Origin of the sequence: Geomonas ferrireducens (genome assembly GCF_004917065.1) — a bacterium.
GTDB lineage: Bacteria > Desulfobacterota > Desulfuromonadia > Geobacterales > Geobacteraceae > Geomonas > Geomonas ferrireducens.
This window is the reverse complement of record NZ_SSYA01000001.1, coordinates 1,217,690-1,275,360: the sequence shown is the minus strand read 5'-3', so window position 1 is coordinate 1,275,360 and position 57,671 is coordinate 1,217,690. Positions and strand designations below refer to the sequence as shown.

Below are 57,671 nucleotides of genomic sequence, written 5' to 3'. Positions count from 1 at the left end.
ATGGCGACGGCAGCCTTCTTCGCCTTCTCCGGAAAGCGCGAGTCGGGCTCCTCGCCGAGGAAGGGACGCCCCCCTTGGGCGAGTTTCGTCCATTCCGCATCGGCGGGTAGCGTCTTCATAGCTTTTTCGAAGGGGGCGGAGAGCCCGAGGGAGGCGCGCATCTTCAGCCGCTCACCACCCTCGAAGAGATGGATGCAGGAAAAGTCCATCTGCAGCATGTTGTGCAGTTGGAAGAGGAGGTCGCCCATCACCTTCTCCACCCCTTTGGTGTACTGCAGGCGGAAGGCTACCGCGTATAAGGTGAGGAGTTCGCGGTCGCTGGTCCGCTTCTCTTCCTCCACTTCGCGCCTTTTGGTGATGTCTTTTATGATGTGCACGAAGCCTGCGCGGTCGTTCCCCTCGATACGCATCGGGTAGCTCGCCACGTTGTACCAGCCGCTCAGGTTGGGGAAGCGGATGTCCTCTTCGGTTTCGCCCTGCATGTGCAGGAAGCGGAAGACCTTTCCCTCGGGAAGCTCAGATCCGAAGAAGACCTCGTCGATGCGCTTGCCGAGGATGGCCCCGTATCCGCCGGGGAAGTAGGAGAAGACCCGGCCGTTGCAGCGAGAGATGACCCCTTCGTTGTCGGTGATGATGATGAGGTCGGAGACCGCGTCGAAGACCGATTCCCACTCCGCCTTGCCGCGGCTCACCTTTTCCTGGGTGAGCCGGTGCGCCTTGCGCTCCTCCGCCTCGCGCAGCTCGCGCTCCACGACCGGCACAAGGCGCGCCAGGTTCCCTTTCATCAGGTAATCGTTCGCCCCCGACTTCATGGCGGCTACCGCGAGGTCTTCGCCGATCTTGCCGGAGACGATGATGAAGGGGATGTCCTCTCCGCTTTCGTGCAGGATATGCAGGGCGCCGAGCGCGTCGAAGGCCGGCATCCGGTAATCGGATATCACCACGTCCCACTTGTTGTCCTGCAACGCCCGGCGCATCCCCTCCGCGGTCTCGACGCGCCGGTGCTCCAGCCGATAGCCGCCGCGTACCAGCTCGCGGACCAGGAGCAGGCTGTCTTCCAGGGAATCCTCGACAAGCAGAACCTTCAAGGGAATTGACGATTGAAGATTGACGATTGACAACGCACTACCTCCAGCAACTGACAGCTGATAATGGACCATTGACGATGACAGCCCCACCGACCTCCACTGTCAATTCCCCATCACCATGACTCCATCCCCGCCTTAGTACCGCCAATAAAAGCTGTTCGCTTCAGTGCCGGGCTTTACATTGTCAATTGTCAATCGTCAATTGTCAATCCGCCGCGTCACTGTTAGTACCCGTCGTCAATTGCCTCTAGAAGTCAGGGTGAAGAAGATGGTGGTTCCCTTGCCGGGTGCGCTCTCCGCCCAGATCCTGCCGCCGTGGCGCGTCACGATGCGGTGCGCAATCGCCAGCCCGACGCCGCTTCCCTCGAACTCGTCGGTGCGGTGCAGCCTGTTGAACAGGGTGAAGAGCTTGCCGGCGTACGCCATGTCGAAGCCTGCGCCGTTGTCGGCAACGAAGTAGACCCTCTCTCCTTCCTCTTCCTTGACCCCCAGCCGGATGCGCGCCTCACCCACCTTGGAGCTGAACTTCCAGGCGTTGCCGATCAACACCTCGAGGAGTTGCCTGGCAAGTTTCGGGTCCGCCTCCCCCTTGATCCCCTCCGGGATGTCGAATTCCGCCTGCCGCGCCGGATCGTTGTGCCTGAGCTCGAGGGAGATCACCTGGGCTTTCACGCTCAGGTCGATGGGCTGTCGGGTCAGCTCGCACCTGCCCACCCGGACAAACTGCAGGATGGCGTCGATGAGTTGCGCCATCTTTCCCGTGGCCTGGCAGATGCGGGTCAGGTACTCCCGCCCCTGGTCTCCAAGCGCAGCGCCGAAGTCGTCCAGCACGGCGCGGCTGAAGCCGTCTATGTGCCTTAGCGGTGCCCTCAAGTCGTGCGATATGGAATAGCTGAAGGCCTCCATCTCGCGCTGAGCCGCCTCCAGTTGCACGAGCCTCTCCTCCAACTGCCGACGCAGCGACTCCTCGCCGGTGGAAACGGAGGGATTTATGCGCGCAAGCACCAGGTGCGCCGGTTCCCCTTGAAACCACAAGGGGCGCCAGGTGAGCTTCAGCTCCAACTCGCTCCCGTCCCGGTGACGCTGCCGGCAGGTGCGCTCCAGGTCATCCTCGCCGGCCGGGGCCGAACAGGGATCTACCGACAGCCCCGACAGCCCCAGGGCAAGGAACTCGCTGCGCGCGTAGCCGTACAGCCGAAGCGCCGCCTCGTTCACCGCAAGGATCCGGCCGTCCTCCCGACGGCATACCCACATCGGCTCGGGATTTTCCTCGAACAACTCGCGGTAACCCGCGTCGCTTTCTCGCAGCGCCACTTGCCCCCCTATCCTCCCAGGATCATCTGCATAGTGCCGGTTTTCCCATGAGAAGGTACCCCTCTCGAACGAAGACATACTTTACTACAAATCACAAAACAAAAAATAGAATAATTAAAAGTACCTTCGAAAAGCCCTATGGGGCTTTGGGGGATGCGTGGCTAATTAAACCTATTCCTCAGGCTCCTCGGGAAGCGCCGGAAGAAGGATGGTGAAGACACTTCCCCTTCCGGGTTCACTTTCGGCCCAGATGTAGCCACCGTGGGCGTCCACCGCCTTGCGGCAGAAGGCGAGGCCGAGGCCGGTGCCGCGGGTCTTTCCCTGGCGCCGGTTTCTTGCCTGCACGAAACGGTCGAAGATGGAGCCGATGGACTCCTGTGGTATGCCGACGCCGCTGTCGCGCACGCGGATCCTGACGAAGTCCCCCTCTTTCGGGAGCTGATCGTCCGCGTAGATCTCCTCGGGAATCGTTCCGGTGATGGAGGAGGGGTCCCTCACGAGATCGGCGGAGACCTCGATTTCCCCCTCTTCGGGGGTGAACTTCACCGCGTTGGAGAGGAGGTTTCCTATGATGCGGTTGAAGGAGGAGCGGTCCGCCGAAACCGCCGGAAGATCCGGGACGATGGTGGTGAAGAGCCGGATGCCGCCACGCTCGGCGACGGTCTGTAACTTGCTGACGCTGCGGCCGACCAGGGCGCCGGGCTCCTCCTCCCTGAAGGCGAGCTTCATCTTGCCCGCTTCGAACTTGTGGATGCCGAGCAGGGTGTCGATCATCTCCACCATCTCTTCGCAGCTCTCGATGGCGGCGTTAAGGTACTCGCGCTGGTCCGGGGTCACCGTGCCGAGCTTTCCTTCCCGCACGAGGTCGATGGAGCCGACCACCGCGGTGATCGGCGACTTGAGGTCGTGAGAGAGCATGCTGACGAAATCTTCCTTCTCCTGCTCCAGTTCCTTCAGCTTGGAGATGTCCCTGATGATCTCGACGCTTCCCACCAGATCTCCCTCGGCATTTCTAAGCGGCGCCGCCGAGGAAAGTACCGGAACGGCCCGGCCGCCGACGTGCAACGTGTAGGAGACGTCGAGGCACGACTCATCGGTTCTCAGTACCGTCCGCGCAGGCAACTCGCCGCCCGGGACCTCCGCCTTCAGTACCTCCTCAATGGGCCTCCCGCCGATGGTCCCCTCCGCACTCAGGACGCGTTCCGCCTCCCGGCTTGCGGTGATGATGCGCCCTTCGAGGTCGACCGCCAGCAGGAGGTCGGCCATCCCCTGCAGCACCGCCGCCATCTTCAGGCGCTCCTCGTCCAGTTGGCGCTGCAGCCTCGCGTTCTCCTTGCGGGTCCTGTCGATGCTTATGGCCCGCTCCACCTTTTGCAGCATGTCGTCGGCGGAAAAGGGCTTGGAGATGTAGTCGAGGGCGCCGTTCTTCATCGCCTCCACAGCGATGTCCTCGCTGCCGTGGGCGGTCATCATCACCACCGGCGTCTCGTCGGTCCGTATCCGGCTCAGCACCTCGAGGCCGTCCATGCGCGGCATCTTGATGTCGAGCATGATCAGGGCGAACCGCTCCGCGGCGACCGCCTCCAGGGCCTCGACGCCGTCGCGGGCGCGGACCGTCTCGAACCCGGCATCCTCCAGCTGCAGCTTGAGGATGAGGGCGATGTCCGCCTCGTCGTCGACGATCAGTATCTTATTTTTTTCCATCGGTCTCCCCTATGATTGGAACGGTGAAGCTGAAGGTGTTGCCGCGCTCCTGCGCCGCGGTGTAGAAGATCCTGCCGTGGTGGCGCTCGACGATCTCCTTGCAGATGGCGAGCCCCAGCCCGGTCCCCCCCACCTTGCCGCGCTCCTGGCACTCTATCTGTTGGAATTTCTTGAAAAGTTTGTCGCGATCCGACCACTGGATGACGCGCCCCTTGTCCGCGACCGAGACCACCACGTAGTTTCCTTCCTGCTCGGCGCTGATCATGACCACCTTCCCCTCCGGCGAGAACTTCACCGCGTTGGAGAGGAGGTTCGTGAGCACCTGGATCAGCCGGTCGCTGTCGCCGTACACCATGGGGAGGTGCTCCCCCACCGTGTTGACGATGGTGATGTCGCGCCCCATGGCGTAGGACTTGATCTCCTCGACGGCGTAAACGGCGAGTTCGCCGATCGACACCGGCTTGAACTTGAAAACCATGCCGCCGGACTCGATGCCGGAGATATCGAGGATCTCTCCGATGAGCCGGATCAGGCGCTGTGTGTTGCGGAAGCAGACGGTGAGGAGCTGCCTCTCGGTGTCGGTGAGCCATTTGCTCCGGGTCAAAAGGAGCTGCAGCGATCCCTTTATCGAGGTGAGAGGCGTCTTCAGCTCGTGGGACACCGTGGAGATGAACTCGGTCTTCATCTTGTCCACCTGCTGTTCCACGGTGACGTCGCGAATGGAGAAGACGATGCCTGCGAAGCTCCCCTTCTCGTCGGTGAGCGAGGAGAGGTATATGTGGAGCCTTTTCCCCTTTACGGTCAGCTCTTCCCTGCACCCTCCGGCTCCCGCCTGGGTGAACTCCCTGATACGCGCAAGAAGGGGGGTGAAACCTACCAGTTCGCAGACCTGCTCGATCGGCTTTCCGACCACCCTGTGCGGCACCATCTCGAAGAGCTGCTGGGCCGCCGGGTTGAAGAGGACGACCTTGTTGTCGAGGTCCGTCACCACAACCCCTTCGGCAAGACTCGTGAGCACCGCCTCGAGCCGCCCCATCTCCATGGCGAGGGCGGAGGTTCTCTCGTCGACCATACGCTCCAGTTGCTCGTTCAGCTCCTGGAGGTCGGAGGTCTTCCTGTTGATGATGGCATCGCGCTCCTTGAGGGCCTGCACCATCTGGTTGAATGAGGAGGCCAGCATGCCGACCTCGTCGTCCTGGTCCCCTTCGACCCGCTGGTCGAGATCCCCTTCCTCAATCCTGCTCGCGCTGGAGGCTAGCTCCCTGAGCGGGCGGGTCAGATGACGGGAGGCGAGGAAGGCAAGGCCGAAGGAGCAGAGTATCCCGACCGCTGCGGCGGCGAGGATGTTCTCAAGGTTCTGCCTCCTGTTATGCTTGAACCTTTCCGTGGCGACCGCAACGGAGAGCGAACCGACGAACTCGCCGCGGCTGTTCAGGATGGGATCGATGACGGTTTCGAACGATCTGGAGCCGATCATCGCCTCGCCGCGGTACACCTCGCCGCGTTCCAGTACGTCGATGACCTCCGGCGGCAGCGTGGAGGAATCGCGCAAGGTGCTCGGGAGGCTGCTGGCAATGCGCAGGTCGCGCTGGGTGACGGTGATTTCGACGTCGCGGCCCGACACTTCCTGTAGCTCGTCGGGTAGGGTAGGGCGGTCGTTCAGCACCTCCCCGGCAACGATGCATCCAAGTACCCGGCCGTCCTCGGCAAGGATCGGAACCGCCACCGTCGTGACGAGCGCCTCGCTCTCGCCGTCCCGTGCGCAGTAGCGCTCCACCCCCGTTCTGCACAAGAGCGCCCCCGACAGTATCTCGGTGGAGATGACAACGCGCTTTCCCACCAGCGCCTGTTCCACTACCCCCGGCACTTCCAGCCTCTCGCCTGGGTGGTCGTCCTTGAGGCTCGCCATCACCCGCTTGTCCGCGTCGAGCAGCACGAGAAACTCGAGGTAGGGGAGCACCTTGTGTATCCCCCGCAACCGGTCCTCCAGCCAGCCCCTGTCCCCGGCATTCATGTGTTCGTGAACGATCCTGGAAGTAGCCGGCTGCAGCAGTGAGTACTTGACGATCTTGGCGCGGTCGGCAAACTGGCTTCGGGCGTAGGTGAGGTAGGTCTCGAGATTACGGTCGACTTCCGAGTGCAGCGAGGCACTCATGGTCTTCATGGTGGAGTAAATCAGGGTGGAATACGAGATGAGCAAAATGGCGAGGATGGACAGGAGCAGTTTGGATCTTATGCCAAAGCGTGGTTGCATCACCCATCCTTGAAAGGCGGATTAAGACCTGGATCGAGGTTGGTGAACCGTCCCGATCCAGGTCTTGATCTTGATCTGTGGCTAAGCTCCTTCGGCCTTCAGGTTCCTGGTCATGAGCTCAAGAACCGCTTCGCGGGCCGACTTGTCCTGGTAGAGCATCTGGTACATCTGCTCGATGATCGGCATCTCTACCCCGAGCTTCTTCGCCAGGTTGTAGGCCGATTCCGTGGTCTTCACCCCTTCGGCCACCATGCGCATCTCGCCTAGGATCTCCTCGAGGCGGCGCCCCTGGCCGATCTGGATGCCGACGCTGCGGTTTCGGGAGAGATCGCCGGTGCAGGTGAGCACGAGGTCGCCCATGCCGGCAAGCCCCGCGAAGGTGGCGGGCTGCGCCCCCATGGCGAGGCCCAGGCGCGTCATTTCGGCAAGGCCGCGGGTGATCAGGGCGGCGCGGGTGTTGCTGCCGAAGCCCAGACCGTCGGAGATACCTGCGGCAATGGCGATGACGTTCTTGATCGCCCCGCCAAGCTCTACCCCGACCACGTCGCTGTTGCGATAGACCCGGAAGAAGTTGGTGGTGAAGGCCTCCTGCACACGGCGCGCTATCTCCTCGGATGCCGCGGCAGCGGTCACCGCGGTCGGCATCTCCTGCGCGACCTCGCGGGCGAAGCTCGGACCGGAGAGCGCCGCGAACCTTTCGTACATCGCTTCGGGAAGGATGTCCCGGTAGATCTCGGAAACGGTGGCGAGGGTGTCCACCTCGATCCCCTTGGATGCGGAGACGATCACCGCATCGCTCGGGATAAAGGGAACGGACCGCCCCATCACCCGTCGCACCAGCTGCGACGGCACCACGCTCAGCACCATGGTGCAGTCGCGGTAGGCCTCCACGAGGTCGTTGGTGTAGGCGAGCTTTTCATGGAGCGTGATGCCGGGGAGAAAAAGGTTGTTCTCCCGGGTGTCGCGCATGGTCTGCACCAGCTCCGGCTCGTACGCCCACAGGGTTACCTGGTGTCCCTTCTTGGCCAAGAGGTCGGCAAGGGTGGTGCCCCAGCTTCCCGCTCCTATGACGGCGATTTTTTCCAGCATGTCTTCAAGCCCTCTCGTTGTATCCGCAGCCCTTCATGAGGACTTTTACCGTAGCACATATAATGAAAATTCCCCCTCCCGTCAAGGAGGGGGAAGCGATTTTGGGTGAAGTTACCGTGCTTAGCGGCGCTCCGGTCTCTACTCGACCGCTCTGAGCGGCAACTCGTCGCCCCGCTCGAGGGACTCGCGCGCGATCTCCATGCTTTCGAGGGCGAAGCGGCGCAGGAAAGGATGCAGGTACGCCGGCAGTGGGTTATCGACCATACTGTCCGCGAGTCCCACTACTTTGGCAACCTCAACTACGTCCCTGCCGCAATGGAGCATGAGGTCCGCGCTGATAAGGAGTCGTTCCCGGATGAGCTCCAGCTCCGGCGTGATCAGTTCCGCGCAGAAGCGCTCCAGGACTTGCTCAGAGTCCTTCCCCTTTCGGTAATCCTCGGCGAAGTCGTAGACCCGCTGGGCCGCCATGTACCATCCCGAAAAGAAGGGATCCTCGAACAGGCGCTGGGCCAGCCGCTCTCCCTCCTGAAAGCTCAGGGCACGCGGCGCGGGAAGACCGGTCAGCCGCTCGGCCAGCGGGGCAGGGGAGAGGTCGACGCCGGCGAAGATGCCGCGCCTCATGTAGAAGTCGGCGGGAAGGTAGCAGAGATCGCGGCTCCAGTGCAGGGCATCGCGGATCAGGTCGATGAGGTATTCGGGGGCGACCTCGATCAGGTCGTCCTGAAGGCGGAAACCCTCCACCTCGGCGAGAAAATTCTCGACCGTCAGTTCCCCGGCACCCCAGGCCGCCAATACCCCGCGCCGCTCGTGTACCTGCATGTAAAGGACGCTCACCGTGTCGGCGCCCGCCCAGCGTGACAGGAGCAGAGAGCGGTAGCCGTCGCCGTCCGGAGGAGTGGCGTAACCGGCATGGAAGGGGAGGTGTTCGCGAGGAGGCGGTACGGCGACGCCCAGGAAACGCAGGCGGCGCAGCGCCTTGTCGGCAACGGAAAGGAGGTCCCGGTCGCACTGTGCGAGGAAGTCCTGCAGCACCCCGGCGGCCTGCGGGTCCCTGATCCGGCCGAGCGCCTGCAGTGCGGCGTGCACCACTTCACGCTCCGGGTGCCAGAGCATCGCCTGGAGCATGAGCGGGGCGTGGCGGTCCCCGGAGCGGTACAGCTCGCGAATGACGATCTGCTGCACCTCGGGAGGGTGCGAGAGGAAATCGTCAAGGAAGGTAACCATCCCCTCCTCGCCGAGTTGCATGGCTCCCTGCACCTGCTGGCCCAGCGAGCTTGTGCCGGAACCGGACTTATCCTGGCTGAAGGGCGCCGAACTGACATCCACGCCGTACCCTTCCAGGGCGATCATGAGGGCAGCCTTGCCGTCCGCGGCGAGGTCCTGGCGTTTCAGTGCGATCTGGATCAGCTGGTCCAGCCAGTGCTCCGAGTCGAAGAAGTCCAGTATATAGGCGTACTTCGCGATCAGTTCGCCGGAATTTTCGCGCCAGAGTTCGCGCACGAGCGGGCGCAACGCCCTCTTCCCGGCCTCCTGGAACCTGCGTCCGATCTGTTCCATCTCCTCGATGGAGATGCCTTCCCCTTTGAGCCGCCCCAGAAGATCCAGAATGTCGCGGCGCTCCTTCAGGGAGTTATCCACCTTCTCGCTCTGTTGCATGAGCCTACCTTTTGTCACTGCATGGCACCCCTCCAAAGGAGGGCAAAAATTGCATGTTAGGCTGCTGCTGATTGCTGCTGATTACTGCCTGTGGTTCTGTCGGACAGTCGGACCGGTCCGACTGTCGGACTGGTCCGACTGGTCGGACAGCTTGTTGAGGGGAGGCGCTTACTCTTCGCCCTCGCCACCCTCCGACTCCAGTTCCACTATCTCATCAAGCTCGGAGTCGTCATCGTTCTCGTCCTGGTCCTCTTTCTCGGCGAGGCGCGCCACGGCTACCACGCGCTCGTTTTCTTCCTTCACCATCAGGCGCACACCCTGGGTGTTCCTGCCGATGATGGAGAAGCCCGCCACCGACACGCGCAGGATCTTGCCCTGATCGGTGATCAGCATCAGGTCGTTGTCGTCCACCACCTGCTTGATGTCCACCACCTGGCCGTTTCTCTCGGTGGTCTTGATGGTGATGACACCCTTGCCGCCGCGGGTCTGGGTCCGGTACTCGCTGATCTCGGTACGCTTGCCGTAGCCGTTCTCAGTGACGGTGAAGATGGTGGAGTCGGTGAAGTTCTCGTTCAGGATCTCCATGCCTATCACCACGTCGTCATCCTCAAGGGTCATGCCGCGCACGCCGCGGGAGACGCGACCCACGGTGCGGACGTCGTCCTCCTTGAAGCGGATCGCCTTGCCGGTGGCGGTGGCTAAGAGCACGTCCTGCTTGCCGTCGGTGAGCGCCACGGAGATGAGCTTGTCCCCCTCGTCCAGGTTCACGGCGATGATGCCGCCGACCCTCGGGTGCGAGTACTCCATCAGGTTCGTCTTCTTCACGACGCCGTTTCTGGTCGCCATCATGATGAACTTGTCGTCCACGAACTCCTTCACCGGGAGGATGGTGGTGATCTTCTCGTTGTTGGCGAGGTTCAGGAGGTTCACGATCGCCTTGCCGCGCGCAGCGCGACCCGCCTCCGGGATCTCGTACACCTTGAGCCAGTACACCTTGCCGGCATCGGTGAAGAACATGAGGTAGTCCTTGGTGGAGGCGATGAACAGCTGCTCCACGAAATCCTCCTCTTTGGTCTTCATCCCGGTCTTCCCTTTGCCGCCGCGGCGCTGCGCGCGGTAGAGGGTGACGGCATTACGCTTGATGTAGCCGGTGTGGGAGATGGTGACCACCATGTCTTCCTCGACGATGGTGTCCTCAAGCGAGATGTCGGCGGTCTGCATGACGATCTCGGAACGGCGCTTGTCGCCGAACTTGTCCTTCAGCTCCAGCAGTTCGCCCACGATGATCTTCAGGATCTCGGCCTCGGAGGCGAGGATTTCCTTCAGGCGGGCGATGTACTTCAGGATCTCGCGCAGTTCCTCGAGGATCTTCTCGCGCTCGAGACCGGTCAGGCGGTGCAGCCTCATGTCGAGGATGGCCTGGGCCTGCAGGTCGGAAAGGCCGAACTTCTCCATGAGGCCGACCTTCGCCTCGGCGGGCGACGCGCTCGCCTTGATGAGGGCGATAACCTCGTCCAGGTTGTCGAGGGCGATCTTCAGGCCTTCCAGGATGTGGGCCCTCGCCTCGGCCTTCTTCAGATCGAAGATGGTACGGCGGGTGACGATTTCTTTTCTGTGCTCGATGAAGAAGTCGATGGTCTCCCTGAGCGTCAGGACGCGCGGCCGGTTGTGCACGATGGCCAGCATGATGATGCCGAAGGAGGACTGCATCTGGGTCTGCTTGTACAGGTGGTTCAGGATGATGGTCGGGTTCTCGTCCTTCTTGAGCTCGATGACGACGCGCATACCCTCGCGGTCGCTCTCGTCCCTGAGATCGGATATCCCCTCGATCTTCTTCTCCTTGACCAGCTCGGCGATCTTCTCGACCAGCCTAGCCTTGTTCACCTGGTACGGGATCTCGGTGACCACGATGGACTGGCGCTCGGTCTTCTTCTGGGTCTCGATCTGCACCTTGGCGCGCATCTGGATGATGCCGCGCCCGGTCGAGTAGGCCTTCATGATCCCTTCTCGGCCGTAGATGAAACCGCCGGTCGGGAAGTCCGGGCCCGGTATCAGTTCCACCAGCTCCTCGAAGGTGAGCTGCGGGTTATCGATGATGGCGACGATGCCGTCGATCACCTCGGAGAGGTTGTGCGGCGGGATGTTGGTCGCCATGCCGACCGCGATGCCGGCGGAGCCGTTAACGAGCAGGTTCGGGAACTTGGAAGGAAGGACGAGCGGCTCCTTCAAGGAGTCGTCGTAGTTCGGTCCGAAGGGGACCGTTTCCTTGTCCAGGTCGTTCAGGAGCTCGTGGGCTAGCTGCTCCATCCTGATCTCGGTGTAACGCATAGCAGCCGGGGAGTCGCCGTCGATGGAGCCGAAGTTCCCCTGGCCGTCGACCAGCGGGTACCTGAGCGAGAAGTCCTGGGCCATCCTGACCAGGGTGTCGTAGACGGCGGTGTCGCCGTGGGGGTGGTACTTACCGATGACGTCGCCGACGACGCGGGCCGATTTCTTGTACGGCTTGTTCCAGTCGTTGGACATGTCGTACATGGCGTAGAGGCAGCGCCTGTGCACCGGCTTGAGTCCGTCGCGTACGTCCGGAAGCGCGCGGCCGACGATGACCGACATGGCGTAATCCATGTAGGAGCGCTTCATCTCGTCTTCGATGTTTACCGATACCTTGTTCAGTTGATTCAGCATTTAAGAAACCCTTTCCGGTCAAAAGGCGGCACATTCGGGTGAAATGCCCCGAAATATGCCCTCACAATTGATTTGCAGAGAATATATGCAAAACGCTATCCCTCCCGAAGGGAGGTGAAATTTTTTTTCTTTAAACGTCGAGGTTGGAGACGTTGAGCGCGTTCTGCTCGATGAAGTCGCGGCGCGGCTCGACCTGGTCCCCCATGAGCACGGTGAATATCTCCTCGGCGGCGACCGCGTCCTCGATCTTCACCTGCAGGAGCACCCTGTTCTCCTGGTGCATGGTGGTTTCCCAGAGCTGCTCCGGGTTCATTTCGCCCAGACCTTTGTAGCGCTGGATGTAGAGCCCTTTCTTCGCGCTCTCCATGAACCAGGCAAGGATCTCGCCCTGGCTCTCGCTCTCGAAGATGACCTTGTCTTCCGGTCCCATGATGACGGCGGAGCCCGCTCCCATGAGGGAGCGTACCCTCTTGTAGTTCTCCAGCAGCATGCCGTACTCGTAGGAGTCGAGCACCTCGAAAATCTGCTGGTCGATCTTCACGCGCAGGTTCCCGAAGGCGAACAGCATGCTGTCCGTGTACACCTGGGCGTCGGTCTCGGGGCAGGCCTCCTTCATCTTCGGCAGCAGTGCCGCGAGGTCCGCCATTTCCTCCAGCCCCTGCTTCACGCCGGATTTGAGGAACACGCGCAAGAGCTGGTCGTTGATCCCCTTCTTGACCACCTTGTCCAACAGGTCGTTGAAGTCGATGAGCTGGGTCAGGATTGGGATGATCTGCTTGCCGCGGTAGACGCGCTCGTCGGTCCCCGAGCCGAGCTTCAGAGTCATATCCTCGGTCCCTTCCTCGAGGAGGTAGGCCTGGAGCGCGGCCTCGTTCTTCAGGTACTGCTCCTTCCTGCCGCGCTTGATCTTGTACAGAGGCGGCTGGGCGATGTAGAGGTAGCCGCGCTCGATCAGTTCCATCATCTGGCGGAAGAAGAAGGTGAGCAGAAGGGTAAGGATGTGCGAGCCATCGACGTCCGCATCGGTCATGACGATGATGCGGTGGTAGCGAAGCTTCGCGATGTCGAAGTCTTCCTTGCCGATCGAGGTGCCAAGGGCCGAGATCAGCGTCCTGATCTCCTGGGAGGCGAGCATCTTGTCGAAACGCGCCTTCTCGACGTTGAGGATCTTACCCTTGAGGGGGAGGATCGCCTGGTACTTTCGGTCGCGCCCCTGCTTCGCAGAGCCACCTGCGGAGTCACCCTCGACGAGGAAGAGTTCGCAAAGCGCCGGGTCCTTCTCCTGGCAGTCGGCGAGCTTGCCCGGAAGCGTCCCCACCTCGAGCGCCCCCTTCCTGCGGGTCAGCTCACGCGCCTTCCTGGCCGCCTCGCGGGCACGCGCCGCGTCGATGGATTTTTCCAGGATCTTTCTCGCCATCGCCGGGTTCTCTTCCAGGTACATCGCGAGCTTCTCGTTCATCAGGGTCTCGACGTACCCTTTCACCTCGGAGTTGCCGAGCTTGGTCTTCGTCTGCCCCTCGAACTGCGGCTGGGAGATCTTCACCGAGATGACCGCGGTGAGCCCCTCCCTCAGGTCGTCACCGGAGATGGCAACCTTCACGTTCTTCAAGAGGTTGTTCGCCGTGGCGTAGTTGTTCATGGTACGGGTGAGCGACGCCTTGAAGCCGATCAGGTGCGTCCCCCCCTCGTGGGTGTTGATGTTGTTGGCGAAGGAGAAGACCTTCTCGTCGTACGAGTCGTTGTACTGCATGGCGATCTCGATATCGACGCCGCTTTTCTCACCCTTGATGTAGATCGGCTCCGGGTTGACCAGGTTCTTGTTCTTGTTCAGATACTCGACGAAGCTCCTGATGCCCCCCTCGTAGAAGAAGTCGTGGTCCTTCTCGGTCCGCTCGTCGTGGATCTTGATGCGCACGCCTGCGTTCAGGAAGGCGAGCTCCCTGAGCCTCTTCGAGAGGATGTCGAAGGAGAACTCGGTGGTCTCGAAGATATCACCGTCGGGGAGGAAGGTGATCTTGGTGCCGCGCTTCTTGGTCTCGCCGGTGATGGCGAGCGGCGCCTGGGGCACGCCCTTGCGGTAGCTCTGGGTGTAGATGTTCCCGTTTCTCCGGATCTCCAGCTCGAGCTTGGTGGAAAGCGCGTTGACGACCGAGCTACCCACGCCGTGCAGGCCGCCGGAAACCTTGTAGGAGGAGTTGTCGAACTTGCCGCCCGCGTGCAGCACGGTGAGGACGACCTCAGCAGCGCTTCTTCCCTCGGTCGGGTGCATGTCGGTCGGGATACCGCGGCCGTTGTCCTCGACGGTAACCGACCCGTCCAGGTGGATGGTGACCTGTACGGCATCGCAGTAACCTGCCAGCGCCTCGTCGATGGCGTTGTCCACCAGTTCGTAAACCAGGTGGTGCAGACCCTGAGCAGCGGTGGAACCGATGTACATGGCCGGACGCTTTCTTACCGCTTCCAGTCCTTCGAGAATCTGGATCTTATCCGCCCCGTAATCGCTTTGTTCTTCTGAGCTCATCGTTACCTCTTTCAAGAAATTTCAGTTAACCAATTCCCTCCCTCGCCTGCGGACCGAAGCCCTATGGTGGGCGTAGGCCCGGAGTGGGAGGGCAGGGAGGGGGATGCTTTTTAGACAGCTACTGCAAAATGCTTCCTTCCTTGATCCGGAAGGTCCTGTTCTCTTCCATCTCCTCGATCGCCACGTTGGCAAGCGAGGTCGTGGTGATGAAGACCTGCATTTCCCTTTTCTTCAGGAAATCCATGAGGTTCCTGTTGCGCTCCCGGTCGAGCTCGCTCGTCATGTCATCAAGAAGGAGCACCGGAGGCGCCTCGAAACATCTCGTTATGTACTCGATCTCTGCCATCTTGAGGGCCAGTACGAAGGAGCGCTGCTGTCCCTGCGAGGCGAAGTGACGTGCCGAGCGGCCGTTCAAACCGAAGTAGAGGTCGTCACGGTGCGGTCCGATGGCGGTGGACATGCGCCTCCTTTCCTCGGCCGCGTGTGCCTTCAGGGCATCGGCGAGTGCTGCCGCGGGATCGCGAAGGAAGGCTTCCTCGTTCACACCGTGCAGCCGGTACTCTATCTGCACCGTCTCGTCGTTGCCGGAGATCTCGCTGTAGAACCCCTGCAACAGCTTTCCTATCTCGCTGAGGTACGCCTTTCTTCTCTCGATCACGAGCTGCGCGGCCTGGATCAACTGCTCGGTCCAGACCTCGATCCCGGAACCTTCGCCGATCTTCAGGAGGGCGTTCCGGTTCTTAAGGATCTTCGAATAATCGTGAAACGCCGACAGGTAACTGAGATCGCAGGTGAATACCGCACGGTCCAGATACCTGCGCCGCAAATCGGGTCCCCCGCGCACCATGGAGATCTCCTCCGGCGTGAAGAGGACCACGTTCAGGTTGCCGAAGAAATCGTCCAGGCGCGTCGCGAGCTTGCTGTCTATCTTCGCCTTCTTGCCCTGCTTCTCCAAAAGGACCGCGATTTCGCGTGTGACGCGGTCCCGCTCGACCGATCCCTTCACCAGGGCAAACTCCGAGCCGAACGTGATCAGCTCGACGTTTTTCGCCTGCTTGAATGACTTCATCGTCGCAAGGAGGTAAATCGATTCCAGCAGGTTGGTCTTGCCCTGGCCGTTGTTGCCGTAGAAAACGTTGAACTTCTTGCCAGGAGCAAGTTCCAAGTTTTGCAGGTTACGGAAGGAAGCAAGTTTGAGTTTTATCAGTTTCATCAGGGCCTTAACACAGCCTGTCTAGTTCCCACTCCTCCATCATCACAACATTAACGCGCACTTGCAGCGGTGGGGGAGGTACTACAGCCGCATCGGCATGATGACCGCCAGGAATTCCTCGCTCTCCACCGCTTTCATGATCACCGGGGAAAGCTCGTCCTTGAGCTTCAGCTCAACCTCGCGCTGCTCCATGACGGAGAGGACGTCGATCAGGTACTTGGCGTTGAAGCGTGCAGAGATGTTGTTGCCGTCGTAATCGATCTCGATCTCCTCGCGCGCCTCGCCGAGCTCCGGGTTGCTGGAGGAGATGATGACCTGCTCGGGGCTCACGTCGATCTTCACCCCTTTGAACTTCTCGCTGGAGAGGATCGACATCCTCTTCAGGGAATGGAGGAACTTATCCCGGCTGATCTGCACGATGCGGTCGTTGCTCATCGGGATGACCTTTGTGTAGTCCGGGAACTCGCCGTCGATGAGTCGCATCACCACTACGGTGTTCCCCTTTTTGATCACCGCGCTGTTGTCCATGAAGCCGAGCATGATCTCGCCGTCTTCCTCTTCGACCATCTTCTTCAACTCGAAGATACCCTTCTTCGGGAAAATGACCCCCTTGGAGAGCTCTGCGGTGATGTTGCCGTTGATCGCCTTCTGGGAAACGGAAAGACGGTGGCCGTCCGTGGCGACCATCTTGAGGACGTTGGCGCCGTTCTCCTCGAACGCCTTGATGAAGACACCGTTCAGGTTGTACTTGGTCTCGTCATAGCAGATGGCGTAGGACGTCTTCTCGATCATGTTTGCGAGGATCTCGTTCTTGAAGATCAGGAAGTTCTCCTCCTTCACCTTGGGGAAGTAGGGGAATTCCTCGGAGGAGAGACCGACGATGTTGAAGCGGGCCTTGCCGCAGGTGATCTCCACCCAGTCGTTGTCCTTGGTGGTGAAGAGGATCTCTTCGTCCGGCATCTCCTTGACGATCTCGTAAAGCTTCTTGGCGGAGACGGTGATCTTCCCTTCGCGGATTACCTTGGTCGGGTAGGAGCTCTTCATGCCGACTTCGAGGTCAGTGGCTGTGATGAAGAGCTGGTCGTTTTGGACTTCGAGCAGGGCATTGGAGAGAATGGGCATGGTGTTGCGCTTTTCTACGATACCCTGGATTCTCTGGAGGGCTTTCATAAAAATCTCTTTGCTGATTCTGAATTCCATGTCTTCTCTCCGGTTCTGTTTTTATTATTATGTTTATAAATAATGATCGTAGTAGTAGATAGTGTCCTGTTGATACTGTGGACAACCCTGCTTACCCTTTGAAAGTGCTGCGTTTTCGCCTCTGGAAATCGTGCGGGAAAACTTCAGTCGTTTTTCCAGTTTCTGCACAGCTTTTTTTGACAGGGCTTTATCCCGCCGGGTTATGCACAGTTTTCCCCGCTAAGTGAACAGCTTTTTCTTGATATCTTCCACAGTCGCTTTCAGGTCCGCGTCGGCCGCCAACTGCTTCTCGATCTTCTTCACCGAGTGGATGATGGTCGAGTGATCCTTCCCCCCGAACTTCTCACCGATCTCCGGATAGGACGCCTTGGTGAGCTCCCGGCATATATATATGGCGATCTGGCGCGGCACCACGAGCGTCTTGACGCGTTTGTCCGATTTGAGCTCCGAGAGCTTGATGCGGAAGTGTTCCGCCACCGTCTTCTGGATCATCTCAACGGATATGTCGCGGGTCTTCTCGACGATGATGTCCTTCATCACCTCTTTGGCCATGCCGAGGGTGATCTCCTGGCCGGTGAGGCTCGCGAAGGCCTCCAGGCGGATCAGCATCCCCTCAAGCTCGCGGATGTTGCTAGTCGCCCCTTCGGCGAGGAAGAGCGCCACGTCGTCCGGAAGGTTTACCGCGTGCATGTCCGACTTCTTCTTGAGAATGGCGACCTTGGTTTCCACGCCCGGCGGCTGGATGTCCGCGATGAGACCCCACTCGAAGCGCGATCTCAGGCGCTCTTCCAGACCGGGGATGTCCTTCGGGAACTTGTCCGAGGTCACCACGATCTGCTTGTGCGACTCGTAGAGCGCGTTGAAGGTGTGGAAGAACTCTTCCTGGGTCGCTTCTTTTCCCGCCATGAACTGGATGTCGTCGATGAGCAGCAGGTCCATTTTCCTGAACTTGTTGCGGAACTCGTCCATCTTCTTGTAACGCAGCGAGTTGATCATCTCGTTCATGAACTTCTCGGACGAGTAGTAGCAGATCTTCGCCTTAGGGTTCTTGGCCAGGATCTGGTTCCCGATCGCGTTCACGAGGTGCGTCTTGCCCAGACCCACGCCGCCGTAGATGAACAGAGGGTTGTAGTTCGTGGCCGGCTTGTTCGCCACCGCCTGTGAAGCGGCATAGGCGAACTGGTTGCTCGGCCCCGAGACGAAGGACTCGAAGGTGTACTTGGAGTTGAGGTTAGGGACGAGATCGTTCTTCTTGTCCTTCACCGGCTCTTTATCCTTTTCCCTTTCTTTGTCCTGCTCCTTCTCTTTATCCTTTTCCTTCCCCTTTGCCTTCGGTTCCTTTTCCACCTTAGGTTCGGCGGACTCCGGCTGGGGGTCGGCGACGTGGAACTCTATGTGGTAGTTCTTCGAGGTGATCGCGGAGAGAACTTCCTTGATCATGGAGAGGTACTTCTCGGTAACCCATTTCTGAAAGAAGACGCTCGGTACTTCGATGACTACGGTGTCGGCTGTGGCGCCGAGAAACTTCAACGGCTCGATCCAGGTCGTGTAAGTCTGTTCCGTTAATACTTGTTTCAGATTTGCCTGGGCTTCCAGCCAAATGTTTTCCATGGAGAGAGGCCTTTTTTTTCACTGTTTTTAAACAGCTTTATCAACAACTGTTGATAAGAAATAAGATAGGTAATTTCAGAGGCTTATCGAATTTTAAACAGTCTAAGCCTATGTTAATTTTTTTAGCGTGTCAAAATAACATGCCGTCCCCTTTGTTGGCAAGGCAAAACTTGACGCAGGGATTGGCTCTGGAAAAAGCCCTTGACAAGAATTGGCGTTTATGTTTAAGTTCGACACTTGCCTTTAAAAGCATTGTTACCTCAAGACTTAAGGAGTAGATAAAGATGAAAAGAACCTACCAGCCGAGCAATACCTCCAGGAAGAGGACCCACGGCTTCCTCGTTCGCATGTCCACCAAGAACGGCCGTCTCGTCATCAAGAGGAGAAGGGCTAAAGGGCGCAAGCGCCTTTCCGTAGGCATCGCTACCAAGTAATCTACTTTTTGTCCTGCTCGGATTTTCCCAAAGCTGAACGCCTGCGCAGACGCCCTGAGTTCCTGCAGTTCAATGACGGCGCATCGAAGATGCATACGCCGCATTTTTTGCTGTTATGGAAAGTGAAGGATGGTGGCGTCACGAGGGTTGGGTTTACCGCTAGCAAGAAGGTGGGTAACGCCGTAGCCAGAAACTTCATCAAGCGAAGGCTGCGGGAGTTTTACAGGCAGAACAAGTCTCTTTTCATCTTGGCTGACTTCAACATCGTTGCCAAGAAAGGGGCGGACTTGCTTGACTTTCACCAGATCTCAACCGAGCTCGCAGCCGCCTTCGGGCGGCTGCGTAAAAAACATGGTCACTAGCACACTCAAAGGCCTTGTCGTTCTTTATCAGAGATTCATATCTCCGCTCAAGGCCCCATCCTGCCGTTTTTACCCCACCTGTTCGCATTACTCCTTACAAGCATTGGAAAAATACGGCCCTATGAAAGGGTTGTGGCTGACGGCAGTGCGCATTCTGAAATGCCACCCGTTTCACCCGGGCGGTTACGATCCGGTAAAATAGTCTAGTCTCTCCAGGAGCATATAATGGAAAAACGTCTTATCGTAGCGATACTGCTCTCCATCGGGGTCCTGTACGCTTATACCTTTGTCTTTCCTCCCGCGAAGCCTGCACCCACCGGTAACGTAGCCAAGCAGGGGACTGTCAGTTCCGCTACGGTAGCCACCGCAGCTACTGCCGCGGCACCGCAAGCTGCACCGACTGCTCCCATCGCAGTTCCCTCGCAGCCTGCTTCCACCGCGCGTGACATCACCGTCGACACCGACCTCTACAGCGCGGTCTTCTCCACCCAAGGTGCCGGTCTGAAAAAGTTCGTCCTTAAGAAGTACAAGGACGTTGCCGGGGCAAAGGGTAAGGGGATCGTTCTCGTTGACGAGATAGCCGCCAACCGCTTCAGCCTCCTGAGCGACTCCCGCGAGCTCGGTTTGAATCCGAACTCTATGTATGCCGTAGCAGGCAATGATCTCCAGTTGACCAACGGCAACAAGGGGACCCTAGAATTCAGTACGACGACTCCGCAAGGCGTCGTGTTCAAGAAGACCTACACCTTCTCCGGCGATTCCTACCGGATCGACCTGGTGGAGCAGGTTCAGAATGCCGGTGCCGCTCAGGTATCCGGTGCACTGCACCTGCTGCAGAACGCACGTGTCGTTGACCAGAAGGCCGGCGGGGGGCGCTACGAGGTCTACGGCCCCTCCACGCTCACCGACAATGCTGTCAAGAGCGAGAAGCTCGACAACCTGCTCAAGGCCCCGGTGCAATTCGACAAGGGTGTTCTCTGGTCCGCCTTCGCCGACAAGTACTTCATGGACAGCGTCATCGCTGAGAAGGGGAGCATCGCGCAGGTGCGTCTCTCCCGTCCCGGCAGCGACTCCATGCTGAGGGATATCGTATCTCCTGCCGTCAGCGTCGCCCCCGGGCAGAGTGCTTCCGTCAGCTACGCGCTCTACTACGGCCCGAAGGATCTCGACATCCTGAAGGCGCAGGGGAGCAGGCTCGAAGAGGTGATCGATTACGGCTGGTTCGCAGCCATCGCGAAGCCGCTCGTGGTCTTCCTCAAGTTCCTTTACAAGTACACCGGCAACTACGGCATCGCCATCATCATCATCACCTGCATCCTGAAGGCGCTGTTCTTCCCGCTCACGCACAAGAGCTACAAGTCCATGAAGGACATGCAGAAGATCCAGCCCAAGATGAACGAGCTGAAAGAGAAGCACAAGAACGATCGCGACGCGATGAACCGCGCCGTGATGGAACTGTACAAGACCCACAAGGTCAACCCGCTGGGTGGCTGCCTCCCGATGGTGGTTCAGATCCCGGTGTTCTTCGGCCTGTACCGTGCGCTCATGTACTCCATCGAGCTCAGGCACGCGCCGTTCTACCTCTGGATCACCGACCTTTCCGCTAAGGACCCGTACTACGTGACCCCGCTCATCATGGGCGCCACCATGTTCATCCAGCAGAAGATGACACCGACCAACATGGATCCGGTCCAGGCGAAGATGATGCTGATGCTTCCCGTGGTCTTCACCTTCATGTTCCTGAATTTCCCGTCCGGCCTCGTTATCTACTGGCTGGTGAACAACGTGCTTACCATCGCGCAGCAGATGTACATCAACAAGACGGTAACGGACTAGCACTAAACGGATACGACAATGTATGTACGCGACACAATCGCAGCAATCAGCACAGCGGTAGGTGAGGGGGGTATCGGGATCGTAAGGATCAGCGGCCCTGCCTCCCTGCCGATCGCCGAGAGCATCTTCAAAGCTAAGTCGAACGGTGGCCTAAAAAGCCACCGTTTTTCTTATGGCGCTGTGGTAACTCCGCAAACTGGCGACCTGGTCGACGAGGCCATGGTCGTCTATATGAAGACGCCCAATTCCTATACAAGGGAAGACGTGGTCGAGATACAGTGCCACGGTGGCACTCTCGTCGTTTCCAGGATCCTCAATCTCGTGATCAGTGAAGGGGCACGTCTGGCGGAACCCGGCGAATTCACCAAGCGCGCTTTCCTGAATGGGCGGATCGATCTGGTACAGGCGGAAGCCGTAATGGACGTCATATCCAGCCGGACCGATGCCTCCCTGGCACTTGCTCAACACCAGCGCGAAGGGCTCTTGTCCAAACGGATCGCTACGGTGAAGGACGGGATTGTCTATGCCTTGGCCTACGTAGAGGCACTTATCGACTTTCCGGAAGACGACGTCGATGTTGCCGTTGAGACCGATGTTCTCGGCAAAGTAACGCCGGCACTGGCTGAATTGGACTCATTGATAGAGGGGTTTGACGAGGGGAGGGTGCTGCGCGACGGGGTTTCGGTCGTCATCGCAGGCAAGCCGAACGTAGGGAAGTCCAGTCTCCTCAATACCCTCTTGAAGGAAAAACGGGCCATCGTCACTTCGGTACCGGGCACTACCAGGGACCTGATAGAAGAGGTGGTCAACATAAACGGCTTGCCCGTCAAACTGCTCGATACTGCCGGCATCCGCGAGTCGGATGATCAGGTTGAGCAGGAAGGCGTACGGCTGTCTCTGGACCGCATACCGAGGGCCGACTTGGTTCTTTTCGTCATCGACGGCTCCGCACCATTTGATGAAGACGATGCGACCATTCTTCGTGCCATCGGTGCTAAGAGTTGTATCGTGGTAGAGAACAAGTCTGATCTGCCATCGGTGGCTGTGCTCCCGTCAGATTTCTCCGCGCCCGTGGTGACCATCTCCACGCATACCGGGTCCGGTGTTCCTTCCTTGCGCGATGCGATCACCAATGCTTTCATGCATGGTCACGCGATAGACAGCCGCGAGTATGTTGCAGTCTCCAAGGCGCGGCACCGGGATTCGCTGCTTAAGGCCCGTACCTCGTTGCGCTCCTTCGTCAGCAATCTTGAAGCTTGTATGAATCTGGAGGTTCTCCCTATAGACTTGCGCGATGCGCTCGACGCAGTAGGCGAGGTGACCGGGGAGACTACTGCGGACGACATTCTCGATAGGATCTTCTCGAGCTTCTGTATTGGGAAGTAGGGGCACAGATCTTCGCTGATGTTTCACGTGAAACAGTTTTGCTTTTCAACGAAACTATAATGGCTTACGCTGGTTCTGACTGTTTACGTAGGTGCGGTGGTATCCTTGCTCTCGTGGGAAGAGCCTGGACTGCGGCACCTGGTTCTCCCGCTAGTTCACCGAGGTGACGAGTCGCCGGTCGGGTTGGACGAGTTATTGGTCGCGCAGGATGAGTCATTGGTTGCGCCGGACGAGTCGTTGAACGCACCGGATGAGTCGTTGGACGTACCGGACGACTCGTTGAACGCACCGGACGACTCGTTGAACGCACCGGACGACTCGTTGAACGCACCGGACGAGTCGTTGGACTCACCTGACGAGTCGTTGGACGCATCCGACGAGTCGTTGGACGCATCCGACGAGTCGTTGGACGCATCCGACGAGTCGTTGATCGCACTGGATGAGTCGTTGATCGCACCGGATGAGTCGTTGATCGCACCGGATGAGTCGTAGATCGCACCGGATGAGTCGTAGATCGCACCGGATGAGTCGTTGGACGCACCGGATGAGTCGTTGGACGCACCGGATGAGTCGTTGGATGCACCGGATGAGTCGTTGGATGCACCGGATGAGTCGTTGGACGCACCGGATGAGTCGTTGGACGCATCCGACGAGTCGTTGACTGTTCCGTATAAGTCGTTAGTCGGTATATGAGGCTGTTGTTTTTGGTAATGTTGGGCAACACCCTGAGTATACAGGTATTTTTAGTATTGTTTCACGTGGAACATGCATCGGGATCAGTAGCATCCCTGTTGAGGGGACCCTGCCGCTTCGTAATGCGTTCCTAAGGCTCAAACTGCGAATGGAGTAAGGTTTTGATAGTTTACGACAAGAAATATGACGTGATTGTGGTCGGCGCGGGACACGCCGGGTGCGAGGCTGCGCTCGCTGCTGCCAGGATGGGGCAGTCTACCCTTATGCTCACCATCAACCTGGACGCCATCGCCCTCATGTCCTGCAACCCGGCCATCGGCGGTTTGGCGAAAGGTCACCTGGTCAAGGAAATCGACGCCCTTGGTGGTGAGATGGGGCGCAACATCGACGCGACCGGTATCCAGTTCCGCGTGCTGAACACGAAGAAAGGACCTGCCGTCCGCGCTTCGCGTGCCCAGGCCGACAAGCAGATGTACCGTCTGCGTATGAAGCACGTCATGGAGCAGCAGGATGACCTCGATCTCAAACAGGTCGAGGTGACCGGACTGGTAATAGAGGACGGCGCGGTGGTCGGCGTGGATACCAAGGGCGGCGTCCGCTTCATGGGCAATACGGTCGTTCTCACCACCGGTACCTTCATGCGCGGCCTCATTCATATCGGCTTGATCCATTACCCGGGCGGCAGGGCAGGGGACCTACCCTCCATCGGCCTGTCCGACGGACTGAAAGATTATGGTTTCGACGTGGGCCGTCTGAAAACCGGTACCCCTGCGCGCCTCGACGGCAGAACCATCGACTTCGATAGGCTCGAGAAGCAGTACGGCGACGAGAACCCGGTGCCGTTCTCGTTCTCGACCGAGAGAATCGAACAGAGCCAGGTTCCCTGCCACATCGCTTATACCAACGAGCGCTCCCACGAGATCATCCGTAGCGGTCTCGACCGCTCCCCGCTCTATGCCGGTATCATCGAGGGGATCGGGCCGCGCTACTGCCCATCCATCGAGGATAAGGTCGTGCGCTTCCCGGACAAGGACCGTCACCAAACCTTCATTGAGCCGGAGGGGCGTGAGACCGTCGAAGTTTACCCCAGCGGTATGTCCACCTCGCTTCCAATCGACATACAATGGGCTTTCTATCGGAGCATAGAAGGCCTCGAGCGCGTCGAGATCATGCGCCCGGCCTACGCGATCGAGTACGACTACGTCAACCCGATCCAGCTGCACGCCTCGCTGGAAACGAAGCTGGTACACAACCTCTACCATGCCGGTCAGATCAACGGGACGTCCGGTTACGAGGAGGCGGCTGCCCAGGGACTCATGGCCGGCATCAACGCCGCCCTTCGGGTCCAGGGAAAAGAGCCGCTGGTTCTGGGCCGCAGCGAAGCCTATATCGGTGTGATGATCGACGATCTGGTCACCCTCGGCACGAAAGAGCCGTATCGTATGTTCACCTCCCGTGCGGAATACCGCCTGCTGCTGCGCGAGGACAACGCGGATTTGCGCCTGAGGGAGAAGGGGCACGAGATCGGTTTGGTGCCTGAGTTCCTCTACAACTCTTTCCTGGCAAAGAAAGAGCTGATCGATACCGAACTTGCGCGCCTATCCAGGGAAAGGCTGGCGCCGTCCGCTGCGGGTGAGGAATTGCTTGAGGAATGGGGGCTGGTCGGCATGCAGAATGCCATCAGCTATGAGCAGTTGCTGCGCCGTCCCGAGTTCACCTGTCAGGACCTCTCGCGCATCTACCCGGAGATCATGGAGCTGCCAGAACAGGTACGCGAGCAGATCGAAATCCAGATCAAGTATCAGGGCTATATTCAGCGCCAGCTCGAGCAGGTGGAGCGCTCCGCCAAACTGGAGACGACAAAGATCCCTGCCGACATGGATTACGGCAGTGTCTCCGGCCTATCCACCGAGGTGCGGGAGAAGCTGGTGAAGTTCCGTCCGGACACCCTGGGCCAGGCTTCCCGCATCCCCGGCATCACTCCTGCGGGCATCACCATCCTTTCCATTGCGCTTAAGGCGAGGTACGGCCGATGAACGAGCGCGCCAGGGATTTCCTGAAAAAAGGGGCCGCGGAACTGGGTATCGAGCTCACTGCTGCGCAGTTGAAGAGCCTGGACCTTTTCGCGGAGGAGCTGAAAAAGTGGAATCGCAAGATCAATCTGACCGCGATAACCGATGACGAAGGGATTGCGGTGAAGCACCTTGTAGACTCGCTCAGCCTTTTGAAGGTGGTGCGCGGACCGGCACGTATGCTTGATATCGGTTCCGGCGGAGGATTTCCTGGTATCCCGGTGAAGGTGGTGCACCCCGATCTGGCCATCGTGTCAGTTGATGCAGTGGTGAAAAAGATCAGCTTTCAGAAACAGGCGGTGCGTCTGCTGGGTTTCCAATCTTTCGATGCGCTTCATGTCCGGGCGGAAACGCTCGCCGCCGACTACCCCGACTATTTCGACTGGGTCGTCTCCCGCGCCTTTTCGGATATACCTTCCTTCGTTGCCATGGCGCTGCCGGTCCTGAAGCCGGAAGGACGCATCGTCGCCATGAAGGGAAAGAACGCAGCCGAAGAGGTGTCGGCCGCTGAAGAGGAACTGCAGAAACTCGGAGCCAGGGTCGAGTCGGTGCTCGATTTCAATCTCCCTTGCTCTGGAGACGCCAGATCGCTGGTAATGATTGTTAAGAAATAGTTAATTTTTACCGATTTCTTTGTAAGCGAGCAAAAAGGGGTTTTTTAGGGGTTGTGCTTGCAGGGAAAGGTCAGTGTTTGTCTTGTGGCGAGATCGCCTGTTTTTGGTGCCAAATTTAAAGCCTAAATTTTGTGCAAATTGATCGGAACCGGCGACATCCGAGGTGCCGATTGCGAATCTTCACCTCGAGCCCGTCCGGGTCTGCAGACCGTAATCGCACAATTAGGATAAACTCACATAGGGGTGGTGAGTGTTGTGAGAAGAGGAACACAAGAGTAGGGAGTGAGGAACCGGAGAGGGAATGGTGAGAGAGTCCTTTTGAAGAAGGTATGATCTCGTCGAACCAATGTCCGCTCGACGAAACCGACAAAAAGACCCACTGACAACAAGGGAATACGGCAAAGCATTATTTTGACTTTTTGACGGTTTATATGTTAGAAATAAAAACTTTTTTTGTTTACGACGGCAACTTCACCTCAACAGAAGGGGGATGACTTATGCATCACTTTCAGTACAAAGGTGACGAGCTCTTCGCAGAAGAGGTCGCGATCAAAGATATCGTTGCTGAAGTAGGAAGCCCTGTTTACGTCTACTCCAGGGCAACTCTGGAGCGTCATTTCAAGGCGATGGACGACGCCTTTGCCGGTGCGCCTCACACGATCTGCTACTCGGTGAAGGCCAACTCCAACCTTGCCGTCCTCAAGACCTTCGTAAATCTCGGCGGTGGTGTGGACATCGTCTCGGGCGGGGAACTGTACCGGGCGCTGGCCGTCGGCGTCGATCCTAAAAAAGTGGTTTATTCCGGCGTGGGGAAAAGAGACGACGAGATCGCCTACGCCTTGAAAACCGGCATCCTGATGTTCAACGTGGAGTCGGAGCAGGAACTCGACCGGATCAACGAGGTGGCGGGGCGCCTGAACAAAAAGGCCGGCATCGCCATCCGCGTCAATCCGGACGTCGACCCGGAAACCCATCCCTATATCACCACGGGACTGAAGAAGGCCAAGTTCGGTATCAACATCGAGCGCGCCCTTGGGCAGTACCAGCGCGCCAAGAGCATGAATAACCTGGAGATCCTGGGCATCGACTGTCACATCGGCAGCCAGCTCACCAAGGTTTCTCCTTTTGTCGACGCCATCAAGAAACTGAAGCGCCTTTTAGAAGGCGTCAGGGACATGGGCATCGACGTGAAGTACCTTGACCTGGGTGGCGGCCTCGGCATCCAGTACAACGATGAAGCGCCGCCGCTTCCCGCAGACTACGGTTCCTCGATAATCGAGGAGACCAAAGACCTCGGGTTGCATCTGCTCTTCGAGCCAGGGAGGAACCTAGTAGGCAACGCCGGCATTCTTGTCGGCAGATGCCTCTACACTAAACAGGGCGAGGAAAAGAACTTCGTCATCGTCGACGCGGGGATGAATGATCTGGCCCGGCCTGCGCTGTACGGTTCCTTCCACGGCGTCCGTCCGGTGGTGAGAAACCAAAGCGGGGTCATCGAAGGTGACATCGTCGGTCCGATCTGCGAATCCGGCGACTTCCTGGTCAAGGACCGGGAGATCCCGAATTTCCAGCCCGGTGACCTGATCGCGTTCATGTCTGCCGGCGCTTACGGCTTCACCATGAGCAGCAACTACAACAGCCGCCCGCGGGTGGCCGAAGTGATGGTCGACGGAAAGAGATTCGAAGTGGTGCGAGAGCGAGAGACCCTGGCTGATCTGGTCAAGGGCGAGAGCGTCCCCACTTTCCTTTAAATTCCTAAATCTATCGGATAGTTACCATAAGGAGGTAGCCCATGTTTCACGGAAGTATCGTAGCGATCGTAACACCGTTCAACAACCACGCGGTGGACGAAGAAAAACTGAGGGAACTGGTCGAGTTCCAGATTGCCAACGGAACCGACGCCATCGTGCCGTGCGGCACCACCGGCGAGTCCTCCACCCTGAGCTATGAAGAGCACGACAGGGTCATCCAGATCGTCGTGGAGCAGGTGAACAAGAGGGTCCCGGTCATCGCCGGCACCGGTTCCAATTCCACCCACGAAGCCATCGAGATCACCAAGCACGCCAAGGACCTGGGCGCCGATGGCGCGCTGCTGGTAACCCCTTACTACAATAAGCCTTCCCAGGAAGGTCTCTACCGCCACTACAAGGCGGTGGCCGACGCCGTGGCGTTGCCGCAGATCCTCTACAACGTACCGGGACGTACCGGCGTGAACCTCCTCCCTGAGACCGTTGCGCGCCTTGCCGAGCACTCCAACATCGTCGCCATCAAGGAGGCAACCGGCTCGCTGCAGCAGGCCTCCGAGGTGCTCGCACTTTGCGGCGACAAGCTCGACGTGCTCTCCGGTGACGACTTCATCACTCTTCCCATGATGGCCGCAGGCGCCAAGGGGGTCATCTCGGTGACCGCCAACATCATGCCGAAGGAAGTCTCCGCGCTGGTCGATGCCTTCAACGCCGGGAACATGGAAGAGGCGAGGAGGCTGCACCTGTACCTGCTGAAGATCTCAAATGCGATGTTCATCGAGAGCAACCCGGTGCCGGTAAAGACCGCGGTTTCCCTGATGGGCAAGTGCAGCGACGAAGTACGCCTGCCGCTCGCCCCGCTCATGGAGGCCAACAAGGCGAAGCTCATTTCCATCATGAAGGAATACAAGCTGATCTAACTGACGGATCGGCATTGCCCCTGAGGATCACTCCACGCTCCTCCCCCCGGAGGGGGGAGGTCGGGAGGGGGGATTCTTGCCTGAACGAGCCGCTACGCGCCCCCTCCCTGACCCTCCCCCTCCGGGGGCGGGAAGTTGGAAGGGAGACGTGCATGTCGGGGGAAGGCGCAGGCCCCCCGGCATACATCAACAAAATGGAGAAACCAATGGTTAAAATAGCTGTTTGCGGGGCTGCCGGCCGCATGGGCGGCCGCATCATCGCCGCCATCAAGGAATCGGAAGGAGTGGAGCTCTCCGGCGCTCTGGAGCGGCCCGGGCACCCGATGGTCGGGCAGGATGCCGGTTACAACGCGGGGCTCGGCGCCATCGGCGTCACCATCAACGACGACCTGAACGCCGTAGTGCAGGGTTGCGACGTGCTGATCGACTTCACCGCACCGAAGGTGTCCCTGAAAAACCTCGAAGTCTGCGCCCTCTATAAGAAATCCATCGTCATCGGCTCGACCGGCTTCACCCCTGAAGAACGCGCCCTCGCCGCGGAACTCGCACGCGAGATCCCGGTGATCATCGCTCCGAACATGTCCGTCGGCGTGAACGTATGCTTCAAGGTACTGGCCGATGTCGCCAAGATCCTCGGCGACGACTTCGACGTCGAAATCGTCGAGGCGCATCACCGCCTGAAGAAGGACTCCCCCTCCGGGACCGCAGTGAGAATGGGCGAGGTCGTGGCCAACGCCCTCGGGCGCGACTACAACAAGGTCGCCAACTACCACCGCGAGGGGATCTGCGGCGAGCGTACCCACGATGAGATCGGCATGCAGACCGTGCGCGGCGGCGATATCGTCGGCGAGCACACCGTGTACTTCATCGGCATGGGCGAGCGCATCGAGCTTACCCACCGCGCCCACACCCGCGACATGTTCTCCCGCGGCTCCGTGCGTGCCGCCAAGTGGGTGGTGACCGCGAAGCCCGGCGTCTGGGACATGCAGGACGTGCTAGGGCTAAGATAAAGATTCAGGCGACCCACCGGCCGCCGTAGAGTTTATTTCTGGAGGAAATACGTGGCAAAGATAAATGATAACTACCTGAAACTGAAAGCGGGTTACCTTTTCCCTGAGATCGGGCGCCGCGTGCGCGCTTTCGCCGCCGCCAACCCGGAGGCGAAGGTGATCCGTCTCGGGATCGGCGACGTGACCCGTCCCCTGGCGCCGGCCGTCATCAAGGCGTTCCACGAGGCGGTGGACGACCTCGCGACCGTCGAGAACTTCGCAGGCTACGGCCCCGAGCAGGGGTATGACTGGCTCATCAACGCCATCATCGAGAAGTCCTACAAGCCGCTCGGCGTCGACCTGAAGACCGAGGAGATGTTCGTCTCCGACGGCTCCAAGTGCGACTGCGCCAACATCCTCGACATCTTCGCCCTCGATAACGTCGTCGCCATCGGCGACCCCGTCTACCCGGTCTACAACGACACCAACGTCATGATCGGGCGCACCGGCGAGGCGGACGAGAAGGGTTACTACAAGGGGATCGTCTACCTTCCCTGCACCGAGGAAAACGGGTTCATCCCGTCCCTCCCGACCGGGAAAGTCGACATCATCTACCTCTGCTTCCCGAACAACCCGACCGGTACCGTGGCAAGCAAGGCCGAGCTGAAGAAGTGGGTCGATTACGCCCTCGCCAACGACGCCGTGATCTTCTACGACGCGGCTTACGAGGCCTTCATCACCGATCCGTCCATCCCGCACTCCATCTACGAGGTGGAAGGTGCTAAAAAGTGCGCCATCGAGTTCCGCTCCTTCTCCAAGACCGCCGGCTTCACCGGCGTGCGCTGCGGCCTCGTCGTCGTGCCGGAAGAGGTGATGGGGACCACGGCAACCGGCGAGAAGTACTCCTTCAACAAGCTCTGGCTGCGCCGCACCACCACCAAGTTCAACGGCGCCTCCTACCCGGTGCAGAAGGCCGCTGCCGCGGTCTACTCCGAGGAGGGGTGGAAGCAGAACAAGGAAATCATCGACTACTATATGGAGAACGCCCGCATCATCCGTGAAGGTCTCGCGGAGGCCGGTCTCACCGTGTACGGCGGCGTGAACGCCCCCTACATCTGGCTCAAAACCCCGGCCGGGCTCTCCTCCTGGGACTTCTTCGACAAGCTTCTCACCGAGTGCAACGTGGTAGGCACCCCGGGCAGCGGCTTCGGTCCCTCCGGCGAAGGGTACTTCCGTCTCTCCGCCTTCGGCAACCGCGACAACGTCATTGAAGCGGTGGAGCGGATCAAGCAGAACCTCAAGTAACAGCAGCATAAAGCATCGACAAAAAAGGCGGCCCCCGATCGGAGGCCGCCTTTTCTTTTGCGTTTTTGAAGGACTTCTATCCCTGCGCTTTCAGCATCCTGGTGAGCTCGCGGCAAAAGGCGGGGAGATCGTCGGGCTTTCTGGAGGTGATCAGGTTACCGTCCACCAGTACCTCGATGTCCTCGTAAGACGCGCCGGCGTCGCGTAGTTCAGGGGCCACCGACTCGTAGCAGGTGGCCTTGCGCCCCTTGAGAAGCCCTGCGGAAATGAGGATCTGGGGGCCGTGGCAGATGGCGGCGACCGGCTTGTTGGACGACATGAAGGCGCGGACGATCTCCTGGACCTCGGGGGTGTTTCTGATGGCGGCAGGGGCCTTACCGCCCGGTAGCACGAGCACCGCGTAGTCGGCTGGGTTCAGGTCGGTGAAGACCCGGTCCACCGGTACCTCGTAGCCGTGTTTGCCGTGGATGGAGCCGCTTTTCTCCGAGGCGACTACGACGGAGTAGCCGACCTCACGCAAGCGATACAGGGGGACGAGCAGTTCGCTATCTTCGAAGTTGTCTGCGCTAAGGATCAATGCTTTCATGATTCCTCCCATCACGATGATTAATAAGGCGTTGCATCGCCGAGTCTGTAGGTTGTAAACCTCTGTGAAATCGACGCACTCCAGTTTACCATGCCTTTTATACGGCGCATGTGGACGAAAAGAAAAAACTAATAATAAAATGGCGGCGGGATGTTTATGAGACGGGAGGTGAAATCAGGAAGGGGGCACGGCAATTACTTGAGGACGGTGTATCCGCTCCTGGCGTCCCAGCGGTACCCTTTTCCGCTCCAGATCGCCTCGATGGTCTTCCAGTCCAGGCCCAGCCCTTTCATCTCTTCGCAGATGTAGTAGGCGGGCATGATCTCGTCGTCGTCGATGCGTCCGTCGCCGTTGCTGTCGGCCCAGTGGTAGGCGCCGATGTGGACCGAGGTGCTGCCGCCGACGCTTTCGGTGCGGTTGGATGCCTCGCCGCCGTGGACCACGAGTTCCCCATTGAAAGCGGCGTCCTTGCCGGACGGGAAGTTGGAGGGGACCTTCAGGGAATAGGAGACGGTGGTAGGTGTGCCGCCGGTAGGAACGAGCCATTTCCCCTCGGACTCGGTCGAAGAGGTGACGGGAAGGGCGGAGACGAGACGCGCCCCCGCGGGAAGCCGTTCTCTGAGGATAAAGCCGAAAGGAGAGGCAGGCTGGCGGGCAACCTTTACCTGGACGGGAATCACCTCACCCGGGGCGGCAAAGCGTGGGGCCCAGCGTATGGCGCGCGGTGCTGGAGCGGTTTGGCGCAGCATAAAATAGAGCAGGGTGCCGAGGAGCAGCAGCGCGAGGACGGAAAGCGGCAAGAGCACCCTCTTGCGGGAAGGGCCCTGTGAGGGGAGCGCCTGCGTGTCCGGTTCTTCCGGGTCCTCCGCGCGCAGGATCTCCTCGAGGGCGACTTCGAGTGCGTCGGCGAGTTTCTGGGCGTTGTCCCTCTTTATGGAGGGGTAGCGGTTGTTCTCCCAGCGCGAAATGGTGTCGGTGGTGACCCCGACCACGTTTGCGACGTAGAGCTGGGTCAGCTTCTTCGCCTCTCGGATGTTCCTCGCCCTGGTGCCGTCGATGGCGACGCTGGCAAGGGCGATCTTCTCCGTTTTGTCGGTGCTGTCCACCATCTCCAGTAATCTCCGAGGGGTAAAAAAGGGCGATCGGGGCCCGACATGGGCAAAAAAGGACCCGACATCGGGTCGCATCGCTATAGATGTCGGTTACGGAACCGCCGGACAGGTGCTATTTTTACCACAGTTCCGCAGCAAAAAACCAAGAAGAAAAGGAGCAGATCCATGAAAAAGGTAATCGTCGCAGCAGCCCTCGTCGTCTTCAGCGCAGGAGCGGTACTGGCCGCCGATGTCATCACCCTCCAGGCCAAGAACGGCAACGTGACCTTCAACCACAAGAAGCACCAGGAGACCCTGAAGGACTGTAAAGTGTGCCATGAAAAGGGCCCCGGCAAGATCGAAGGGTTCGGCAAGGACTGGGCGCACAAGACCTGCAAGGGATGCCACGGGGACAAGGGTGCCGGCCCGACCAAGTGTGCCGACTGCCACAAGAAGTAGGGAAGCAGAAGACGCGCCGTTCCGAAGCATGGAACGCACAGGCGGCTCTCCAGAAGGAGGCCGCCTTTTTATTTCATCCAAACTTTACTGTGCGAAGAGCTCGTCCACCGCATCGAAATCGAGGCGCTGCTCGGCCAGGGAACGGATCAGGGTCAGCTTTTCCGTGTCCTTCGCGGTGATCTTCGACACGTCTTCAGTGATCATTTTGTAGAGAGCTGTGGTGGTTTGCTCGGTGCGCAGGTACGGAATCCTGCTCCGATCGATGATGCGCTGGGTGATGCTGCTGACGGGGGCGACCCCGGAGATGACCAACCCGGCGATGAGCGGGTGAAACTCGGGCATTTGGTACAGGTTGGCGATGGTAACCAGCAGTTCATCTCGGCTGCTCGTCACCAGCAGGAGCGAGGAATCGCGCAGCATCTCGGTGACCCTCTGCGTGGAAGCGGCGCCGATCTGCACGTGATGGATGATTCTCTTCACCTCGCGGCGGTTGCCGTTCAGGGGAAGATCGAGCAGGCGCGCCACGCGTCCCAGGGAAGGGTTGGCCAGCACGGGCTTGTAATCGAAGCCGCCGAGGATGGAAAACGGCTGGCCGGCGAAGGCACGGGAGAGGTAGTCGAGGGTGACGTCACGTTTTTCGGCAAAGAGCTTGTTCACCAGAACGCCGCGCACGTCGGCCTTCTCGAGCTTGAACAGCGCAGTGTTCATGGCGAGCGTATCGATGACGTTTCCGATGCCGCCGCCGCTCAGCATCAACACCGGCGCGTCGAGCATCTTGGCGATATGGGCGTTTGAGAGGTTCAAGACGGTGCCGACGCCGGGGTGCCCGGACCCCTCGATCACGATGAAGTCGCAGTGCTTTTCGAGCTCGGCGAAGCTGGTCCGTATGCGTTCCCCCAGTTCGGGAAGGTCGATCTTTCCGTCGATCGCCTGTTTCGTCGTGTCCGGATACACCACCACCGGGGACATGTAACGCAGGTCCTTGGTGAGCCCGAAGACCTGGGCGATCAGGGCGGCGTCCTTGTCAACCGGAATCCCGCGCAGGACCGTCGGCTTGGGCCCCAAAGGTTTCATGAAACCCACCCGGCCGTACTTCTTCTGCGCCAGGTGCAGCAATGAAACGCTGATGGTGGTCTTTCCTATGTTCTGCCCCGATGCGGCTACAAAGATTTTTCTTGCCAAGGGTGTCCTCCGCTGAGACATGCATGACAATGTTGTATACGAGGTCCTCATGATCGTATCGAAGTGGCGGCTTGTCAAGCCGAAAGGGAGGGGAGGGGCACGTTGCAGGGCAGGTGGTGGGGGTGTATCTTAAGCAGGTGTTTCAGCCAAGCGGAGCGATAACGATGGATGATGACGACCTGCAACAGCGACTGTTCCACTATACCGAGGCGGAAGAGCTGGCGAACCGCTGGACCCATGCTCCGGGCATCCTGCTGAGCGCGGCGGGAGCGTTCGCACTGGTGAACCTTGCCGTGCGGATGGGGGACACCTCGCGCATCGTCTCGGCATCGATCTACACCGCCACCCTGGTCATCTTCTACTGCATCTCGACCATATACCACACGGTCCGCAGGCCGCGCCTGCGCTACCTCTTCCGCATCCTCGACCATGCCTGCGTATATTTCGTCATCGCCGGAAGTTACACCCCCTTCGCCATGGTGACGCTGAAGGGAGCATGGGGGTACTGGCTGCTGGTCACGGTGTGGGGGCTCGGGATGGTCGGCGCCTTCATGAAGCTCTTCACGACGCACCGCCTCCCTTACCTCGGTCCGCTGCTCTACCTGGGGCTCGGGTGGCTGGTGGTCATAGTCATAAAACCTCTCGCCGCGGGACTGGCCCTGAACGGACTGGTGCTCCTCTTTGCCGGCGGGGCCGCCTACACCCTCGGGGTCGTCTTCTACCTCTGGGACCGCCTACCTTACAACCACGCCATCTGGCATCTCTTCGTGCTGGCGGGCAGCGCCTGCCACTACGCCGCAATCTTCTATTACGTAACCGCATGTAATTCCTGAAAGAAGAAGCCTTGCTCCAGCGGTCGCCTTCCTTAGACCGGAGCGTGGACCTTTTCCAAGTGCCAGGGACACTTGTTCAGCATCCTCGTCAGGGCGTAGAAATACACCTTGGCGCGTCCCTGCATGCTTCGGCAGTATTCGGGGTGGGGTCGTCTCGGATGGCCGGTCATGTCGTAGTGGGTGGCGTAGCAGCCGCCGGCGCAGTCGTAGCGCAGCCAGCAGGCCTGGCACTGGTGCTGGCCGTCCACTTCGAACCCTTCGAGGCTTTGGTGCAGGTTCAAGCGCTGCGTGTCATCGACCTGCCCCATGGCGAAATCCTCGCGTTCGACGAAGGCGATACAGGGGAAGACCTTGCCGTGGCTGTTGATGGCAAGCGTGTTGGCGCCGGCACCGCAGGGCTTGGTAAAACGGCTGCCGCGCCGGATCCGGGTGATGTTGTCCAGTACGTTGGAGACGAAGGGGATATCCCAGGTGTCGTTGTACTCGCTGATGTAATCGACGTAGTAGTCGACGAACTCGCGCAATTCGGCGAGCTGCCGCTCGGGGGGGACGATCAGCTTCTCATAGATGGGGTTTTGGTGGTAGCCCGGTTCATGGCAGTACTCGAGCTGGATCCTCTTGATGCCAAGTGTGGTGAGGTGACGGAAGGTTTCCAGGTAGCTGTCGGAAAAGGTGGTGAGGGTGGCGCGGATCCCCAAGAGCTTCTGGTTCGGGAAGGCCTTGATGTTGTTGGCGATTAGTTGCCAGGTCTCCTCGCCGTACTTCCCGGGTCGCTGCAGGTCATGGATTCTCTGGCTGCCGTCGAGGCTCACGCCGACCTGCGTGAAGTAGCGTGCAAGGAATTGGGCGGCGGGCCCGTCGAGCAAGGTGCCGTTCGTGTCCAGGGTGAGGTAGAAATTTTTCTCAAGCCGTGCCTCGTGTTGCAATAGTTCCTGGGTGACCTGCTGCAGCACCGGGAAATCGAGCAGCGGCTCACCCCCGTAAAAGTTTATGAAGACCTTGTCGGCGCTGGAGCGCTCGACAAGGGAGAGGATCAGGCGGGTGGCGCGCTGTGCCGTGTCCCATCCCATGAGATGTCCCGGTTTTCCGAAGGTACCACCGCGGTTCCAGCAGTAGCAGCAGGCCATGTTGCAGGTCTGGGCGAGGTAGATGGAGAAGGTCTGGTAGCTGTTGCCCTGAAGGATGGCATGCCGTGGCTGCGGGAGGGGAACAGGTGCCCTTAGCTCCCGGCTGACGAGATCGCGCAGCTCACCGTAAAGGGAGCGCTCTTCTGCAGGAAGCGGGCGAGGCGGGTCGGGCGGGAAGGCGTCAGGATCACAAGTCGGCGGGAAGAACTCCGCGAGCATCCCGAAGGCAAGCCGGCTGATCTGGTAGAGCCTCGCGGAGCGGGTGAAGAAGAGGTAGTGTTCACCGGCCTGCTCGAAGGTGTGATAGTCGGTCATGACTGGATCCCTGGCAAGGACTCTGCCTACAGCCTTTCGCTGTAGACGAGGAGCCCGGTCGGTACCATGCGGACGGAGTACTTCCTGTCCAGATCGATGATGAACCAGACGCGTCCGGAATGCTGGACGGTCAGGCGCGCCGCCATGGAGAGCGCTGCCCCCTGCGCTTCGAATTCCCGGTGAACTGCGGGCGGGATCACCCCCCGGTCCAGTTCCCCTGCGTGTTCAAGGGGGAGCGAGAATACGTACATGTCGTTGGTGGGGAGGGTCATGCAGACGTTGTTGTAGGCCCTGAAGTTCTCCATCTGCTGTGGCGTTATGCAGCTCGCCACGATCTGGTCGGGAGACCAGCACTGAGCCCGCTGCGCCTCCGCCTCTCCACCCCCTTCAGAGACGAGTTTCACGTGCATGCTGCCATTGTCTTCCCCCTCCATTTTCTTTTCGGCCATTGCGCTCTCCTTTCAGGAAATGTCATCAGCACGGGACACGCGGCAAACGCGGGTCCGGTCCGGTAACAAGGTGAGTTCGCATAACAGGTTCAACATGTTTCGCAAAAGACGGCGATACGCGCCGCGACCCTCCTGACCGCATAGCAATTCTGTCCGTCCTGGATGTGCCAAAACTTTCCGGCTTCGGAGACGGTGAGGCTAACCGCTGGACCGAGTTCGACCCCGACCAGCTGCAGCCGCTGGCGCAAGAGGCCGGGCAATGATTCCCGGTCCAGTTCCGTGGAGTGCTCGGCTGGAATGGAACAAAGGGCGTTTCCGGGAGCGACGGTGCTGCTGGTGGGGTGATACACCGCGTGCTGGGCCTCCGTGGCGCATGGGTGGGTGGCCTGAAGTGAATCGATGCAGACCATCTCGGGGCTGCGGGCCTGCGTCCCACCTCCCTCGGAGATCAGTCTTATGTGCGAGGTGCTTCCCGTCTCGTGGTGGTGCAGGTCGTGGAAAGGGTCCCTCATGTGTGAATCTCCTTGCCCCGGTCCTTTAATTTGAGGAGGAGAGAAGGGCTCTCCGCCTTTTACTGATCTGCTAACACATTGTGGATGCGGGGACTTCGAGCCGTGCGAAAGATAAGCGGGGGCGAGACGCCGACTTCATTGTTGCTGGAAATTAAAAAAAGTCAATCTTATGCTTTGGGCTTTAATTGGATTGGCTGGGGTCATGAGGGGTGGTGAAAGAGGCGGAGGCGGCTGCCTCCGCCGGCAGGTGAGGTGCGGCGGTCGCTACTTCTTGTGGCACTCGTTGCATTTGGCGGGGCCTTTACCCTTCTCCGTGTGGCACCCTTTGCAGGTCTTGTGCGCCCAGTCCTTGCCGAGGTCGGCGATCTTCCCGCCCTTGTCCGTTTCGTGGCAGTTGGTGCACTTCATCTCCGGCATGTCTTTGTGTTGTTTGTGCGGGAAGGTGACGTTGCCGTTCTTTGCCGGGAGAACAACCACGGCCTCATCGGCGGCATAGGCGAAACCGGCACAGAAAAGGGACAGTACCGCGGCAGCTACGACTCTTCTCATGTTCTCTTCTCCTTTAGGCATGTAATGAAAAACACAGACAAGAGGATACCGGTTATGCGAGGCATTGCAACGCGATAGGGATTCTTAGCTTGACAAAGAAGAAGCAGTCATTAGAAAGTGGCGGAGAATCAACGGACTAAGGCCACATGAAACCTGCAAACGACATCATCAGCGTACCGGTCGGCTACTTTGCCCTCCCGGTACCGCGCTCAGGGCACATCGAGCCACGCTCGGGCTATGACCGTTCCACCGCCGACGGCCGGGAGATCCACCAGCGCGTGCAGAAAAGGCGTGCCGAAGTGGATCCGTCTTATCGCGCCGAGGTGCCTGTGGGGCGCCTGCTCGAACGGGGAGGCTTCCTCTTCCAGATCAACGGGCGCATGGACGGCATTTCCGGCGGCGACTACGCCTGCATCGAGGAGATCAAGAGCTGCTTCGCCCTGGGCGAGCTGAAGCGCCGCCTGGCGGGCGACCCCTTCCTGGAGCCTTACTGCCTGCAGCTTCTCACCTACGGTTACTTCCACTGGCTTGAGCACGCTCGGGTGCCGCGCCTCACCTTCCACTTGGTTTCATCCCGAAACGGCCACTCAGCGGACCTTGAGATCAGCCTCGACGTGGAACGCTACGAGAGCTGGCTCGAGGCGAGGCTGGAAGAACTGGTGGCGGAGGCGAGCCGCGCCAAAAAGCGCGCCGTGCGCAGGCGTGCGATGGCGGCGGATTTTCCCTTCCCCTTCACCAAGCCGCGCAGCGGGCAGGTGGAGCTGATGGCGGAGATCGAGCAGGGGATGGCCCTTGGCTGGCGCATGCTGATCCAGGCGCCGACCGGGCTTGGCAAGACGGTGGGGGTGCTGCATCCGGTGCTGAAAGAGGGGCTGTCGCGGGGGCAGACGGTGTGCTACGTGACCCCGAAGAACAGCCAGCACGAGGTGGCCGAGGATGCCGTGGCGAGGTTTCGCGAGGCGGGGGCGAAGCTTCGTTCCCTCACCGTCACCGCTAAAGGGAAGATCTGCTTTCAGAACGAGCCGATCTGCACGCCGGAGTACTGCGACTACGCGAAGGACTACTACGGCAAGCTCGCCCGTCATGGCGTCGTGGAGCTTCTGGAGAGGAAGAAGACGCTGAAGGCGAGGACCTTCCGCGAATTCGGGGAAAAGTACCAAGTCTGCCCCTTCGAGCTGCAGATCGAGTGCGCGACGCTCGCCGATGTCGTCATCTGCGACTACAACTACGTCTTCGCGCCCCGCTCGGCGCTGGGACGGGCGGCGGGGCTCGCCGTGGAGCAAAGCGGCAAGCCGAACCTCGTGATCGATGAGGCCCACAACCTCCCCTCGCGCGCCATGGACTACTACTCGCCGAGCCTCTCGAGCCATGTGCTGGAGGGGATGCGGGAGGAGCTCGCGAACGTGCCGCATCTATTCAGGCGCGAGGCCGCCTCGCTTCTGGACGACTGCGTGGCGGCGGTCCTTTCCTGCCGCGCGGGGAAGGGGGAGAGCGCCGCGCGGATCGAGCCTCCGATGGACGCTTTCCTGGAGTTGGACGGCCGGCTGCGTTCCCTTTTGTCGCGTTACCTTGAGGCGGACGTCGAAATCCGGCAGGAAGACCCGGTGCTGCGTCTTTGCTACTACTGGACGGGTTTCACGGAGATGCTGGAGCTGGCGGTGCGCTCGCAGCGGCAGGAATTCTTCACCTTGTACCAGCCGCTGGGGAGCGGTGGGAGCATCAAGGTCACCTGCTGCGACGCCTCCGACCTAATCGCTGAGCGGTACGCGGAGTACCAGCAGGTGGTCGGGTTCTCGGCGACGCTGAAACCGTTCGAGTACTACGCCCGGCTTTCCGGCCTCGACCCGCAGGAGGTGCACACCGCGGAGTTCCAGAGCCCCTTCCCGCAAGAGCGGCGCAAACTCCTCATCATCCCGCAGGTATCAACCCGGTATTCCAAGCGCGAGCGGAACTACGCGAGGATAGCCGATGCGCTCGCCCGCATCGTGGCCCTGCGACGTGGCAACTACCTGGCCTTCTTCCCGAGCTTCGTCTTTTTGGAGCGGGTGGCCGAACTCTTCAGGGCGCCGGAGGGATTTGAGGTGCTGCAGCAGGAGCGCAACATGAAGGGAGCGCGCACCGCGGAAATGCTGGAACACCTCCGCGAGGGGGGGGCGCCGACCGTGGTCTTCGCGGTGCAGGGGGGATCGCTTTCCGAAGGGGTCGACTACGCGGGGGAGATGGTGATCGGTGCCTTCGTTATCGGTCCACCGCTGCCGAACTTCGATCTCGAGCGTGAGGAGATGCGGGCCTACTACCAGCGTCACTACGGCAAGGGGTTCGAGTACGCCTACACCATACCGGCCATGGCGAAGGCGATCCAGTCGGCGGGAAGGGTGATTCGCTCGGAAACCGACCGCGGCGTCATCGTCCTGATGGACGATCGCTTCCTGGAGAACGAGTACAGCGCCGCCATGCCTGCCGACTGGTTCGAAGCGCAGGCGAGGGAGCTCGTTTCAGGAGCCATATTGAAGGATATCGGCGCATTCTGGGAACAGCCGCAGCAGAGTGAGTAAAAACAGGAAAACTCCCCCTTTGCGAAGGGGAGGGGATTTAGCCAAGCGGGAAAAACATCCAGTAGAGCCAGCTGGAAAATAAAAAAGCCGCTTCTCCCCGTATCGAGAGAAGCGGCTTCGTGATTCACCATCCTCTTGTTTATTTCCCCTGCACCACCAGGGCCTGGTATGGCCAGCCCTGCATGCCGTCCTCCAGGATGTGCATGCGAGCCTCCGCGATCCCCTTGCTCTTCAGGTGATCGTAGGTGTTCTTGGCACCGCCGCCACCGCGCGGGCAGATGATGACGATCTCCTCGCGGGTTGCCGTCAGTTGCGGAAGCACCCGGTCCAGCTTCGACTTCTCCTCGGCGGATTTCACCGGGAAAGCGTTCGTCTGCAGCGCACCCTTGAAATGGTGCTGCTGGAACTCGGCCGGCACCTGGATGTCGACGATCTGCACCTTCTTGCCCGCCTCAAGCCACTTCTTGAAATCCTCGGGAGCCACATACTGGTAGTTGCCGCCGAAAAAGGGGGCGGCCAAGGCCGCCGACGCGGCGAGCATGGTCACCAGTGCAAGGACCAGGGCGATTATTCTCGTCATCTTCATGCTTTGCTTCTCCTGTATCGGAATATTCGGCTCATGCCAACCGCTTCGCCTGCACAGTCCGCCTGAAAAGGCAGCTATGCATGGCTCATACTTCGCTTTTGTATATGTGCAGACAGGAGATAAGTCAAACCGATAGTTTGAATAAGGTTTGGCGATACTATCGCCAAAAACGATGACACATTGTCATGGAGGATAAGGGGGGGGGCGCTTTCAACGGCAGCATTGGACGGGTAGTGGTAGCGGGAGCCTCTTCGCCGCAACTCGCGTGAAAAAAAAAGCCCCCGGAGTGCGGGGGCAAGAGACTTGCGGAGAGGTTGATGCGGGATTAGCGTGCGGCCTGACGGGTGGAGAGCGACGCCTTCTTAAGCGCCATGTCGACGACCGGCAGCGGTGGGACGGCCTTCAGGCCGTAAATCTTTTCGAGGTCGATGTCTTTGGGGACCGCCTTCAGCAGCGCCTCGGCGACTTTCTGGTCCGCCTGCCGGTAGCGCAGCTTCACCTCGACGTTCAACTTCTTCACCCCCTTCAGGGCGGGGACGCCGTAGTACACGTCCTTGTACCCCCGGGGCGGGATGGTGTCGTGCCGCGAGAACGAGGTAACGACCCATGGGTCGATGGCGAAATGGAAGTTGTCGCCCATGCCGTCCGAGTTGAAGAGCCGTGCATCGGCGGGTAGGGAGCCCTCCGGGCCGACTTGGCCGCTGGTGAGTACGGTCTTGCCCGCCTCGTCCTTTGCCACGATCTCCAGCCACATCTGACGCACGTTGGTGAGCGAGGTGGGGAGGTTGTGCCCGGCGCGCACGTTTTTTACCCGGACCTGCAGCTCTTTCAGCTCCCCCTTCTGATAGCTCGGGGTGATTTCGATTTCGGCGGCGGACTTGAGCCGATCGACGGCCATCTGGTACTGCTTCATGAAAAGATCGGCCTGCTCCTGGTTGCCCGCCTTCTTCGCGGCACCGGCGGCGAGGTAGCTTAGCAGGTAGTTAGCGCCGTTGAAGTAATGCCGGTACTCCTTGCGGTCGGGCTTTATGAACTGGTCCGCCGCCTTCTTGAACGAGGCGGTGTCGACCATGTGGCAGTCCTGGCAGAGGACGTTTTTCTGGGCGTACGGGCCGTGCTTCCACTCGAGGTAGGTCGCTTCGAGGGGGAAGTGCGCGTCGTAGTGGTAGACCTGGTGACAGGAGGCACAGAGGTCGGCCTGCAGGTGCAGCGAGCTCTCGGCGCAGTCGTGGAAGCCACCACCGCACTCCTCGCTCGGCTTGAAGGGGCCGCGCTTGACGAACCGGGGGCCGTCCTTGGTCTCCACGCCGGGGGTGAGGATGAAGGAGCCGTTTTCCGGCTCGTGGGACGGCGTCTGCCAGTGCGTCACCCCGCTCACCGAGTGGCAGATGTCGCAGGAGACTCCGGCTAGCGCCATCTCGCTCAGCCCCGCGTTGCCGGGACCCTTTATCTCGCCGGTGACCACGCCCGCGGGGGAATGGCACCCTTCGCACTGGCGCGAGATCTCGTGACCCACAGCTTTCACCGCCTTGTTCAGCTCCCCCTGGTAGACAGGGTCCTGAAAGGCGAGCTGGTGCACGGAAGCGCTCCACTCTTTGTACTGTTTTTCATGGCACCCCTGGCAGACGCTCGGCGGGGTGAAATCGAGGGCGGACTTGTTCCATTTGATGAGCGAGGGGTAGTAGGGGTAGAACTCGCGGTCGACGTCGAAGACCGGTGACCCGGCTATGGCGGTGCCTGCCAGCGTGGCGAACGCAAGCGCTGCGGCGAGGATAAACGCGGCTTTCCCTTTGATCGGCACGATGCCCTCCATGTGAACTACAATCGGTGGTGTTGCATCACTCTTCTTTGTCGTCCGCCGGCCCATTCTGACAGTGCTGCTTCTTAAGCATGCACTGCTTCACCTTCCTGACCGCTTCCTGGTCGTCGGGGTAAAGCTCGAAAGGAACGTTTTCCCCGCCGCTTTCCTTGTAGATCCGGTATCTGTTGCAGCTTTGATAGTCTCCAAAGCAGAGCTTGCTCTGGATGTACTCCGCCGCCTTTGGAAGGTCCTTCATATTATCCTTGAAGAACTGACAGCACTCGACGAGTTCACACGCCATGACTCACCTCAACGATCAAATATCATCAAATTGCAGGGAAAACAGTATAAATAGCCCGCCCGCCGTACGGCGACGAGGAGGGGCTGGTCAACCTTTGCCGCGCACCCGGTCGAGCGTCGCCTGGATGGTGGCGGCGCTCACTGCGTCACCGAAGCATCCCGCCCCGGCGTAATTGTCGAATGCCTCGGTTTGCTCCAACAGGAGCTCGATCAGCTTCACGTCACATCCCGGCGGCGGACTGCTCGCAATCTCCAGGATCTCCTTGAGAAGCGACGCGGGGAGGTCGGCCTCATCGTGCTGCCGCCGTGCCGCCTCAGCCAGTTTCTCCACCAATTCCATGCAAGCTCCTCTAAGAAAGGTCTCCGCAGGGGAGGGGGGCGAACTCTGCCGGGGCGCCGGCGATGGCGAGTGCCTTCTGGTGTACCAGCGCTTCGGCCACCTTGGCGCGGGCGGAGGCTAGCAGACGTTGCACCGTGCCGCGCGATATCCCCATGCACTCTCCGGCCTCTTCCTGGGTCTTGCCCTGCCCGTCGCACAGATGGAGGGCGTCCAGTTCGTCGTGGGCGAGCCGCAACATTTCAAGCTCCTTGAGCGGCGTGCCGGCAGGCTTGAAGACCGCGGCGAAACCTGCGCGGTGCGGGCAGATACAGGTTCTCGGCTTGCGGGGACGCGGCATGATCAGTGGGAGCAGCCGTGGCTGTGACCGTGCCCGCCGCAGGTGTGGCCTGGAAGGTACTCCGGCAGTTCGTTTGCCTTGAAAAGGGCCATGTTTTCGGCAACCGTTCCAGGGCGCGCCTGGAATACGCGCATGCCTGCCGCGTTCAGTTTGTAGAGTGCGCCGCCGCCGATCCCTCCTACGACGATCGCATCTACCTCATGCCCGCCAAGTCCGGCCACCGGGTTGCAGGCCCCGTGTTGATGCACGCGATCACCGTTGTTGATGGCGGTGCACTCGTCGGTGTTGCTGTCTACCACGAGAAACCCGGGAGCTGAGCCGAAATGGCCGAAAACTGCACTGGAAAGACCTTCGTTGCATTCAACAGGGAAACAGATCTTCATCCTTACCTCCGGGTGATATTGTGTATATGCACACGGCACAACTAACATTCAGAAAACAATATGTCAACAGGTTTTAAAGGAAAGATGCCATTTTCTCGCACAACCAATGTGGGAATATAGCCGGGAAACGGCCGGAGAGGGCGCGCATGACGGGGGGGGAAGGATGTTTTGCTTTGACGCGGGCTTGCCGCAGGTGCTATAAGTGCCGCGAACTCCCTCACTCCCTGTGCTCCTTCCTGACAATACACCGGCATGTTGTGTTTAGGAGCCTCCACCATGCTTACCAGATTCCTTTTGCTGTTGCTTGCCCTGAGCCTGACCGCATCGGAGGTAAACGCCGAACCGGTAACGGGCCGCGACCTGAGCGTCATCGTCGTGGGCGGTAACAGCAACTACCCTCCATACCAGTTCCTGGACAAAAACGGCCAGCCGGCCGGCTACATCGTCGATCTCACCAGGGCCATCGCCCGCGTTATGGGGATGAAGGTCGAGATCAAGCTGGACGATTTCGGGAAGATCCTCAAGGGACTGGACAGCGGCGACATCGACATCCTGGAAGGGCTCTCCTATTCCGAGGCAAGAGCCCGCGAGTACGAGTTTTCAACACCGCACTCCATCATCGTGCAGGCCATTTTCGCCCGGAAAGGAACGCCTGCGGTCAAGAGCCTGGAACAGCTCAGGGGGAAAAAGGTGCTGGTGCACCGCGGCGGCGGCATGCACAGCTACCTGCAGGAAAAGCATTACGATGCGGACCTAGTGCTGACCGACAGTCCCCGTGAGACCCTCCAAGAGCTGGCAGCCGGGCGCTGCGATTACGCCGTCGTGGCCCTGCTACCCGCGATGTACATCATCCGGGAAGAGAAGCTTGCGAACCTGGTGCCGGTAGCCACCAACGTCGCCCCGCAGCGCTACTACTGCTACGCGGCCAAAAAGGGGAACGCCGAACTGGTGGCCCAGATGAACGAGGGGCTTTCCATCCTCAAGAAGACAGGGGAGTTCAACCAGATCTACAACAGGTGGATCGGCGTCCTCGAACCGCAACGCACCTCATGGCTTGTCGTGGCCAAATACGCGGCACTGGTCGTCATCCCGCTTTCCCTCGTCCTGCTCGGCACCGTGCTCTGGTCCTACTCGCTGCGCAGGCAGGTGGCTCAGCGCACCGAATCGCTCTCGAACGCACTGGCGGAGTTGCAGAGAAACCAGCAGCAACTGGTACAGGCCGACAAGATGGCCGCGCTCGGCATCCTGGTTTCCGGGGTGGCCCATGAGATCAACAACCCCACCGGCATCATCCTGATGAACATGCCCACCTTGAAAAAGATATTCCGGGACGCGGAGCGGATCCTGGACCGTTACCAGGAGGAAGAAGGCGACTTCACCCTTGGAGGAATCCGGTACCAGAGGGTTCGGCAGGAGGTGCCGCTCATCCTGGACGAGATACAGGATGGCGCCCAGCGCATCAAGAAAACGGTGGAGGACCTGAAGAATTTCGCGAGGAAAGACGACGAGGCCCACAAGGAGATGCTGGATTTCAACAATGTGGTGCGGACGGCGGTACGCCTCGTGGACGTGGCGACCCGCAAATTCACCAACGATTTCACCGCCTCCTATGCGGACGGGCTCCCCCCGGTATTGGGCAACGAGCAGCGCCTCGAGCAGGTGGTGGTGAACCTCGTCATGAATGCGGGGCAGGCCCTGCCCGATCCCAGCAAAGCAATTGCCTTGCGGACCTGGCATGACGCCGCGACCGGCAGGGTGATGCTCTCCGTGCATGACGAGGGGAGCGGGATCTCGCCGGAGCATCTGAAGCACCTGACGGACCCATTCTTCACCACCAAGCGCGAGAACGGGGGGACCGGACTCGGGCTCTCCATTTCCGCCAACATCATCAAGGACCACGGCGGCGAAATAGCCTTCGAGTCCGGCCTGGGAGAGGGGACCACGGTCACCCTCGCTTTGCCGGCCGCCGTGGCAGGGAGAAAAAATGGACAGTGAGCTCTACCCGTCTTTCAGGGTCCTCCTGGTGGACGACGAACCGGCTTGGCTGCGCTCGCTGTCGCTGGCCCTCGAGAGCAGCTGCGGCATCACCAACGTGGCGCTTTGCAGCGACAGCCGCAAGGTGCTGGATATCATGGCGCAGGGGGAAGTGGGCCTGGTACTGCTCGACCTCACCATGCCTCACGTCTCCGGCGAAGACCTTCTGGTTCAGATCGCCGAGCGCCATCCGGGCGTGGCGGTCATCGTGGTCAGCGGGCTGAACCAGGTGGGTAAGGTCGTCAACTGCATGAAGCTTGGCGCCTACGACTACTACGTGAAGACCGATGATGAGGAGCGCATCGTCTGCGGCGTCCAGCGCGCCATCAAGCACCTGGAACTGCAGCGCGACAACAAGGAGATGACCCGGCGCTTCGTTTCTTGCGAGTTGCAGCACCCCGAGGCCTTTTCCGCCATCTGCACCGCCGACCGCGCCATGCAGGCGATCTTCGCCTATATAGAGGCGGTGGCGGTAAGCCCGCTTCCCCTGCTGATCACCGGTCAGAGCGGCTCCGGCAAAGAGCTCCTCGCCCAGGCCACGCACCGGCTGAGCGGCTGCCGTGGCGAGCTGGTGGCCGTGAACGTCGCGGGGCTCGACGATACCGTCTTCTCCGACACCCTTTTCGGGCACGTGCGCGGCGCCTTCACCGGTGCGGAAGGGGTGCGCCGCGGCATGATCGAGGCGGCCGCCAACGGCACCCTTTTCCTCGATGAAATCGGGGACCTGAGCATCGCTTCGCAGGTGAAACTCTTGCGGCTGTTGCAGGAGGGGGAGTATTTCCCGCTCGGCTGCGATCAGCCGAGGCGCCTGAAGGCGCGCATCGTGGTGGCGACGCACCAGAACCTGGAAGCCAAAGTGGCGCAGGGGAGTTTCCGGTGCGACCTGTTCTACCGGCTGCGCACCCACCACGTCGAGGTGCCGCCGCTGCGAAGCCGCAAGGGGGACATCCCGTACCTGCTCGACCTGTTCCTCGAGGAGGCCGCCGGCATGATGGGGAAGAAAAAGCCGACTCCGCCCCCCGGGCTCGTGCAGCTTTTGTCCACCTACAGCTTCCCTGGGAACGTCAGGGAGCTGAAGGCGATGGTGTTCGATGCCGTCAGCACCCATAAGGACCGCATGCTCTCGATGGACAGTTTCGTAAAGGCGGTCAGCGCCGGTGGGGGAGTTTCCGAGCGGGTGCCGGACCAGAACCCATTTGCCGGCTTCGAGCCGCTCCCCACCTTTGCCAATGCGGCGAACTACCTTCTCGATGAGGCGATGAACCGTGCCGGCGGCAACCAGACCCTTGCGGCACGGCTTCTCGGCATATCCCAACCCTCGCTCTGGAAGCGCCTCAAATCGGCCCGCGGCTGAACCCCTATTGCCGGAGTCTATAGCTATAGATTCCGGCAATACCTGCCTAACCTGCAGTATCTCCGAAGCTTTTAAAGCCCGCCTTAAAACTCCAATAGCCTACGGCTATAGCGGTTCACTCCTTCGCTCCGGATTTTTGCGTCAAATAACCTAATAAACCTGACAACTTATCTCCTTCGCCAACCTTTGGTATCGATCCTGCTCTTATTAAAGCCAAAAGCAATCACGGGGCCCTGAGCCCTAACACTCTGAAGGAGAGGATCATGAAACAGCAGACGGCGGTGGTATTGGCAGGTGTTCTGGCGGTGATGGCTGTGGGGCATGATGTCCAGGCGAAGAGCCTTGAAGACATTCTGAAGGAGAAAGGCGTCATCACTGAGGCGGAGTACAAGGAAGCGTCCAAAGCCAATCCTTACGATTACAAGCTTGGCAAAGGGTTCGTCCTCACCTCGCCGGACCAAAAGTTCCAGTTGCAGATCGGCGGGCAGATCCAGGCGCAGTACGAGTTCGACGACTATGACCTGGCCAGCAAACAGGACGTGAGCCAGTTCAACCTGCGGCGCGTCAAGACCCTCCTGAGCGGTTACGCGTTCACCAAGGACCTCACCTACAAGGCGACCTACAACTGGGCCAACGTGGTGAAGGAGAACACCAAGGCGATGGAAGAGGTGAACATGAAGTACCGTGTCGCCGACGAGCTGCAGATCATGCTGGGACAAGAGAAGATCCAGTACTCAAGGCAGTGGATCACCTCCAACACCGCGCAGCAGTTCGTGGACGGCTCCTTCGTGCGGAACGCCTTCATGCAGGGGTACGACACCGGCATCAACCTGCACGGCGACCTCTGGTCCGGCGTGGTCAAGTACGACGCGGGCTTTTTCGGAGGCGCCGGTCAGAACACGAAGAACAAGACCAACGACAACGCATACAACTTCAGGGTGGCCGTCAACCCCCTGGGCGACATGAAGTACGGCGAGGGTGACCTCGAATATTCCGAGAAACCCCTGGTATCGCTTGGGAGCAGCTACTACCTGAACACCTTGAGGAAGACCGTTTCCGGGACCGGCACCACGGCGACCTCTGCCATCGACAACAACAATTCGAACTTCGTAACCGACACCAACGGCTGGCTCGGCAAGGCGGTAAAGGGGAAATACTTCGGAACTGCGGCTGCCGAAGAGATCAGCGTCGACTCCTGGGAAGCGGACTTCGCGTGCAAGTGGCTGGGCGCGTCGATGCAGGGCGAGTACTTCTGGGGCAAAGCGGAGGGCGACATCTCGGACAAGGAGCTGATCGCCAGGGGCGGGTACCTGCAGGCCGGTTACTTCGTGATCCCGAAGCGTCTTGAGCTTGCGCTGCGCTACGCCTGGATGGACCCCAACCGCGCGATTTCCAACGATTCCATCTCTGAAATCCAGGGTGCGGTGAACTACTTCCTCTACGGCAACAACCTGAAGATCCAGGGCGACGTCGGCAACCGCCACACCTACAAGGACAAGACCGACGATCTCGTGGCGCGCGCCCAGGTGCAGCTCCTCTTCTAAGGGGTAAGCGATGACAAGGACGACGGAGTTACAGGAGAGAAAAATGAGAAACAAAAGAACGATACTCGCGCTGATGATGTCGGCGGTCCTGCTGGTCGCGGCCTCCCTGGCCTGGGGTGCGGACTCCTCCAAGAGCGCATTCCTTTCGGGGGTGCACAAGAAGAACAACGTGAGCTGTGCCGATTGTCACGGGAAAACCGTCGCGGTTGATGACAACGAGACAGCGCTGAACAAGAACTGCAAGGGGTGCCACGGCGGCTTCGCCGATCTGGCGGAGAAAACCAAGGAGCACATCAACCCGCACAAATCGCACCTGGGCGAGACCAACTGTACCGCCTGCCACAAGGGTCATGTTGCCTCCAAGGCTTACTGCAACTACTGCCACAGCTTCGCTATGAAGATCCCGGCCATGGGAACGGAAAAGGAGTCGAGCGACAAGAAGTGGGTGCAGGAATCTTCCAAGAGCGCAAAGGACCAGAAGTCTGCGCGGACCGAATCTGCCGACGTGGTGGTGATTGGTGCGGGTGGCTCGGGTTACGTGGCTTCCATCACCGCCCACGACGCGGGGGCGAAGGTCATCCTCCTCGAGAAGATGCCCATCACCGGCGGCAACAGCATGCTGGCAGCGGGCGGGATCAACGCGGCCAGGACCCGCTATCAGGAGAGGCTCGGGATGCACGACGACCCGGCCGATATGGTGAAGGAGACCATGAAAGGGGGAAGGGACAAGAACGATCCTGAACTCGTGAAGGTGCTCGCGTACAAGTCCGCTGACGCGGTCGATTTCCTGGTCTCCCTGGGCGCAGACATGACCGACCTGGTGCGCTCGGGCGGGGTCGCCGTGGACCGTACCCACCGTCCGGTGGGGGGCGCGGCGGTAGGTCCGCATCTCATCAAGGTGTACCGTGAGAACGCCGCCAAGCGTAACCTCGACGTCCGGGTGAACTCCGAGGTGGTGCAGATCCTCTCCGACGGCAACGGACGCGTTACCGGCGTCCAGGTCAGGGGAAAGCACAGCGGGCTCTACACCATCAAGGCCAAGGCGGTGATCGATACGGCCGGCGGCTTCGCCGCCAACAACGAGCTGGTAGGCTTCTACAAGCCGCAGTTCAAGGAGACCGCCTCCTCGAACCAGCCGGGCGCTACCGGCGAGGGTGTCGCGCTGGCGCAGAAGATCGGCGCTAACGTGATCGACATGGAGCAGATCCAGATCCATCCGACCATGGGGGGAGAGACCAAGGTCCTCATCTCCGAGACGGTGCGCGGCAGCGGGGCCATCCTGGTGAACCACGCCGGCAAGCGCTTCGTGAACGAGCTGACCACCCGCGACAAGGCTTCCGCCGCCATCCTGGCGCAGCCTGAGAAGTCCGCTTTCCTGGTGCTCGGCGAGGATATCCGCAAGAGCAACGTCCAGATCGACGGCTACATCGTGTTGGGCCTTGTGCAGCAGGCCGACAGCGTGGCCGAGCTTGCCGCCAAGATGGGCGTACCCGCCGATGCATTGACGGCTACCGTGGAAAACTACAACAAGGCCTTCGCGGCCAAGAAGGACCCCGAGTTCCAGCGCCAGGACATCCCGAGGCCGGTGAACGGGCCTAAGTACTACTCCATCTGGGTGAAACCGGGGCGCCACCACACCATGGGGGGCGTGAAGATCAACACCGAGGCCCAAGTCATCGGCAAGGACGGAAAAGCGATGACCGGCTTCTATGCGGCCGGCGAAGTTACCGGCGGCGTGCACGGCTGGAACCGTCTGGGCGGCAACGCCATCACCGACACGGTCGTCTTCGGCCGGATCGCCGGCGCCAACGCGGCGCGTTTCGTGAAGGACGCGAAGTAAGGCGGCATCTGGAACAAAACGAGCGCCCCGCGTCGGAAAAGACGCGGGGCGCTCAGCTCTGAGGGATGGTCTCCGCTTCCGGCGCAGGCAGAAACAGCCGAAAGGGGGAGCCCGCAAGGAACCCGGCATGAAGAACGGAAAACTTTTCAAGTCGCTGTTTCTGATCAACTTCGCAACGAGCCTAGGCTTCGGCATCGCCGACGCCTTCTTCTCCACCTACCTCTTCAGCCTCGGGGGGCGTGGCATCCTGCTCGGGCTGCCGCTGCTCCTTTTCTCCCTCTCGAAGATCCTCTTCAGCCCGGTGATGGGCGCCTGCGTGGATCGCTTCGGCGCGAGGGGCGCGGTGACCTTCAGTCTTACCCTTTATCTTCTCGTTTCCCTTGGTTACCTCTTCAGTTCCGATCTCACCCTTATCATGGCGCTGCGCCTGGTCCAGGGGGTGGCTTGTGCGATGTTTAGGCCGGTGATGCTCTCCCTGGTCGGTGCGGCGAGCGGCACCAACGGGGAGGGGCGGGCGGCTGGGACCTTCGACATATCTTTCTACCTCGCCATCGGGGTCGGGCCGGTTATTGGTGGTGTACTGCACGACATGTGGGGCTTTTACGGCATCTTTGCAAGCCTTGCCTTTTTATGCCTCCTCTCCCTTGCCGTTGCGCTGCGGAGCATACCTGCCCACTCGGGCGATAGAACCTCGTGCAAACAAGAAAAGGTCTGCCTCACGCTCCCCGCGGCCTTCAAGGTGGCGCGCCACGGTACCATGGGTGGGCTCCTCTTTTTCATCTTCGGCAGGGGGTGCGGCATTTCGCTGTTGGCGGGATTTCTTCCCATCCTCCTGAACGCGCGGTTGGGGCTCACCGGCACCCAGACCGGCCTGGTGCTCGCCTCCAGTACCCTGGTCATCACGACGCTGCTGCGTCCGGTCGGCAGGCTCTCAGACTGCCGCTCACGGAAATTCCTGGTGCTCCTGGGTGGGATCTCGGTGTCGCTTCTCTACTTCCTGATACCCGTGGCACAGGGGTTCCAGCAGGTACTCGTGCTGGGTGGCGGGATCGGGCTTTGCAGCGTGCTCTCGCAGCCTGCCAGCACCGCCCTTCTCCTTGAGCAGGGGGAACGTCACGGGACGGGTCTTGCCGTCGGGGTCTTCAATTCCGCGTTGAACTTAGGTTTCCTGGTGGGACCGCTCTTCGGGGGATGGCTGCAGAGTCGTTTCGGGCTTACTTCCGTCTTCTACGCCGCCGGCTGGATCGGTTTGGCTGCAGCGGGACTCTTCGCGGCAAGCGCCTTGGTGCGGGAGAGGGCCGATTCCCGCAAATCCGCGTCATCCAGCAAGGATGTCGCAGTAGCCTGAAGTCCGCCTCCGTTTGCGAAGGTTCTTCAGGAAGTTCTTGGTATGGCGACAAACGGTTGCCACGAAGCGTCGCAGGTCCCCTCACGCCCCCCCCTTTGCGAAGGGGGGACGGGGGGGATTTGTTTTGTCCCCCAGCTTTCGTTGGTAGGACGGGATTCCTGATTTTCCTCACTCCTCTATCTTCTTGTCGATCCCCGCGCGGCCGTCGTCGCACTCCTCTTCGGGCTCGCCGGGGCGGCTGTAGCGCGGGTCGCTGGTCGCACTCACGCAGACCGGCGACGGCTCCTCGACGGCACCCGCGGCGGCCGGGACGTGGTCGCGGTTTCTCCCCCCGTCCTTCGGCACGTCCCCCTTGGTCGGCTGCCAGTCGGCCATGTCGCGCAGCGTGCGGAAGCGCTCCAGCGCCTCCTGTTCCATCTGCTCGCGCAGCATCTTCGCCACCTCCGGGTTCTGCTTCTCGAGGGCCTGGAAACGGACCTCGCCGGAGAGGAACTCGGCTAGCGAGCCGTCCGGCTGCTTGGACTCCAGGATGAACGGGTTCTTCCCTTCCCGCTTCAAAAGCGGGTTGTAGCGGTAAAGCGGCCAGTAGCCGGACTTGACCGCCAGCTGGCTCTCCTCGATCGATTTCCCCATCCCCTTCCTGATCCCCTGGTTGATGCAGGTGGAGTAGGCGATGATGAGCGACGGCCCCGGGTACGCCTCCGCCTCGGCGATCGCCCTCATGGTATGGTTCTTGTCGGCACCGATGGCAACCGAGGCTACATAAACGTAGCCGTAGGTCATCGCCATGCGCCCGAGGTCCTTCTTCGAGGTCCGCTTGCCGGCGGCGGCGAAGCGTGCGATGGCGCCCAACTGGGTCGCCTTGGAGCACTGCCCCCCGGTGTTCGAGTAGAGCTCGGTATCCATGACGAGGAGGTTCACGTCCTCCCCCGCGGCGATCACGTGGTCGAGGCCGCCAAAGCCTATGTCGTAGGCCCAGCCGTCGCCGCCGTAGATCCAGATCGACTTCTTGGTGAAGAGGTCGGCCCAACCGGCGATCTGCTGCAAAAGCTCGTTGTTGCCGGCCTTCGGCAAAAGCTCCCTCAGCCGGTCGCCGTGACGCCGGGAGAGCTCGGGATCCATCATCCCATCAAGCCAAGCATCGAGCTCACTCCTCAACTCCCCTTCCGGCAGGCTCTGCACGGCGTGGCGCACTTGGTCGGCAAGAAGTTCCCTTCTCTGCGTGACCGCCATGTGGTAGCCGAAGCCGAACTCGGCGGCATCCTCAAAGAGCGAGTTGTTCCAGGCGGGCCCGTGGCCGTCAGCGTCGGCGCAGTAAGGGGAGACCGGCGCCGAGGCGCCCCAGATCGAGCTGCAGCCGGTTGCGTTCGCGATCATCATCCGCTCGCCGAAGAGCTGGGTGATGATCCTTGCGTACGGCGTCTCGCCGCAGCCGGAGCAGGCCCCGGAGAACTCGAGATGCGGCTTCTGGAACTGGCTGCCGATCACCGTGGCGCGCTTCACCAAGTGCCCCTTCGGCGCGAGGGTCTCGGCGAACTTGCGGTTCTCCTCCTGCACCGCGGATTGGGTGTCGATCGGCTTCATGACGAGGGCCGGGACCTTGGCGGGGCAGATGTCGGCGCAGTTGCCGCACCCCATGCAGTCCATGGTGTAGACCTGGATGCGGAAGCGGTGCCCCTTCACCTCGCGGGCCTGGGCGGGAATCGTCTCAAAGCTTTCCGGCGCCCCCGCCATCTCCTCGTCGGTGGCGAGGAAGGGACGGATCGTCGCGTGCGGGCAGATGTAGGAGCACTGGTTGCACTGGATGCAGTTCTCCTTGATCCACTCGGGAACGTTGATCGCGACGCCGCGCTTCTCGTAGCGTGCGGTGGAGAAGGGGAAGACGCCGTCCGGCGTGAACGAGGAGACCGGAAGGTCGTCCCCCTTTTGGCGCAGGATCGGGAAAACCATGTCGCGCATGTAGTCGGGCATCTCTTGATGCAGCCGGAAATCGGTGCCGCGCTCGTCGTCGGCATCGCGCCAGGAGTCGGGATACCCGATTTCAACGAGGCTTTGCACCGCCAGGTCCACCGCGGCGAGGTTCATCTCCACCACCTGCTCACCCTTCCTACCGTACTCCTTGCGGATCGAGTCCTTCAGAAGTTCCACTGCCCGCTCGAAGGGAAGCACGCCGGAGAGCTTGAAGAAGGCGGTCTGCATGATCATGTTGATGCGCCCCCCGAGCCCGGCCGACTGCGCGATGCTGATCGCATCGACGTTGTAGAAACGGATCTTCTTCGCAGCGATGGCCCGGCGCATCGTCGCCGGCAAGTGCTCTCCCATCGCCTCGACCGTGTTCCACGGTGAGTTCAAGAGGAAGGTCCCACCCTCCTTGATCCCCTCCAGAAGGTCGTAAATCTGCACGTAAGGCGCCTTTTGGCAGGAGATGAAGTCGGCCGCGTCGACGAGATAGGTGGACTGGATCGGGCTTTCACCGAAGCGCAGGTGCGAGACGGTGATCCCCCCGGATTTCTTGGAGTCGTAGGAGAAGTAGGCCTGGACGTAGAGATCCGTGTTGTCGCCTATGATTTTTATCGCCGCCTTGTTCGCCCCGACGGTGCCGTCCGCCCCCATCCCCCAGAAACGGCACTGGATGGTCCCCTCCGGCGTAGTTAAGAGGGTCCCCTGCGCCGGAAGCGAGCTGCCGGTCACATCGTCTTCGATGCCGACGGTGAAATGGCGCTTGCCGGGGTTGCCGTTCATGTTGTCGAAGACGCTCTTCACATGCACCGGGCGGAACTCCTTCGAGCCCAGGCCGTAGCGCCCGGCGTAGAGTTCGGGAACACTCCCGCCGCGCTCCATGAATGCGGTGCAGACATCCTGGTAGAGCGGGTCCCCCTGGGCGCCGGGCTCCTTGGTGCGATCGAGCACGGTGATCTTTTGAGCCGTCTCCGGAATGACGCCCAGCAGGGCGCCCGCATCGAAGGGGCGGTACAGGCGTACCTTCACAAGCCCCACCCTTTCCCCAGAGCCGTTCAAGTGGCGCACCACCTCCTCGGCGCATTCGCAGGAAGAACCCATGGTGATGACGACCCGGTCCGCCTCGGCATGCCCCACGTAGTCGAAGAGGCGGTAGCGGCGCCCGGTGAGTACGCCGACCCGCTCCATGGTGGCGGCGACGATCTCGGGGAGGGCTTGGTAGAAGGGGTTCGCCCGCTCGCGTCCCTGGAAGTAGATGTCGGGGTTTTGCGCCGTGCCGCGCAGGTTCGGATGCTCGGGGTTCATCGCCTTCTTGCGGAAGAGGGCGAGCTTTTCGTAGTTCACCAGGCGCGCCATCTCCTCGTAGGGGATCACTTCGATCTTTTGCACCTCGTGCGAGGTCCGGAAGCCGTCGAAAAAGTGCAGGAAGGGGATGCTTCCCTCCAGGGCGGCCAAATGCGCCACGAGGGCCAGGTCCATCACCTCTTGGACCGAGGAGGAGCAGAGCATGGCGAAGCCGGTCGGACGGGCCGCCATGACATCCTGGTGGTCGCCGAAGATGGAGAGGGCGTGGGTGGCGATGGCGCGCGCGGAGACGTGAAACACGCCGGGGAGTTGCTCACCGGCGATCTTGTACATGTTGGGGAGCATGAGCAAAAGCCCCTGGGAGGCCGTGAAGGTGGTGGTGAGCGCCCCCGCGACGAGCGAGCCGTGCACCGCCCCGGCGGCACCCGCCTCCGACTGCAGTTCCTTGATGTTCAGCACCTGCCCGAAGATGTTCTTTCTCCCCTGCGCGGCCCATTCGTCCGCCACTTCCCCCATAGTCGAGGAAGGGGTGATGGGGTAGATCGCCGCCGTCTCGCTCAGCGCGTAGGCTACGTGCGCCGCCGCCGTGTTGCCGTCCATCGTTTTCCTGGATCCGCTCATGTGAACAGTCCCCCTTGTAAAGAGATGGAAACCCGCGCCCGTCGTCACCGGCCGTACCAATGTGAGCCGAGGGGAGGTGGTGTTAACGAAGTTTAATATGCTACCACCGTTTCGTTTCAAGGGAAGGAGCGGGAGGTGCTTTTAACGGCTGGGGCAAAAGCGCGAAGAAGGAAGCTCGAGGGGCTTCAGAAAGGGATGATGCGGGGGGGCGAGGCGTTTAGGAGCTAGCGGGAGACGAGTGACGCGGGAGGGGTGATGGAGAACCTGAGGAAGATCCCGGCGATCAGGTCGAACATGGAGGGGTCGAGGTTCTTGTTTTTCTGCAGGACAAGGCGCCGTGGGCGCGACGGAGCGAAGCCTTCCACGTGGTGGGCGATGAGCGAACCCTCGGCCAAATGCGGCGCAACCAGGCTGCGCGAGATGAAGGTGATACCCTCGCCTGACATGACCGCCCTGATGATGAAAGGGATGTCGTCGAAGAATATGGTGTTGCGGAATTCGCCCGCATCCCTGCTGAGGTCCGCCATGCTCTTTTCCAGGAAGCGGCGTGCGCAGCAGCCGCTCTTCTTGCAGTAAAGCCGCTCCCCCAATACCCTCTCAATCCCCACCACCTTTTCCTCAATGCCGAAGCCGGGGGCGCTCACGAAGACCATCTCGTCGTCGGGAAGGGTGTAGTTATCGAACTCCTCGAGGTTCAGGTCCTCGCAGAATTCGATCAGCACCAGATCGTACACGTTTTCTTTCAGCCCCTTGAGCGCCCCTTCCGGCATATCGAAGACGAAGCTGAGGTCGCTGGTGCCGGAGTTGCGGGACATGAAGCGGGTGAAAACGTCGGGAAGGTACGACATGCCGAAGGGGGGCGTACAGCAGAAGGAGATCTTCCGCTTACTGGCAAGGACCTCGAGGTCGTGCAGGAAATCCTGTTCGATTTTCAGGACCTGACGGGCCCTGTCAAGGAGCAACTGCCCCGCCGCGGTAGGGCGCAGGGACATTCCGGACCGGTCCAGGAGCAACTGCTCATAGTGGTCCTCGAGGAGCTTGATCCTTCTTGATACCGCTGACTGCGTCACACAGAGAATCTCGGCCGCTTTGGAAAAGCTGCCGCACTCAACTGACACGATGAGGGTTTTTAGAGTGACGAAATCCATGTAAGACTCGCGTACCGTGTGCTATGCGAAAAACGCATAGGCTGTGTGAGAATATGTCGTTTGTGCATATTGCAAAAAACAATTATACATTGCAACAACGAAATGGATTAGCGGGAATATATGATTTAAAAATCATACCTTCCAGCTTTGAGCTGTTCCTGCAGTGCAACAGTGGCAGCAGATTCAAGTGAAAAATATTGGCAGATATTAATTACCATGCGTGTTGCGCATGATGCTATGAGTATCTTTCACTTGAGTAATTCACCCCAATGTCCGAAAGGGGAACTCATTGCAGCAACCCAGCGCGTCAAATTATTGTATGAAGGAAAACTCTATAAGTATCATGAGTATACGACTGTTCACACAGCTGCTGTTACATCTGTCTCAGAGTTTGAACCTCCTTGTGTTCCAATCTCAGTGGCCCT

General features: G+C 60.1%; 46 protein-coding genes (1 of these 46 cut by a window edge). 20 read left to right on the top strand and 26 right to left on the bottom strand.

Annotated features, from left to right (window positions below; all coding sequences use genetic code 11):
* The 11 genes from E8L22_RS05460 to dnaA all read right to left on the bottom strand — a co-directional run.
* Positions 1-1,088: the 5' portion of a hybrid sensor histidine kinase/response regulator gene (locus tag E8L22_RS05460; protein WP_246044554.1), read on the bottom strand. Its footprint begins 1,048 nt before the window's first position; 1,088 of the gene's 2,136 nt are visible here — the first part of the coding sequence; its start codon is at positions 1,086-1,088; the stop codon falls past the left edge of the window.
* Positions 1,089-1,325: 237 nt separating this feature from the next.
* Positions 1,326-2,402, bottom strand: coding sequence for a PAS domain-containing sensor histidine kinase (locus E8L22_RS05455; RefSeq protein WP_136524193.1), 1,077 nt, complete (start codon positions 2,400-2,402; stop codon positions 1,326-1,328).
* A 171-nt stretch (positions 2,403-2,573) separates the two neighbouring features.
* Positions 2,574-4,106 carry an ATP-binding response regulator gene (locus E8L22_RS05450; protein WP_136524192.1) on the bottom strand — a complete coding sequence of 511 codons (1,533 nt, stop codon included), beginning with the start codon at positions 4,104-4,106 and terminating at the stop codon, positions 2,574-2,576.
* The gene (locus E8L22_RS05445) at positions 4,093-6,360 is read right to left on the bottom strand and encodes an ATP-binding protein (RefSeq protein ID WP_136524191.1); all 2,268 of its coding nucleotides are present in this window, start codon (positions 6,358-6,360) and stop codon (positions 4,093-4,095) included. Before E8L22_RS05445 ends, E8L22_RS05450 begins: the two co-directional genes overlap by 14 nt.
* A gap of 81 nt (positions 6,361-6,441) precedes the next feature.
* Complete coding sequence (locus tag E8L22_RS05440; RefSeq protein ID WP_136524190.1) at positions 6,442-7,449, bottom strand: NAD(P)H-dependent glycerol-3-phosphate dehydrogenase; 1,008 nt, start codon at positions 7,447-7,449, stop codon at positions 6,442-6,444.
* Positions 7,450-7,587: 138 nt separating this feature from the next.
* Entirely contained in the window at positions 7,588-9,105 is a 1,518-nt protein-coding gene (locus tag E8L22_RS05435) for a HEAT repeat domain-containing protein (RefSeq protein ID WP_136524189.1), read from the bottom strand.
* Positions 9,106-9,273: 168 nt separating this feature from the next.
* Positions 9,274-11,787 (bottom strand): DNA gyrase subunit A, encoded by a 2,514-nt coding sequence (gyrA, locus tag E8L22_RS05430; RefSeq protein ID WP_136524188.1) that lies wholly within the window; start codon positions 11,785-11,787, stop codon positions 9,274-9,276.
* Positions 11,788-11,917: 130 nt separating this feature from the next.
* A complete protein-coding gene (gene gyrB / locus E8L22_RS05425; protein WP_136524187.1) occupies positions 11,918-14,308 on the bottom strand; it encodes a DNA topoisomerase (ATP-hydrolyzing) subunit B in 2,391 nt (796 codons plus the stop codon).
* A gap of 118 nt (positions 14,309-14,426) precedes the next feature.
* On the bottom strand, positions 14,427-15,521 hold the full coding sequence (gene recF, locus E8L22_RS05420) for a DNA replication/repair protein RecF (protein ID WP_136524186.1): 1,095 nt from the start codon (positions 15,519-15,521) through the stop codon (positions 14,427-14,429).
* Positions 15,522-15,602: 81 nt separating this feature from the next.
* Entirely contained in the window at positions 15,603-16,721 is a 1,119-nt protein-coding gene (dnaN, locus tag E8L22_RS05415) for a DNA polymerase III subunit beta (RefSeq protein ID WP_136524185.1), read from the bottom strand.
* Between the two features lie 219 nt (positions 16,722-16,940).
* A complete protein-coding gene (dnaA, locus tag E8L22_RS05410) occupies positions 16,941-18,332 on the bottom strand; it encodes a chromosomal replication initiator protein DnaA (protein WP_136524184.1) in 1,392 nt (463 codons plus the stop codon).
* A gap of 284 nt (positions 18,333-18,616) precedes the next feature.
* On the opposite strand from dnaA, the gene rpmH reads away from it, so the two are divergent.
* The 12 genes from rpmH to E8L22_RS05350 all read left to right on the top strand — a co-directional run bounded on the left by rpmH (position 18,617) and on the right by E8L22_RS05350 (position 30,688).
* Entirely contained in the window at positions 18,617-18,766 is a 150-nt protein-coding gene (rpmH, locus tag E8L22_RS05405; protein WP_136524183.1) for a 50S ribosomal protein L34, read from the top strand.
* Positions 18,767-18,774: 8 nt separating this feature from the next.
* Positions 18,775-19,128, top strand: a complete 354-nt coding sequence (rnpA, locus tag E8L22_RS05400) for a ribonuclease P protein component (protein ID WP_136524182.1) — start codon at positions 18,775-18,777, stop codon at positions 19,126-19,128.
* A complete protein-coding gene (gene yidD, locus E8L22_RS05395) occupies positions 19,118-19,330 on the top strand; it encodes a membrane protein insertion efficiency factor YidD (protein ID WP_136524181.1) in 213 nt (70 codons plus the stop codon). The genes rnpA and yidD overlap by 11 nt, the downstream gene beginning before the upstream one ends.
* Positions 19,331-19,353: 23 nt before the next feature.
* Positions 19,354-20,964 carry a membrane protein insertase YidC gene (gene yidC, locus E8L22_RS05390; protein ID WP_136524180.1) on the top strand — a complete coding sequence of 537 codons (1,611 nt, stop codon included), beginning with the start codon at positions 19,354-19,356 and terminating at the stop codon, positions 20,962-20,964.
* Positions 20,965-20,982: 18 nt separating this feature from the next.
* Complete coding sequence (mnmE, locus tag E8L22_RS05385) at positions 20,983-22,350, top strand: tRNA uridine-5-carboxymethylaminomethyl(34) synthesis GTPase MnmE (protein WP_136524179.1); 1,368 nt, start codon at positions 20,983-20,985, stop codon at positions 22,348-22,350.
* A 216-nt stretch (positions 22,351-22,566) separates the two neighbouring features.
* Entirely contained in the window at positions 22,567-22,842 is a 276-nt protein-coding gene (locus tag E8L22_RS05380) for a hypothetical protein (protein WP_136524178.1), read from the top strand.
* A 362-nt stretch (positions 22,843-23,204) separates the two neighbouring features.
* Positions 23,205-25,079: a tRNA uridine-5-carboxymethylaminomethyl(34) synthesis enzyme MnmG gene (mnmG, locus tag E8L22_RS05375; protein ID WP_136524177.1), complete on the top strand. Its 1,875-nt coding sequence runs from the start codon at positions 23,205-23,207 to the stop codon at positions 25,077-25,079.
* Positions 25,076-25,729 carry a 16S rRNA (guanine(527)-N(7))-methyltransferase RsmG gene (gene rsmG / locus E8L22_RS05370; protein ID WP_136524176.1) on the top strand — a complete coding sequence of 218 codons (654 nt, stop codon included), beginning with the start codon at positions 25,076-25,078 and terminating at the stop codon, positions 25,727-25,729. The genes mnmG and rsmG overlap by 4 nt, the downstream gene beginning before the upstream one ends.
* 497 nt (positions 25,730-26,226) lie before the next feature.
* Positions 26,227-27,480, top strand: a complete 1,254-nt coding sequence (lysA, locus tag E8L22_RS05365; protein ID WP_136524175.1) for a diaminopimelate decarboxylase — start codon at positions 26,227-26,229, stop codon at positions 27,478-27,480.
* A 41-nt stretch (positions 27,481-27,521) separates the two neighbouring features.
* Positions 27,522-28,394 (top strand): 4-hydroxy-tetrahydrodipicolinate synthase, encoded by an 873-nt coding sequence (gene dapA / locus E8L22_RS05360; protein ID WP_136524174.1) that lies wholly within the window; start codon positions 27,522-27,524, stop codon positions 28,392-28,394.
* Positions 28,395-28,600: 206 nt separating this feature from the next.
* On the top strand, positions 28,601-29,404 hold the full coding sequence (dapB, locus tag E8L22_RS05355; RefSeq protein WP_136524173.1) for a 4-hydroxy-tetrahydrodipicolinate reductase: 804 nt from the start codon (positions 28,601-28,603) through the stop codon (positions 29,402-29,404).
* A gap of 51 nt (positions 29,405-29,455) precedes the next feature.
* Complete coding sequence (locus E8L22_RS05350; RefSeq protein WP_136524172.1) at positions 29,456-30,688, top strand: LL-diaminopimelate aminotransferase; 1,233 nt, start codon at positions 29,456-29,458, stop codon at positions 30,686-30,688.
* 76 nt (positions 30,689-30,764) lie between these two features.
* Here the strand turns inward: E8L22_RS05350 and E8L22_RS05345 are convergent, their stop codons facing one another.
* Both E8L22_RS05345 and E8L22_RS05340 read right to left on the bottom strand, forming a co-directional pair.
* Positions 30,765-31,274, bottom strand: a complete 510-nt coding sequence (locus tag E8L22_RS05345) for a type 1 glutamine amidotransferase domain-containing protein (RefSeq protein ID WP_136524171.1) — start codon at positions 31,272-31,274, stop codon at positions 30,765-30,767.
* A gap of 194 nt (positions 31,275-31,468) precedes the next feature.
* On the bottom strand, positions 31,469-32,383 hold the full coding sequence (locus tag E8L22_RS05340) for a helix-turn-helix transcriptional regulator (RefSeq protein ID WP_136524170.1): 915 nt from the start codon (positions 32,381-32,383) through the stop codon (positions 31,469-31,471).
* A gap of 168 nt (positions 32,384-32,551) precedes the next feature.
* Between E8L22_RS05340 and E8L22_RS05335 the strand changes: the two genes are divergently transcribed.
* Entirely contained in the window at positions 32,552-32,824 is a 273-nt protein-coding gene (locus tag E8L22_RS05335; protein WP_135868973.1) for a cytochrome c7, read from the top strand.
* 84 nt (positions 32,825-32,908) lie between these two features.
* Here the strand turns inward: E8L22_RS05335 and E8L22_RS05330 are convergent, their stop codons facing one another.
* A complete protein-coding gene (locus tag E8L22_RS05330; protein ID WP_136524169.1) occupies positions 32,909-34,006 on the bottom strand; it encodes a phosphotransacetylase family protein in 1,098 nt (365 codons plus the stop codon).
* A gap of 164 nt (positions 34,007-34,170) precedes the next feature.
* Here E8L22_RS05330 and trhA point away from each other — a divergent pair, with 164 nt between their 5' ends.
* On the top strand, positions 34,171-34,839 hold the full coding sequence (gene trhA / locus E8L22_RS05325) for a PAQR family membrane homeostasis protein TrhA (protein ID WP_136524168.1): 669 nt from the start codon (positions 34,171-34,173) through the stop codon (positions 34,837-34,839).
* Positions 34,840-34,871: 32 nt separating this feature from the next.
* Here the strand turns inward: trhA and E8L22_RS05320 are convergent, their stop codons facing one another.
* From E8L22_RS05320 to E8L22_RS05305, 4 genes are all read right to left on the bottom strand, one after another.
* Entirely contained in the window at positions 34,872-36,281 is a 1,410-nt protein-coding gene (locus E8L22_RS05320; RefSeq protein WP_136524167.1) for a radical SAM/SPASM domain-containing protein, read from the bottom strand.
* Between the two features lie 26 nt (positions 36,282-36,307).
* Positions 36,308-36,730, bottom strand: a complete 423-nt coding sequence (locus E8L22_RS05315) for a hypothetical protein (protein WP_136524166.1) — start codon at positions 36,728-36,730, stop codon at positions 36,308-36,310.
* An 89-nt stretch (positions 36,731-36,819) separates the two neighbouring features.
* The gene (locus E8L22_RS05310) at positions 36,820-37,242 is read right to left on the bottom strand and encodes a hypothetical protein (protein ID WP_136524165.1); all 423 of its coding nucleotides are present in this window, start codon (positions 37,240-37,242) and stop codon (positions 36,820-36,822) included.
* Between the two features lie 264 nt (positions 37,243-37,506).
* Positions 37,507-37,791 carry a cytochrome c7 gene (locus E8L22_RS05305; RefSeq protein WP_135868967.1) on the bottom strand — a complete coding sequence of 95 codons (285 nt, stop codon included), beginning with the start codon at positions 37,789-37,791 and terminating at the stop codon, positions 37,507-37,509.
* Positions 37,792-37,937: 146 nt separating this feature from the next.
* Between E8L22_RS05305 and E8L22_RS05300 the strand changes: the two genes are divergently transcribed.
* The gene (locus E8L22_RS05300) at positions 37,938-40,346 is read left to right on the top strand and encodes an ATP-dependent DNA helicase (RefSeq protein WP_136524164.1); all 2,409 of its coding nucleotides are present in this window, start codon (positions 37,938-37,940) and stop codon (positions 40,344-40,346) included.
* 139 nt (positions 40,347-40,485) lie between these two features.
* On the opposite strand, the gene E8L22_RS05295 is transcribed toward E8L22_RS05300, so the two are convergent.
* The 6 genes from E8L22_RS05295 to E8L22_RS05270 all read right to left on the bottom strand — a co-directional run bounded on the left by E8L22_RS05295 (position 40,486) and on the right by E8L22_RS05270 (position 44,093).
* Positions 40,486-40,932, bottom strand: a complete 447-nt coding sequence (locus tag E8L22_RS05295; protein WP_246044552.1) for a rhodanese-like domain-containing protein — start codon at positions 40,930-40,932, stop codon at positions 40,486-40,488.
* Positions 40,933-41,257: 325 nt separating this feature from the next.
* Positions 41,258-42,733, bottom strand: a complete 1,476-nt coding sequence (locus tag E8L22_RS05290; RefSeq protein WP_246044551.1) for a cytochrome c family protein — start codon at positions 42,731-42,733, stop codon at positions 41,258-41,260.
* 37 nt (positions 42,734-42,770) lie between these two features.
* Positions 42,771-43,034: a hypothetical protein gene (locus E8L22_RS05285; protein ID WP_136524162.1), complete on the bottom strand. Its 264-nt coding sequence runs from the start codon at positions 43,032-43,034 to the stop codon at positions 42,771-42,773.
* An 87-nt stretch (positions 43,035-43,121) separates the two neighbouring features.
* Positions 43,122-43,373, bottom strand: coding sequence for a GSU3529 family protein (locus E8L22_RS05280; RefSeq protein WP_136524161.1), 252 nt, complete (start codon positions 43,371-43,373; stop codon positions 43,122-43,124).
* Between the two features lie 10 nt (positions 43,374-43,383).
* Positions 43,384-43,710, bottom strand: a complete 327-nt coding sequence (locus E8L22_RS05275) for a DUF134 domain-containing protein (protein WP_136524160.1) — start codon at positions 43,708-43,710, stop codon at positions 43,384-43,386.
* Positions 43,711-43,712: 2 nt separating this feature from the next.
* Entirely contained in the window at positions 43,713-44,093 is a 381-nt protein-coding gene (locus E8L22_RS05270; protein WP_136515270.1) for a NifB/NifX family molybdenum-iron cluster-binding protein, read from the bottom strand.
* Positions 44,094-44,369: 276 nt separating this feature from the next.
* Between E8L22_RS05270 and E8L22_RS05265 the strand changes: the two genes are divergently transcribed.
* The 5 genes from E8L22_RS05265 to E8L22_RS05245 all read left to right on the top strand — a co-directional run bounded on the left by E8L22_RS05265 (position 44,370) and on the right by E8L22_RS05245 (position 52,213).
* On the top strand, positions 44,370-46,088 hold the full coding sequence (locus E8L22_RS05265; protein ID WP_136524159.1) for a transporter substrate-binding domain-containing protein: 1,719 nt from the start codon (positions 44,370-44,372) through the stop codon (positions 46,086-46,088).
* Positions 46,078-47,481 (top strand): sigma-54-dependent transcriptional regulator, encoded by a 1,404-nt coding sequence (locus tag E8L22_RS05260; RefSeq protein WP_136524158.1) that lies wholly within the window; start codon positions 46,078-46,080, stop codon positions 47,479-47,481. The genes E8L22_RS05265 and E8L22_RS05260 overlap by 11 nt, the downstream gene beginning before the upstream one ends.
* 263 nt (positions 47,482-47,744) lie before the next feature.
* A complete protein-coding gene (locus E8L22_RS05255) occupies positions 47,745-49,025 on the top strand; it encodes a porin (RefSeq protein WP_136524157.1) in 1,281 nt (426 codons plus the stop codon).
* A 43-nt stretch (positions 49,026-49,068) separates the two neighbouring features.
* Positions 49,069-50,865, top strand: coding sequence for a flavocytochrome c (locus tag E8L22_RS05250; RefSeq protein WP_136524156.1), 1,797 nt, complete (start codon positions 49,069-49,071; stop codon positions 50,863-50,865).
* 127 nt (positions 50,866-50,992) lie between these two features.
* Positions 50,993-52,213 carry an MFS transporter gene (locus E8L22_RS05245; protein ID WP_136524155.1) on the top strand — a complete coding sequence of 407 codons (1,221 nt, stop codon included), beginning with the start codon at positions 50,993-50,995 and terminating at the stop codon, positions 52,211-52,213.
* 168 nt (positions 52,214-52,381) lie between these two features.
* Here the strand turns inward: E8L22_RS05245 and nifJ are convergent, their stop codons facing one another.
* Together nifJ and E8L22_RS05235 are read right to left on the bottom strand one after the other, a co-directional pair.
* Positions 52,382-56,098 carry a pyruvate:ferredoxin (flavodoxin) oxidoreductase gene (nifJ, locus tag E8L22_RS05240; protein WP_136524154.1) on the bottom strand — a complete coding sequence of 1,239 codons (3,717 nt, stop codon included), beginning with the start codon at positions 56,096-56,098 and terminating at the stop codon, positions 52,382-52,384.
* A gap of 224 nt (positions 56,099-56,322) precedes the next feature.
* Positions 56,323-57,246: a LysR family transcriptional regulator gene (locus E8L22_RS05235; protein WP_136524153.1), complete on the bottom strand. Its 924-nt coding sequence runs from the start codon at positions 57,244-57,246 to the stop codon at positions 56,323-56,325.
* Positions 57,247-57,671: the final 425 nt, after the last annotated feature.

What these genes read in the sequence shown, in the direction of transcription:
- E8L22_RS05450 (WP_136524192.1), bottom strand. Translation starts at nt 4,106, where the DNA reads ATGGAAAAAAATAAGATACTGATCGTCGACGACGAGGCGGACATCGCC.
- E8L22_RS05445 (WP_136524191.1), bottom strand. Translation starts at nt 6,360, where the DNA reads ATGCAACCACGCTTTGGCATAAGATCCAAACTGCTCCTGTCCATCCTC.
- E8L22_RS05440 (WP_136524190.1), bottom strand. Translation starts at nt 7,449, where the DNA reads ATGCTGGAAAAAATCGCCGTCATAGGAGCGGGAAGCTGGGGCACCACC.
- E8L22_RS05435 (WP_136524189.1), bottom strand. Translation starts at nt 9,105, where the DNA reads ATGCAACAGAGCGAGAAGGTGGATAACTCCCTGAAGGAGCGCCGCGAC.
- gyrA (WP_136524188.1), bottom strand. Translation starts at nt 11,787, where the DNA reads ATGCTGAATCAACTGAACAAGGTATCGGTAAACATCGAAGACGAGATG.
- gyrB (WP_136524187.1), bottom strand. Translation starts at nt 14,308, where the DNA reads ATGAGCTCAGAAGAACAAAGCGATTACGGGGCGGATAAGATCCAGATT.
- recF (WP_136524186.1), bottom strand. Translation starts at nt 15,521, where the DNA reads ATGAAACTGATAAAACTCAAACTTGCTTCCTTCCGTAACCTGCAAAAC.
- dnaN (WP_136524185.1), bottom strand. Translation starts at nt 16,721, where the DNA reads ATGGAATTCAGAATCAGCAAAGAGATTTTTATGAAAGCCCTCCAGAGA.
- dnaA (WP_136524184.1), bottom strand. Translation starts at nt 18,332, where the DNA reads ATGGAAAACATTTGGCTGGAAGCCCAGGCAAATCTGAAACAAGTATTA.
- rpmH (WP_136524183.1), top strand. Translation starts at nt 18,617, where the DNA reads ATGAAAAGAACCTACCAGCCGAGCAATACCTCCAGGAAGAGGACCCAC.
- yidD (WP_136524181.1), top strand. Translation starts at nt 19,118, where the DNA reads ATGGTCACTAGCACACTCAAAGGCCTTGTCGTTCTTTATCAGAGATTC.
- yidC (WP_136524180.1), top strand. Translation starts at nt 19,354, where the DNA reads ATGGAAAAACGTCTTATCGTAGCGATACTGCTCTCCATCGGGGTCCTG.
- mnmE (WP_136524179.1), top strand. Translation starts at nt 20,983, where the DNA reads ATGTATGTACGCGACACAATCGCAGCAATCAGCACAGCGGTAGGTGAG.
- rsmG (WP_136524176.1), top strand. Translation starts at nt 25,076, where the DNA reads ATGAACGAGCGCGCCAGGGATTTCCTGAAAAAAGGGGCCGCGGAACTG.
- lysA (WP_136524175.1), top strand. Translation starts at nt 26,227, where the DNA reads ATGCATCACTTTCAGTACAAAGGTGACGAGCTCTTCGCAGAAGAGGTC.
- dapA (WP_136524174.1), top strand. Translation starts at nt 27,522, where the DNA reads ATGTTTCACGGAAGTATCGTAGCGATCGTAACACCGTTCAACAACCAC.
- dapB (WP_136524173.1), top strand. Translation starts at nt 28,601, where the DNA reads ATGGTTAAAATAGCTGTTTGCGGGGCTGCCGGCCGCATGGGCGGCCGC.
- E8L22_RS05345 (WP_136524171.1), bottom strand. Translation starts at nt 31,274, where the DNA reads ATGAAAGCATTGATCCTTAGCGCAGACAACTTCGAAGATAGCGAACTG.
- E8L22_RS05340 (WP_136524170.1), bottom strand. Translation starts at nt 32,383, where the DNA reads ATGGTGGACAGCACCGACAAAACGGAGAAGATCGCCCTTGCCAGCGTC.
- E8L22_RS05335 (WP_135868973.1), top strand. Translation starts at nt 32,552, where the DNA reads ATGAAAAAGGTAATCGTCGCAGCAGCCCTCGTCGTCTTCAGCGCAGGA.
- trhA (WP_136524168.1), top strand. Translation starts at nt 34,171, where the DNA reads ATGGATGATGACGACCTGCAACAGCGACTGTTCCACTATACCGAGGCG.
- E8L22_RS05320 (WP_136524167.1), bottom strand. Translation starts at nt 36,281, where the DNA reads ATGACCGACTATCACACCTTCGAGCAGGCCGGTGAACACTACCTCTTC.
- E8L22_RS05315 (WP_136524166.1), bottom strand. Translation starts at nt 36,730, where the DNA reads ATGGCCGAAAAGAAAATGGAGGGGGAAGACAATGGCAGCATGCACGTG.
- E8L22_RS05310 (WP_136524165.1), bottom strand. Translation starts at nt 37,242, where the DNA reads ATGAGGGACCCTTTCCACGACCTGCACCACCACGAGACGGGAAGCACC.
- E8L22_RS05305 (WP_135868967.1), bottom strand. Translation starts at nt 37,791, where the DNA reads ATGAGAAGAGTCGTAGCTGCCGCGGTACTGTCCCTTTTCTGTGCCGGT.
- E8L22_RS05300 (WP_136524164.1), top strand. Translation starts at nt 37,938, where the DNA reads ATGAAACCTGCAAACGACATCATCAGCGTACCGGTCGGCTACTTTGCC.
- E8L22_RS05295 (WP_246044552.1), bottom strand. Translation starts at nt 40,932, where the DNA reads ATGAAGATGACGAGAATAATCGCCCTGGTCCTTGCACTGGTGACCATG.
- E8L22_RS05285 (WP_136524162.1), bottom strand. Translation starts at nt 43,034, where the DNA reads ATGGCGTGTGAACTCGTCGAGTGCTGTCAGTTCTTCAAGGATAATATG.
- E8L22_RS05280 (WP_136524161.1), bottom strand. Translation starts at nt 43,373, where the DNA reads ATGGAATTGGTGGAGAAACTGGCTGAGGCGGCACGGCGGCAGCACGAT.
- E8L22_RS05275 (WP_136524160.1), bottom strand. Translation starts at nt 43,710, where the DNA reads ATGCCGCGTCCCCGCAAGCCGAGAACCTGTATCTGCCCGCACCGCGCA.
- E8L22_RS05270 (WP_136515270.1), bottom strand. Translation starts at nt 44,093, where the DNA reads ATGAAGATCTGTTTCCCTGTTGAATGCAACGAAGGTCTTTCCAGTGCA.
- E8L22_RS05265 (WP_136524159.1), top strand. Translation starts at nt 44,370, where the DNA reads ATGCTTACCAGATTCCTTTTGCTGTTGCTTGCCCTGAGCCTGACCGCA.
- E8L22_RS05260 (WP_136524158.1), top strand. Translation starts at nt 46,078, where the DNA reads ATGGACAGTGAGCTCTACCCGTCTTTCAGGGTCCTCCTGGTGGACGAC.
- E8L22_RS05255 (WP_136524157.1), top strand. Translation starts at nt 47,745, where the DNA reads ATGAAACAGCAGACGGCGGTGGTATTGGCAGGTGTTCTGGCGGTGATG.
- E8L22_RS05250 (WP_136524156.1), top strand. Translation starts at nt 49,069, where the DNA reads ATGAGAAACAAAAGAACGATACTCGCGCTGATGATGTCGGCGGTCCTG.
- E8L22_RS05245 (WP_136524155.1), top strand. Translation starts at nt 50,993, where the DNA reads ATGAAGAACGGAAAACTTTTCAAGTCGCTGTTTCTGATCAACTTCGCA.
- nifJ (WP_136524154.1), bottom strand. Translation starts at nt 56,098, where the DNA reads ATGAGCGGATCCAGGAAAACGATGGACGGCAACACGGCGGCGGCGCAC.
- E8L22_RS05235 (WP_136524153.1), bottom strand. Translation starts at nt 57,246, where the DNA reads ATGGATTTCGTCACTCTAAAAACCCTCATCGTGTCAGTTGAGTGCGGC.